Origin of the sequence: Acinetobacter sp. ANC 4178, from assembly GCF_004331175.1 — a bacterium.
Classification (GTDB): Bacteria; Pseudomonadota; Gammaproteobacteria; order Pseudomonadales; family Moraxellaceae; genus Acinetobacter.
Map to the genome: position 1 here is coordinate 865,072 of NZ_SJOD01000001.1, position 55,073 is coordinate 920,144.

The 55,073-nt window shown below is 40.9% G+C and carries 57 protein-coding genes, 1 other RNA gene and 5 pseudogenes (1 of these 63 running past the window's edge); 26 read left to right on the plus strand and 37 right to left on the minus strand.

The window, feature by feature from the left end; all coding sequences use genetic code 11:
* Positions 1 to 458: the 5' portion of a lipocalin family protein gene (locus E0H87_RS04070; RefSeq protein ID WP_131322423.1), read on the minus strand. 91 nt of this gene lie to the left of the window's left edge; the window shows 458 of its 549 coding nt (coding positions 1–458); it begins with the start codon at positions 456 to 458; its stop codon lies beyond the left edge, outside the window.
* A 478-nt stretch (positions 459 to 936) separates the two neighbouring features.
* Here E0H87_RS04070 and E0H87_RS04075 point away from each other — a divergent pair, with 478 nt between their 5' ends.
* The 3 genes from E0H87_RS04075 (at position 937) to E0H87_RS04085 (ending at position 1,743) form a co-directional block, all read left to right on the plus strand.
* Positions 937 to 1,152 (plus strand): cold-shock protein, encoded by a 216-nt coding sequence (locus tag E0H87_RS04075; RefSeq protein WP_131322424.1) that lies wholly within the window; start codon positions 937 to 939, stop codon positions 1,150 to 1,152.
* 95 nt (positions 1,153 to 1,247) lie between these two features.
* Complete coding sequence (locus E0H87_RS04080) at positions 1,248 to 1,475, plus strand: hypothetical protein (protein ID WP_116760184.1); 228 nt, start codon at positions 1,248 to 1,250, stop codon at positions 1,473 to 1,475.
* Positions 1,476 to 1,545: 70 nt separating this feature from the next.
* A complete protein-coding gene (locus E0H87_RS04085; protein WP_131322425.1) occupies positions 1,546 to 1,743 on the plus strand; it encodes a hypothetical protein in 198 nt (65 codons plus the stop codon).
* Between the two features lie 256 nt (positions 1,744 to 1,999).
* Here E0H87_RS04085 and nudC read toward each other — a convergent pair whose 3' ends face one another.
* Positions 2,000 to 2,773 (minus strand): NAD(+) diphosphatase, encoded by a 774-nt coding sequence (nudC, locus tag E0H87_RS04090; protein WP_131322426.1) that lies wholly within the window; start codon positions 2,771 to 2,773, stop codon positions 2,000 to 2,002.
* 372 nt (positions 2,774 to 3,145) lie between these two features.
* Here nudC and E0H87_RS04095 point away from each other — a divergent pair, with 372 nt between their 5' ends.
* A complete protein-coding gene (locus E0H87_RS04095; RefSeq protein ID WP_131322427.1) occupies positions 3,146 to 4,669 on the plus strand; it encodes a cryptochrome/photolyase family protein in 1,524 nt (507 codons plus the stop codon).
* Between the two features lie 3 nt (positions 4,670 to 4,672).
* Positions 4,673 to 4,816, plus strand: a complete 144-nt coding sequence (locus E0H87_RS04100; RefSeq protein ID WP_131322428.1) for a DUF2256 domain-containing protein — start codon at positions 4,673 to 4,675, stop codon at positions 4,814 to 4,816.
* 5 nt (positions 4,817 to 4,821) lie between these two features.
* Here the strand turns inward: E0H87_RS04100 and E0H87_RS04105 are convergent, their stop codons facing one another.
* A complete protein-coding gene (locus E0H87_RS04105; protein ID WP_131322429.1) occupies positions 4,822 to 5,076 on the minus strand; it encodes a TIGR03643 family protein in 255 nt (84 codons plus the stop codon).
* A 229-nt stretch (positions 5,077 to 5,305) separates the two neighbouring features.
* Here E0H87_RS04105 and E0H87_RS16095 point away from each other — a divergent pair.
* Positions 5,306 to 5,485 (plus strand): annotated as a pseudogene (locus tag E0H87_RS16095) (IS5/IS1182 family transposase); the annotation flags it as partial.
* Between the two features lie 8 nt (positions 5,486 to 5,493).
* On the opposite strand, the gene E0H87_RS04115 reads toward E0H87_RS16095, so the two are convergent.
* From E0H87_RS04115 to E0H87_RS04135, 5 genes are all read right to left on the minus strand, one after another.
* On the minus strand, positions 5,494 to 5,679 hold the full coding sequence (locus E0H87_RS04115) for a zf-HC2 domain-containing protein (protein ID WP_205677737.1): 186 nt from the start codon (positions 5,677 to 5,679) through the stop codon (positions 5,494 to 5,496).
* Entirely contained in the window at positions 5,673 to 6,293 is a 621-nt protein-coding gene (locus E0H87_RS04120; protein ID WP_131322431.1) for an RNA polymerase factor sigma-70, read from the minus strand. The genes E0H87_RS04115 and E0H87_RS04120 overlap by 7 nt, the downstream gene beginning before the upstream one ends.
* Positions 6,290 to 7,048, minus strand: coding sequence for a DUF2063 domain-containing protein (locus E0H87_RS04125; protein WP_131322432.1), 759 nt, complete (start codon positions 7,046 to 7,048; stop codon positions 6,290 to 6,292). Before E0H87_RS04125 ends, E0H87_RS04120 begins: the two co-directional genes overlap by 4 nt.
* The gene (locus E0H87_RS04130; RefSeq protein ID WP_131322433.1) at positions 6,999 to 7,859 is read right to left on the minus strand and encodes a DUF692 domain-containing protein; all 861 of its coding nucleotides are present in this window, start codon (positions 7,857 to 7,859) and stop codon (positions 6,999 to 7,001) included. Before E0H87_RS04130 ends, E0H87_RS04125 begins: the two co-directional genes overlap by 50 nt.
* 70 nt (positions 7,860 to 7,929) lie before the next feature.
* On the minus strand, positions 7,930 to 8,238 hold the full coding sequence (locus E0H87_RS04135) for a hypothetical protein (RefSeq protein ID WP_131322434.1): 309 nt from the start codon (positions 8,236 to 8,238) through the stop codon (positions 7,930 to 7,932).
* A 157-nt stretch (positions 8,239 to 8,395) separates the two neighbouring features.
* On the opposite strand from E0H87_RS04135, the gene E0H87_RS04140 reads away from it, so the two are divergent.
* Positions 8,396 to 8,998 carry a DoxX family protein gene (locus E0H87_RS04140; protein WP_131322435.1) on the plus strand — a complete coding sequence of 201 codons (603 nt, stop codon included), beginning with the start codon at positions 8,396 to 8,398 and terminating at the stop codon, positions 8,996 to 8,998.
* Positions 8,999 to 9,113: 115 nt separating this feature from the next.
* Here E0H87_RS04140 and E0H87_RS04145 read toward each other — a convergent pair whose 3' ends face one another.
* The 5 genes and pseudogenes from E0H87_RS04145 to E0H87_RS04160 form a co-directional block, all read right to left on the minus strand.
* A complete protein-coding gene (locus tag E0H87_RS04145; protein WP_131322436.1) occupies positions 9,114 to 9,302 on the minus strand; it encodes a type II toxin-antitoxin system Phd/YefM family antitoxin in 189 nt (62 codons plus the stop codon).
* A 68-nt stretch (positions 9,303 to 9,370) separates the two neighbouring features.
* Positions 9,371 to 9,457: pseudogene (locus E0H87_RS16275) on the minus strand (DcaP family trimeric outer membrane transporter); the annotation flags it as partial.
* An 8-nt stretch (positions 9,458 to 9,465) separates the two neighbouring features.
* Positions 9,466 to 9,603: pseudogene (locus E0H87_RS04150) on the minus strand (cell filamentation protein Fic); the annotation flags it as partial.
* A gap of 70 nt (positions 9,604 to 9,673) precedes the next feature.
* A pseudogene (locus E0H87_RS04155) lies at positions 9,674 to 9,817 on the minus strand (IS5/IS1182 family transposase); the annotation flags it as partial.
* Positions 9,818 to 9,950: 133 nt separating this feature from the next.
* Positions 9,951 to 11,150, minus strand: coding sequence for an MFS transporter (locus tag E0H87_RS04160; protein ID WP_131322437.1), 1,200 nt, complete (start codon positions 11,148 to 11,150; stop codon positions 9,951 to 9,953).
* Positions 11,151 to 11,371: 221 nt separating this feature from the next.
* Between E0H87_RS04160 and E0H87_RS04165 the strand changes: the two genes are divergently transcribed.
* Both E0H87_RS04165 and E0H87_RS04170 read left to right on the plus strand, forming a co-directional pair.
* Positions 11,372 to 11,923: a hypothetical protein gene (locus E0H87_RS04165; protein ID WP_205677738.1), complete on the plus strand. Its 552-nt coding sequence runs from the start codon at positions 11,372 to 11,374 to the stop codon at positions 11,921 to 11,923.
* Between the two features lie 167 nt (positions 11,924 to 12,090).
* Positions 12,091 to 12,279, plus strand: a complete 189-nt coding sequence (locus tag E0H87_RS04170) for a hypothetical protein (RefSeq protein ID WP_131262892.1) — start codon at positions 12,091 to 12,093, stop codon at positions 12,277 to 12,279.
* Here E0H87_RS04170 and E0H87_RS04175 read toward each other — a convergent pair.
* The 3 genes from E0H87_RS04175 to ssrA form a co-directional block, all read right to left on the minus strand.
* Entirely contained in the window at positions 12,276 to 13,211 is a 936-nt protein-coding gene (locus E0H87_RS04175; protein ID WP_131322438.1) for an FRG domain-containing protein, read from the minus strand. The two genes, E0H87_RS04170 and E0H87_RS04175, sit on opposite strands and share 4 nt — an antisense overlap.
* Entirely contained in the window at positions 13,204 to 14,361 is a 1,158-nt protein-coding gene (locus E0H87_RS04180) for a tyrosine-type recombinase/integrase (protein ID WP_131322439.1), read from the minus strand. The genes E0H87_RS04175 and E0H87_RS04180 overlap by 8 nt, the downstream gene beginning before the upstream one ends.
* A gap of 191 nt (positions 14,362 to 14,552) precedes the next feature.
* Positions 14,553 to 14,911, minus strand: a transfer-messenger RNA (tmRNA) gene (ssrA, locus tag E0H87_RS04185).
* Positions 14,912 to 15,039: 128 nt separating this feature from the next.
* Between ssrA and glpK the strand changes: the two genes are divergently transcribed.
* Positions 15,040 to 16,524 (plus strand): glycerol kinase GlpK, encoded by a 1,485-nt coding sequence (glpK, locus tag E0H87_RS04190; protein ID WP_131322440.1) that lies wholly within the window; start codon positions 15,040 to 15,042, stop codon positions 16,522 to 16,524.
* A 46-nt stretch (positions 16,525 to 16,570) separates the two neighbouring features.
* Here glpK and E0H87_RS04195 read toward each other — a convergent pair whose 3' ends face one another.
* The 3 genes from E0H87_RS04195 to E0H87_RS04205 all read right to left on the minus strand — a co-directional run bounded on the left by E0H87_RS04195 (position 16,571) and on the right by E0H87_RS04205 (position 20,004).
* Complete coding sequence (locus E0H87_RS04195; protein WP_131322441.1) at positions 16,571 to 18,094, minus strand: DHA2 family efflux MFS transporter permease subunit; 1,524 nt, start codon at positions 18,092 to 18,094, stop codon at positions 16,571 to 16,573.
* A 6-nt stretch (positions 18,095 to 18,100) separates the two neighbouring features.
* Positions 18,101 to 19,234: an HlyD family efflux transporter periplasmic adaptor subunit gene (locus tag E0H87_RS04200; RefSeq protein WP_131322442.1), complete on the minus strand. Its 1,134-nt coding sequence runs from the start codon at positions 19,232 to 19,234 to the stop codon at positions 18,101 to 18,103.
* Between the two features lie 272 nt (positions 19,235 to 19,506).
* Positions 19,507 to 20,004, minus strand: coding sequence for a thioesterase family protein (locus E0H87_RS04205; RefSeq protein WP_131322443.1), 498 nt, complete (start codon positions 20,002 to 20,004; stop codon positions 19,507 to 19,509).
* 108 nt (positions 20,005 to 20,112) lie between these two features.
* On the opposite strand from E0H87_RS04205, the gene hemB reads away from it, so the two are divergent.
* Positions 20,113 to 21,126 (plus strand): porphobilinogen synthase, encoded by a 1,014-nt coding sequence (gene hemB / locus E0H87_RS04210; RefSeq protein WP_131322444.1) that lies wholly within the window; start codon positions 20,113 to 20,115, stop codon positions 21,124 to 21,126.
* 16 nt (positions 21,127 to 21,142) lie between these two features.
* Positions 21,143 to 22,261, plus strand: a complete 1,119-nt coding sequence (locus tag E0H87_RS04215) for an NAD(P)/FAD-dependent oxidoreductase (RefSeq protein WP_131322445.1) — start codon at positions 21,143 to 21,145, stop codon at positions 22,259 to 22,261.
* Between the two features lie 15 nt (positions 22,262 to 22,276).
* Here E0H87_RS04215 and E0H87_RS04220 read toward each other — a convergent pair whose 3' ends face one another.
* Positions 22,277 to 23,173 carry a TIGR01777 family oxidoreductase gene (locus tag E0H87_RS04220; RefSeq protein WP_131322446.1) on the minus strand — a complete coding sequence of 299 codons (897 nt, stop codon included), beginning with the start codon at positions 23,171 to 23,173 and terminating at the stop codon, positions 22,277 to 22,279.
* A 67-nt stretch (positions 23,174 to 23,240) separates the two neighbouring features.
* Positions 23,241 to 23,687: an ABZJ_00895 family protein gene (locus tag E0H87_RS04225; RefSeq protein ID WP_131322447.1), complete on the minus strand. Its 447-nt coding sequence runs from the start codon at positions 23,685 to 23,687 to the stop codon at positions 23,241 to 23,243.
* Positions 23,688 to 23,994: 307 nt separating this feature from the next.
* Here E0H87_RS04225 and E0H87_RS04230 point away from each other — a divergent pair, with 307 nt between their 5' ends.
* The 3 genes from E0H87_RS04230 (at position 23,995) to E0H87_RS04240 (ending at position 29,335) form a co-directional block, all read left to right on the plus strand.
* Positions 23,995 to 24,372, plus strand: a complete 378-nt coding sequence (locus tag E0H87_RS04230) for a VOC family protein (protein WP_131322448.1) — start codon at positions 23,995 to 23,997, stop codon at positions 24,370 to 24,372.
* A gap of 106 nt (positions 24,373 to 24,478) precedes the next feature.
* Complete coding sequence (locus E0H87_RS04235; protein ID WP_131322449.1) at positions 24,479 to 25,729, plus strand: exonuclease SbcCD subunit D; 1,251 nt, start codon at positions 24,479 to 24,481, stop codon at positions 25,727 to 25,729.
* A gap of 9 nt (positions 25,730 to 25,738) precedes the next feature.
* The gene (locus E0H87_RS04240; protein WP_131322450.1) at positions 25,739 to 29,335 is read left to right on the plus strand and encodes an SbcC/MukB-like Walker B domain-containing protein; all 3,597 of its coding nucleotides are present in this window, start codon (positions 25,739 to 25,741) and stop codon (positions 29,333 to 29,335) included.
* Between the two features lie 106 nt (positions 29,336 to 29,441).
* Here the strand turns inward: E0H87_RS04240 and fur are convergent, their stop codons facing one another.
* Positions 29,442 to 29,879 (minus strand): ferric iron uptake transcriptional regulator, encoded by a 438-nt coding sequence (gene fur / locus E0H87_RS04245; RefSeq protein ID WP_131322451.1) that lies wholly within the window; start codon positions 29,877 to 29,879, stop codon positions 29,442 to 29,444.
* A gap of 114 nt (positions 29,880 to 29,993) precedes the next feature.
* On the opposite strand from fur, the gene E0H87_RS04250 reads away from it, so the two are divergent.
* Complete coding sequence (locus E0H87_RS04250; RefSeq protein WP_131322452.1) at positions 29,994 to 30,392, plus strand: outer membrane protein assembly factor BamE; 399 nt, start codon at positions 29,994 to 29,996, stop codon at positions 30,390 to 30,392.
* 45 nt (positions 30,393 to 30,437) lie between these two features.
* Here E0H87_RS04250 and E0H87_RS04255 read toward each other — a convergent pair whose 3' ends face one another.
* From E0H87_RS04255 to E0H87_RS04300, 10 genes are all read right to left on the minus strand, one after another.
* The gene (locus tag E0H87_RS04255; protein WP_131322453.1) at positions 30,438 to 30,761 is read right to left on the minus strand and encodes an RnfH family protein; all 324 of its coding nucleotides are present in this window, start codon (positions 30,759 to 30,761) and stop codon (positions 30,438 to 30,440) included.
* A complete protein-coding gene (locus tag E0H87_RS04260; RefSeq protein WP_131322454.1) occupies positions 30,761 to 31,843 on the minus strand; it encodes a hypothetical protein in 1,083 nt (360 codons plus the stop codon). The genes E0H87_RS04255 and E0H87_RS04260 overlap by 1 nt, the downstream gene beginning before the upstream one ends.
* Positions 31,844 to 32,017: 174 nt before the next feature.
* Entirely contained in the window at positions 32,018 to 32,473 is a 456-nt protein-coding gene (locus tag E0H87_RS04265) for a bacteriohemerythrin (RefSeq protein WP_044738243.1), read from the minus strand.
* Positions 32,474 to 32,735: 262 nt separating this feature from the next.
* A complete protein-coding gene (locus E0H87_RS04270; RefSeq protein WP_131322455.1) occupies positions 32,736 to 33,584 on the minus strand; it encodes a class II glutamine amidotransferase in 849 nt (282 codons plus the stop codon).
* Between the two features lie 83 nt (positions 33,585 to 33,667).
* Positions 33,668 to 34,465, minus strand: a complete 798-nt coding sequence (locus E0H87_RS04275) for a GNAT family N-acetyltransferase (RefSeq protein ID WP_131322456.1) — start codon at positions 34,463 to 34,465, stop codon at positions 33,668 to 33,670.
* 145 nt (positions 34,466 to 34,610) lie between these two features.
* Entirely contained in the window at positions 34,611 to 35,510 is a 900-nt protein-coding gene (gene argB / locus E0H87_RS04280; protein WP_116762036.1) for an acetylglutamate kinase, read from the minus strand.
* Positions 35,511 to 35,522: 12 nt separating this feature from the next.
* Complete coding sequence (locus E0H87_RS04285) at positions 35,523 to 36,947, minus strand: phosphomannomutase/phosphoglucomutase (protein WP_131322457.1); 1,425 nt, start codon at positions 36,945 to 36,947, stop codon at positions 35,523 to 35,525.
* A gap of 206 nt (positions 36,948 to 37,153) precedes the next feature.
* Positions 37,154 to 37,606: a dUTP diphosphatase gene (gene dut, locus E0H87_RS04290; protein WP_116762032.1), complete on the minus strand. Its 453-nt coding sequence runs from the start codon at positions 37,604 to 37,606 to the stop codon at positions 37,154 to 37,156.
* A 34-nt stretch (positions 37,607 to 37,640) separates the two neighbouring features.
* Complete coding sequence (locus E0H87_RS04295) at positions 37,641 to 39,680, minus strand: UvrD-helicase domain-containing protein (RefSeq protein WP_131322458.1); 2,040 nt, start codon at positions 39,678 to 39,680, stop codon at positions 37,641 to 37,643.
* A gap of 147 nt (positions 39,681 to 39,827) precedes the next feature.
* Positions 39,828 to 40,475 carry an OmpA family protein gene (locus E0H87_RS04300; protein WP_131322459.1) on the minus strand — a complete coding sequence of 216 codons (648 nt, stop codon included), beginning with the start codon at positions 40,473 to 40,475 and terminating at the stop codon, positions 39,828 to 39,830.
* A 267-nt stretch (positions 40,476 to 40,742) separates the two neighbouring features.
* Here E0H87_RS04300 and E0H87_RS04305 point away from each other — a divergent pair, with 267 nt between their 5' ends.
* From E0H87_RS04305 to E0H87_RS04330, 6 genes are all read left to right on the plus strand, one after another.
* Positions 40,743 to 41,681, plus strand: a complete 939-nt coding sequence (locus E0H87_RS04305) for an acyltransferase (protein WP_131322460.1) — start codon at positions 40,743 to 40,745, stop codon at positions 41,679 to 41,681.
* A 4-nt stretch (positions 41,682 to 41,685) separates the two neighbouring features.
* Complete coding sequence (locus tag E0H87_RS04310; protein ID WP_131322461.1) at positions 41,686 to 42,735, plus strand: preprotein translocase subunit SecA; 1,050 nt, start codon at positions 41,686 to 41,688, stop codon at positions 42,733 to 42,735.
* Positions 42,736 to 42,857: 122 nt separating this feature from the next.
* The gene (minC, locus tag E0H87_RS04315; protein ID WP_131322462.1) at positions 42,858 to 43,586 is read left to right on the plus strand and encodes a septum site-determining protein MinC; all 729 of its coding nucleotides are present in this window, start codon (positions 42,858 to 42,860) and stop codon (positions 43,584 to 43,586) included.
* Positions 43,587 to 43,651: 65 nt separating this feature from the next.
* A complete protein-coding gene (gene minD, locus E0H87_RS04320) occupies positions 43,652 to 44,464 on the plus strand; it encodes a septum site-determining protein MinD (RefSeq protein WP_131322463.1) in 813 nt (270 codons plus the stop codon).
* Between the two features lie 2 nt (positions 44,465 to 44,466).
* Positions 44,467 to 44,739, plus strand: coding sequence for a cell division topological specificity factor MinE (gene minE / locus E0H87_RS04325; protein ID WP_131322464.1), 273 nt, complete (start codon positions 44,467 to 44,469; stop codon positions 44,737 to 44,739).
* A gap of 96 nt (positions 44,740 to 44,835) precedes the next feature.
* Positions 44,836 to 45,123 carry a PA4642 family protein gene (locus E0H87_RS04330; RefSeq protein ID WP_131322465.1) on the plus strand — a complete coding sequence of 96 codons (288 nt, stop codon included), beginning with the start codon at positions 44,836 to 44,838 and terminating at the stop codon, positions 45,121 to 45,123.
* A 53-nt stretch (positions 45,124 to 45,176) separates the two neighbouring features.
* Here E0H87_RS04330 and E0H87_RS04335 read toward each other — a convergent pair whose 3' ends face one another.
* Positions 45,177 to 46,079 (minus strand): AEC family transporter, encoded by a 903-nt coding sequence (locus tag E0H87_RS04335; RefSeq protein WP_131322466.1) that lies wholly within the window; start codon positions 46,077 to 46,079, stop codon positions 45,177 to 45,179.
* Between the two features lie 107 nt (positions 46,080 to 46,186).
* On the opposite strand from E0H87_RS04335, the gene E0H87_RS04340 reads away from it, so the two are divergent.
* Positions 46,187 to 47,068, plus strand: a complete 882-nt coding sequence (locus E0H87_RS04340) for a LysR family transcriptional regulator (RefSeq protein ID WP_131322505.1) — start codon at positions 46,187 to 46,189, stop codon at positions 47,066 to 47,068.
* Positions 47,069 to 47,121: 53 nt separating this feature from the next.
* Here E0H87_RS04340 and E0H87_RS04345 read toward each other — a convergent pair whose 3' ends face one another.
* Positions 47,122 to 50,196 carry a DNA translocase FtsK gene (locus tag E0H87_RS04345; protein WP_131322506.1) on the minus strand — a complete coding sequence of 1,025 codons (3,075 nt, stop codon included), beginning with the start codon at positions 50,194 to 50,196 and terminating at the stop codon, positions 47,122 to 47,124.
* A 252-nt stretch (positions 50,197 to 50,448) separates the two neighbouring features.
* Between E0H87_RS04345 and trxB the strand changes: the two genes are divergently transcribed.
* The 3 genes from trxB (at position 50,449) to E0H87_RS04360 (ending at position 53,053) form a co-directional block, all read left to right on the plus strand.
* Positions 50,449 to 51,399, plus strand: coding sequence for a thioredoxin-disulfide reductase (trxB, locus tag E0H87_RS04350; RefSeq protein ID WP_131322467.1), 951 nt, complete (start codon positions 50,449 to 50,451; stop codon positions 51,397 to 51,399).
* A gap of 84 nt (positions 51,400 to 51,483) precedes the next feature.
* Positions 51,484 to 52,218 (plus strand): leucyl/phenylalanyl-tRNA--protein transferase, encoded by a 735-nt coding sequence (gene aat, locus E0H87_RS04355; protein WP_131322468.1) that lies wholly within the window; start codon positions 51,484 to 51,486, stop codon positions 52,216 to 52,218.
* Positions 52,219 to 52,237: 19 nt separating this feature from the next.
* Positions 52,238 to 53,053 carry an arginyltransferase gene (locus E0H87_RS04360; RefSeq protein ID WP_131322469.1) on the plus strand — a complete coding sequence of 272 codons (816 nt, stop codon included), beginning with the start codon at positions 52,238 to 52,240 and terminating at the stop codon, positions 53,051 to 53,053.
* A 48-nt stretch (positions 53,054 to 53,101) separates the two neighbouring features.
* Here the strand turns inward: E0H87_RS04360 and rimI are convergent, their stop codons facing one another.
* From rimI to E0H87_RS04375, 3 genes and pseudogenes are all read right to left on the minus strand, one after another.
* Positions 53,102 to 53,563: a ribosomal protein S18-alanine N-acetyltransferase gene (gene rimI, locus E0H87_RS04365; RefSeq protein WP_131322470.1), complete on the minus strand. Its 462-nt coding sequence runs from the start codon at positions 53,561 to 53,563 to the stop codon at positions 53,102 to 53,104.
* Between the two features lie 120 nt (positions 53,564 to 53,683).
* Positions 53,684 to 54,565: a metal-dependent hydrolase gene (locus E0H87_RS04370; RefSeq protein ID WP_131322471.1), complete on the minus strand. Its 882-nt coding sequence runs from the start codon at positions 54,563 to 54,565 to the stop codon at positions 53,684 to 53,686.
* Positions 54,566 to 54,875: 310 nt separating this feature from the next.
* A pseudogene (locus tag E0H87_RS04375) lies at positions 54,876 to 55,073 on the minus strand (elongation factor Tu); the annotation flags it as partial.

Here is a 55,073-nt window from a genome sequence, read left to right on the forward strand (position 1 = left end):
GGTTCACGTGACAAAATCCACAGGTATTTATTACTTGGCCCACCCACCAGTGCCACTTTATATTCTGGATCTACTCGTAATACCCAGTAATGACCTTTAGTAAAGGGCAGCCATCTTAAACCTTTAGGCAAAAAGCTGACCTTCAGTTTGCTGTTACCCTGATTTTGCGAATAGGCAACACCTTCAGAGCGGATCATCTCTCCATTGACAATTCGGCAGCTATTCAAGACTCCCATCGTTTGATCGGCATTGACGCTATATTGTGCCGTGATATTCGATACGCATTTACGCTGAAAATACATCGGTAAATGCGCAATTTCATACCATTGACCTGCATACTTCTGAATATCCACCTGATTTACTGCTTGAGGCCTAACAGTTTCTGCTCGAGTGGTCACACTTAAGCTAATGGTGGCCAGCGCTGCAGCGGCAAAAAGTGACTTGAATAGCATTTTCATTTTTAAGCCTTGTTTGATTGCAAACTTAAGATAAACCAAGTACCTGTGAACAAAGTGTGAAGATTAAATACAGGATGAATGCAGGCGAAATTTTAATCTTATAGCCTTAAAAGATGGATAAAATCTTTTTTAGATCCCATTTTAAAGCGGTAAATTGATTTTTCCTGATTAAATGTATTCGCGCAGTCGATGACCTTGTTTTAAAAAAACTTAGCCAGATCAACAGATTCCGTCACGATTTGGATGTCTTTTATAAGATAATTAAATATATATATAAATAAACTTGATTAATTTTATTTTTAATGTATAGTGGGCTTAACTAGAAAAAAGTCTTGTTTCATTCAATCTCTGTTAAGTATCGTCGTTTTATTCATAATCCTTCGTTTTTTTAGATTTTAAGTCTCATTCATTATTATTTTCCAAGTTATAAGCAGTCAATAAAATGGCTAAAATTATTAAAAAATCAGTAGGATTTATTATGTCAAACTCAAATATTGTTAAAGGTACAGTTAAGTGGTTCAATGAAACTAAAGGTTTTGGTTTTATTCAACAAGAATCAGGCCCAGACGTTTTTGCTCACTTCAGTGAAATTGCCAGTTCAGGTTTTAAAACCTTATTTGAAGGTCAACAAGTTGAATTCAGCATTGCTCAAGGTCAAAAAGGACCAAACGCAGTAAACATTACTGCGATCTAAGTCATTATCTAAATTAAAAAAGTACGACTCTGTACTTTTTTAATTTAAAAGTTGTTGATCATATTCTTCGAAAAATCATAAAAACAGGATACACATTGTTAAAAATTAATGAATTAGTGGCAAAATCTACAAATGGTACTGAAATTATTGTCTCGTTAATTCCCTTAAATAAAATGCAAAATACACGTGAAGGGTTTAAAGCGATTGAAGTTGGTAAAAAAGTACTTCTAGAATCTGGCGTAGAAGTAGATTTAAATTTAGATGGCCGTACATTTTATATCTCTATGAATCAATTATTTAAGTTAAATCACAAAGTGATTTAAATAAAAAACGTCTGAATGATTAAGCCATGTAATCGTTTCTCTTTCGTGCTGTTATTCAAGGTATATCTAAATGCTTAAACAAAATCTAAATATAAAAGATCAATTCGGTATCAAATATTCTATTCAGGCCACAGTTGATCACCATTTTGGTGCCAGCCAATCTTGCGCCCATGTCAAATATATAACCGTAGATGGTGAAGATATTCGACCTAGCTTTGATATGTTTTTCCAAAGTACTTCAAGTGGAAAAATTTTCAAAATTATCTAAATTATTCCTAGCCTATTCAGGACCGCGTCTGATTATCATGGTCTGTAAAATACACCGCATTCAAATGATCTAGCCCATGACACCATATTAAAAAACTATGCAGCACCATCATGGCCAAACTTTTTATTTCAACCTCTAAGGTGAAAACGGGCAAAGTCGGTGACAAGTGCTGAAAGAGTTACTTTTCTAGATGACCTAGCTTTCCACGCTTATTTCAGCCAGAAATTGTCATCGAAACATTCCTTTTTAAAAAATTTCAAAGCCACGCTTGGGTATCATCTGCCACAGGTATTCCATGCATCACATGCTGAATCATGGCGTATGCAATACTGCCCTTGAACGGAATTTCGGGCAATTGATCAAACTTGAAAAATTGTGCATCACTGAGTTCATTTTCCTGAATCTGAATATCCCCTGCTTGATATTCCGCCTTGAATGCCATCATCAGATTGCTGGGAAATGGCCACGGCTGACTGGCCAGATATTGAATATTTTTAATCTGAAGCCCGACCTCTTCTAGCGTCTCACGGCGTACAGCTTCTTCCAAGGTTTCCCCTACTTCGACAAATCCAGCAATCAAACTGTACATCTGGGTTTTGTTACGAGCATTTTTCGCCAGCAGAATTTCATCTTTAGCTCGGGTAATGATGGTAATCACACAAGGATTCACGCGCGGATATTGGTTATAACCACAAGATGGACAGACCATAGCATACTGACTGGTGTGTTGCTGGGTGGCATGACCACATTTACTGCAAAAGCGGTGATTACGGCGCCATTCCAGTAACTGTACCGCACGACTGGCTTGTTCAAACTGCTGTCTGTTCCAAACTTGTACCAGTTGTCTGATCGGAACCAATTCATAACCTTCTGGCACAGGCTCATCTTCTTTCAAATCCCGTGCAATGATCTTGCCATTTTCCGATAGGTTCAGATCATGCTGAAGTCTTGCTACCTGCGGCAACTGGAAATGATCATCCACGAGTAATTGCTGCTGTTTAAAAATATACGCTGTTGAATGCATGCTCATGACAATCCTCTAATTAAAAAAAATCCCATACAAAACTGCGTATGGGACAAAACCAAGGAAGCATACAGAGAGTAACTTCAATTCAAATACTAGGCGTAAGCTGCCTGAATCGCAACAACAATAATTTGTATCTATTTGATTAAAATCACATAATTTTCACATCTAATATGCATTAAGCAGTTGTTAAATTCGAGCATTGTAAAATAGCTTGAAATTTTTATAGAGAAATAAAGCTTTATCCAAATAAGGATGGCTTCTGTGCAATAGTTGATCTGCATCTGACCCAGCAACTTTAGGGTAATCTGCATTTTCACAAAAAATTGAACTGTCTACATTTACACTATTTTATCTTTTATAGACTTTGAGATCGGTATGCGTTTCGGTTTAATTTTAGGAGACCAGCTTCATCATCAGCTCGCTACGCTCAAAGCACTGGACCGCACCCAAGATGTAATTTTAATGGCTGAAGTTGTCGAGGAAGCGACTTATGTCGCCCATCATCCCCAGAAAATTGCGCTGATTTTTAGTGCGATGCGTCACTTTGCCAAAGCGCTTAAAGCTGATGGTTGGCGTGTACGTTATCACGCTTTTAAATCTGATCGCCCTATTCATAGCCTACTGGATTTTGTGCAGTCACAACAGCAACTTTTCCCCGTAACAGAACTTGTAATTACCCATTGCGGAGAATACCGTCTACAGCAGCAGATTGAACGGCACTGGAGTCAACAACTACAATTGCAAATAACGTGTCTGGATGATGACCATTTTTTCTGTAGTCTGGAACAGTTCCGCCACTTTGCCAGTCGCTACCAAACACTGCGTATGGAATATTTTTATCGAGAAATGCGCAAACAGACTGGTTACTTGATGCAGGGACAGCAGCCCATAGGGCAACAGTGGAACTATGACAGCGCCAATCGCAAGGCTTGGTCGGGCAGTCCGCCCTTGCCCCCGCAACTTAATTTTGAACGAGATCAGATTGATTTAGATGTGCTTGCACTAGTTGAACGTGAGTTTTGCCAGCATTCTGGAAGTCTTGCCAATTTTCGTTGGGCCACCACACGCAGCAATGCCAAGCGTGTACTGGAACATTTTATTGCCCATAGTTTGCCTTATTTTGGTGATTATCAGGATGCTATGGCACAGGGAGCAGACACACTTTTTCACAGTCTACTCTCACCTTATTTAAATTGTGGTCTGCTGTTGCCCAAAGAAGTCTGTGATGCGGCAGAAGCTGCCTACCATGCGGGTCATGCGCCACTTAATGCAGTTGAAGGTTTTATTCGGCAGATTCTGGGCTGGCGCGAATATGTACGAGGGATTTACTGGCTGTACATGCCGGAATATACCAACCGCAATGCACTGAAGCACTCATCACCACTGCCGCAATTTTACTGGAGTGGTCGTACCCAGATGAACTGTATGGCGGAATGTTTTCGCAATACCTTCCAACATGCCTATGCGCATCATATCCAGCGTTTGATGATTACTGGCAACTTTGCCCTGTTAAGTGGTGTAGACCCAAAGCAGATCAGTGAATGGTATCTGGCGGTCTATGCAGATGCCTATGAATGGGTAGAACTCCCGAACACATTGGGCATGGTGATGCACGCCGATGAAGGCTTAATGGCTAGCAAACCCTATGCCGCTTCGGGCAATTACATTCATAAAATGTCGGATTATTGCAAACACTGTCGTTACAATGTCAAAACACGTACTGAGCCAGACAGCTGTCCTTTTAACAGTCTATATTGGTATTTTATGATCCGACATGAAGCGATATTTCGTACTCATCCACGTATGAGCATGATCTATCGGCAACTCGATAAACTTCAAGATCAACAGCAGATTATCACCCATGCACAGCAGCTCCTCAGTCGGATTGATGAGTTATAAAGCATGAAAAAGCAACATCTTCCTAAAAAAGTCTGTATTCACTGCTTACGCCCATTTAACTGGCGTAAGAAATGGCAACGCTGCTGGGAGGAGGTCAAATACTGTTCTGAACGATGCCGACGTGAGTCCAAACACTCTCCAAAGTAAAGCGTTTAGAAACGCTTGTACTGCCTTGAACAATACGCCCGAATCACATCAGGTGAACGTAACTGTAAGTGCTTGGTTTTTCGACCTGTTACCCTTTTACGCCACATTTTAAAACTCGATGGCTTCATATTTTCACGCATTAAATGAATCACTGCGGTTTCATTCAAACCAAATTCATGATGAATAGCTTCAAACGGGGTTCGATCTTCCCAAGCCATTTCGATAATTCTGGATAAGTCTTGTGCAGAAAATTGATTCACGCCATTCTCTTTTTTAATCAAACAATAGTACAAGCTGGTTTTATTGATCCTTAAAGCTTCAATAAACTTGATCAACTTAGGTATATAACTTGAATCGATTTTGATTCGATAAAAAGTATAAAAATACAGCCATGAATTTTTTGTGATTTTTCTAAGTTTAACTAGGGTCTGTTGAGATTTTTTGCGTAAAAAATAGATGATATTTGTCTAGGAGCATTGTGACAATCCAGATCTACAATGGATTCATACTCGAGCTCATCAATATGGCACAGGGCTTAAGAATCAGTCAATTTCTAAAAGTATCGCTAGAAACAGTTCTTAAATTCCTTTAGCAGTAGATTCAAATGGAAACCTCATTCATTTTTTAATTCATGATGGCACAGTGCATGATGTGAAATTTGAAACAGCAGATACGAGCTACTGACCCTCATCAAAATTTTTAAACTCTTTGGAAAGCTGACTGAGTGTTTTGACTTGTTTGCCATAACGACGACATGAACGGCATGCCAACAAATGAATTTGTAAATTCGTCTGCTCTAGAAAGAGAAGCGGTCTGTCTAATCTTTCAGATAATAATTGGGTAGCTTGGCGACACGTTAGCATGAACAATTCTCCTGCAATAACCATTTATTTTCTAAGCATTCACGCAATCTTGTTCGGCTTCTATACATAAGTACATTTAAGTTAGTAACAGTAATTCCGAGCTTTTCACAAATTTCATCTGAACTCAGTTCAATCATTTCTCTGAGCATAAAAACTTGCGCATATTTGGCTGGTAAATGGTTCAAACAGGCATCAAAAATGATCCAGAAATCTTGTTGCTCCAAGATCTCTTCTGGACTGGGCCAAGCTTGAGGTTCTTCATATTTATGCCAATGTCCGGACGCATCAAATAATGCATCTATAGTTAATTCGCTTTCCTCGTCATTAAATAATTCACTCATCGTCATCAAACGAGATTTTTGTCGAATTAAATCAATAATTTTGTTTTTTAAAATCGCAAAAACCCATGTTTTAAAAGCTGCCCGACCAGTAAAAGAACCAATATGTTGGTATGCACTGGTTAATGCTTCTTGAACAGCATCTTCAGCAAGTTGAAATGATGACAATTGTAAAATGGCAAACTTCAACATTTGTTGTCTGAGTTCGATTAAAAAGGCTGGACTTTGCAGTTGTTGCAAAATTTCCTCATCCCTAGTTGCTGGCTCTGCGTTCATCCCTTTTCCTTATTATTGTTATTGGGAGCATCTAACAATTCCAATCGAGTTAATTGTATTTTGAGTTCATCGAGCTGTGTTTGGATCTGGGCATTCGAAAAATCAGGGACCGTCGCTTTTATTAAATTTTTAATGTCTTGTTCAACTAACGCTTGTTGATTGAGTTGTTCAATGACCACTGCAAATAAAACGGATAAGCTTTCTATGCAGATATGATCTTGATCATTTCGCCATACCATGATGACACTCGGCATACGCTCAATTTCAGAAATGCTCATGCTTGATGACCATTGATAGACTGGATATTGAAAAACGAGCACCCAGACTTGGGTATTTAATTGCCATTGATCCTGCCAAGTCACCGTTGTTTTTGCAATTTCAACGGTATCTAAATAGAGTTCAAGCCATTCAAACTGTAAGAGCTCAGCTAACCAAGGATATTCTTGTAAACTGGGATGCTGACAGTCTGTCAGATACTCTCTAAATTGTAGGGAAATATCATTATAAAATGGTGAATCGCATTGCGCTTTTTGAAAGAATTCATTTAATAGCTTTTGCCACTGTAACTCAGGCAACATTGCTCGAGTTACTGGATAAACCAAGTTAATAAAAGAACAAACATTATTACAAAGTAAATCTCGATAAATCTGCATTCTTTCCGCAGGAAGTGATTTGGGTAACTCAGTTTGAGGAGAACGAATCCAATCACAAAACTGCTGCTGCGTCGCTTGGAAAGATATTTGCTCTGTTTTCATGACCGCCCTCCTGCTGCATGATTTTAATTTTCGTCATTTCACCTTGTAGCGCTTGCCATGATGGAATATTAAAATCCCGCTCAAGTAAGGTTGGCTTTACGCCACAGACTTGATACGTATATTGCAATAATTGCCAAACAGAATCACAGACTTCTGCGCCATGGGTATCAATCAATAGATATTGTTCAACTTGTTCATGTCCTGCAATATGTATATAACGAATTCGCTCTTTTGGCATTGCTCGAATAAAAGCATACGCATCACTACCGTGGTTTATACTGTTTACATAGACATTATTTACATCGAGTAATAACTCGCAGTCGGCTTGCTGAAGCACTTCAGAGACAAAGTCGGCTTCACTCATTTCAGCATTTGGCATTAAATAAGTTGAGACATTTTCAATCACCAACCTTTTTCCTAAAATATCTTGGACACGCAAAATGCGTTCAGCCACATATTTGACCGCAGCCTCAGTCATTGGAATCGGCATTAAGTCGTATAAGTAGCCACTATCACGGGTATAGCTTAAATGTTCAGAATAAATCGGGACATGATAATCTGCTAAAAAACTTTTAATCTGTTGAATAAATTCAAGATTGAGCGGATGAGGTCCTCCAATCGATAAAGACAGTCCATGACAGATTAAAGGTGCTTTTTCTACGCATCGCGCTAATAGCTTTGCATGCCGCCCCCCAAAACCCAGCCAATTTTCAGGGGCAATCTCTATAAAGTCCGGAACTTTTTCTGCACGTAGAAATTCATCAATAAAATCTCTTCTCAGCCCAAGCCCTACACCTGCTAAATCAACCATAGTGATACTCCAATTTTGGAAATGATGCCGTCTATGTGATCTATAGCGACATCATTCTTTAACTGATTGACTATTTAGCGCCACACTTGCCATCAGCAACTTTTTTCTCAGCACCACATTTCGCATCTGCTGCTTTCTTGGTTGCACCACATTTACCGTCTGCTGCTTTTTTATCAGCGCCACATTTTGCTTCAGTAGCCTTTTGGTGTTTATGCATTTTATTTGCACCACACTTAGCTTCGCCACATTTGCCATCAGCCGCTTTACTTGCATGGGTTTCTGTCGCATGCGTAGTTGTTGCTGCGGATACTTGAGTTACACCAACTACAGATAAAGCTAATAGTGCTGCGACTGATGTGATTGAATTGAGTTTATTCATTTTTCTATTCCTTTAAGATAATTTCTCGGTTTGTACTTCGGTACATATGGTTAGACGACTTAAACTAACATTTATTACAGTCCAAATAAAAATTATGTAAGAAACACCGTTTTCACCCGACTAATGACTATTCAATCGTATTCGGTGTGAATTTATCATGAACAACGTTATCTATCTTTTATCAAAAAAATACCAAAAATTTTGTAGTGTCATCAAACATGGTGATGGTATTGCTGCACTTGCATTCAGGCTTTATTTAGTTCCAATATTCTGGATGGCTGGTACAAATAAGCTTACGCACTTTCAAGATACGGTCGAATGGTTTGGCAATACGGATTGGGGCTTAGGTTTACCCTTCCCTGTGATATTGGCCACGCTGGCTACTTCGGCTGAAATTATGGGAGCGATTCTGTTAGCACTAGGTTTATTTACTCGCTTGATCAGCATTCCACTCATTATCACCATGCTTGTTGCTATCTTTACAGTACATTTACCCAATGGATGGCAAGCGATTGCTGATCCTAATGCGCCATTTGCTAGCGCTCAGGTGATTGCTTCATCTGAAAAACTAGAAAAGGCGCATCAGATCTTAGAGATGTACGGAAATTATGATTGGTTAACCTCAAGTGGATCATTTGTCATCTTAAATAATGGTATTGAGTTTGCAGTAACCTACCTAGTCATGCTCTTGGCATTAATTGTACTTGGCGGTGGACGTTATCTAAGTTTAGATTACTGGCTTAAGTATTTTAGATCCTAGACAGATTTGCACATTCTGTTTTTTTTACATCCTGTAAACTTAATCCATTTTCTTTGACGGCACTCAAATCTGTTTCTAGTGTTGAATCATAATATGTTTGATATTCAATAACTTTTTATTCATCTAAACGTCTTAATTTACTCAGCTCATAAACTGCTTTCTTATATTCTAGATATGCATTTTCGCTAATGATTACAACCGAATCACGATCTTTACGTGTAATCTTAATAGGATATCCCAACAAAGCTCTTTCAATGACTTGAGAGAATTGAGCACGTGCAATTGAATAATTTAATTGATCCATAAAACACCTTAAATTAAGAATCAAACGAGGCATTACATTTAAGCTATAAAAGTAATGCCTCAATGAAGTTAAAAATTATATCTGGCTAAAAAATTCAGGCGTGAAAGGTCGCCCTCTAAATCCGAAAAAGTTGTTCTTTTGCCATAAGTGTACTCTCCAACCTCATCAATATTTGATGTGCTTTAAACAAATGCGATTCTTGATCAGGATTCCAATCTTGAATTTCTTCATATGCTTTTAGGGCATTACGTGCCTCTTGAACTTCTTTCGGTGGAGCGATAATGGTCTTGCCATTCAGGAGTAATTCATCACCCATACATCTACAAAACCATTCTCAGAAATGGGGGGGTAGCTGCATCTGAATAGGTTTAATTCCGAACACGTTTGCCTTTTAACTCAGCATACCATTGAGTATTGCAGTCAAACCAGATCGCGAGATTTTCTCGATGAATCAAAGTTTGGTTGTAGATAGAGCAATTACTCGTACGATAAATTTTAGGTGCTGGCTTATTTATCTAAGAATGATATTGCTGAACAATATTTTACAAATAGCTTTGTGTAAAAAAGCCTTAGATTCTCTAAAAGTTCATATATTTTCTTTTATCACACATAAGCCCTTTGCTTAGGCAGTATAACCCTCCAAACCCACTATGATTTCACTATTTTCATAATGGGCTGCCAGACCAATCCGACGAGTGCGACCATGCAGAAAGTCGCACCTGCATAAAATGTAAATGATGCCCCGAGTCGATCCCATAGTAGCCCAGCCAGTACACTCGCCAGTAACATAGCCAACCCACTGACTAAGTTAAAAAATCCATACGCTGTTCCGTACAAGTCAGCAGGTGCAGTATCCGCAACCATTGTCGCCAACAAGCCCTGAGTCATCCCCATATGGACACCCCATAAAGCAACACCAGCCAGCACAACTCTCCAGTGATCGTTCATTGCCAACACCAAATCAGCCGCAATCAATACAAGCAAACCAAGTGCTAGCAGTATCTTGTGGTTCATTCGGTCAGACAATTTTCCGAATGGATAAGCAGACAAGGCATAGATGATATTCATCGCTACCATGACCAGCGGTACGAAGGCAATAGGTATGCCTCCTTGGTGCGCACGCAAAACCAGAAATGCCTCGCTAAATCGAGCCAGTGTAAATACTGCACCGATGCCCACTACCCACCAATACGAAGTACCCAAACGTTTCAAGTTTTCCCGCTTGATCGGATTAGTGCGTTTAGTGGTCTGCAGGTGTTCTGGTTCTCGTACACCGAATAACAACAATGCGACTGCCATCAACCCAGGAATCACTGCTACCCAAAACACAGCGCGGAAATCGTTGGCCCATAGCAACATCAAGCCGACTGCGAGCAATGGACCAAGAAATGCACCTACAGTATCGAGAGACTGCCGTAAACCGAACGCTGAACCACGTATTTGCGCTGGTACAATGTCAGCTATCAAGGCGTCACGTGGAGCACCACGAATACCTTTCCCTGCTCGATCCAATAAACGTGCAGTCAACACGAGACCAGTCGTGGATGCCATGGCAAACAACGGTTTAGTGAATGCACCCATGGTATAGCCAATCACAGCCAAGCTCTTTCGCTTGCCAAGATAGTCACTAATTGCACCTGAAAATATTTTAATAATGAGTGCAGTAGCTTCGGCCAGCCCTTCGATCAGACCAATCGCGAAAGCGCTTGCTCCCAGTGTCGTGACGATGAATAGCGGTAGTAGGCTATGGATCATTTCCGACGAAATATCCATCAGCATGCTAACGAAACCGAGTACCCATACGCCTGACGGTATTTGCTGCCTAGTACTTTTTTGGGGTATTGTCATAGTCAATTCATCCGGCAGTATCAATAGACCATAATTGGAGACCGACACCCGCGTTAATCTATATTAAAAATGACTGGTTAAAATCTTAGAGGTTGTCCACTCATAATGTTCTCTCCTCTGCAAAAAGAATAGATAATATTTGTCTAGGAGAATGGTGGCAGCCCAATATATAACTAAAGAGTGTCTACAAAACTGGTGACTATTCAGATGCATGTAAATACATGACCTTTTGCTTAAAGAATGAGGAAAGCATCCTCAAAACATATACCGAAAAACATAAAGAAATTGAAATTGAGCTACATCAAAACGGTATTACCAATACCCGTATCGCCCTCTGTCATGCCCAAGTGTCGGCCATGATTGATGCCATTGCGGAGCACGTCTTTAAAGATGCAATCGATTTATCTGACATCTGTGATGCCAAAAGATATTTAGAAGGTATGGCCATGCGACGTATTGAAGAAATTGCAGCCGATCACCCATTTGTTCAACAGTTTTGGGATGCCTTTGAATATATTAATAGTATTCGTGGTACCAGCTTCCAATTGAACCATTACGCAACTACAGATTCGCAGATCGCCATCAACCTGAACGAAGTTTATAAAGTTGCTGCACGTAATTATCAGGCTCTACCTGAGATCAATGAAATGCGAAATTTATTAAAAACAAGCAAACGCTACAAATTCATCGAGGCAAACAAAACAGTCCGATCATCTCACAACCTGCCGATGAAAGTAACGCTATCCAAGGCTACAGCAATCAACCAAGCATAAAAGAAGACCGTATCGTCAAATGTTGGATTTTCACCAATCCAAATCAAATTAAACAATCAGGATATAAAAATGAATATGACGCAGGCCACAATCATAATTAGCGCATCAAGCTTCTGCGGTGCAATTTATTTTTTTACTGAAACTTTAAATTAATAAGGAAAACTAAAATGAACGATACTTCATATAAGATCGTAAAATGGTACTCAATGAGACAAGTAGCTGCTGAATTAGGTATAGCGGTCAATACATTTAAAAAACACTATTTGGAGAAATACCCACCTGATCGATCATCAGATAAGTATAAAGGATGGACTGAAACTTCCTTGAATAAGATCAAAAAAGAAATAGGCGCTTAAAGCGCCTTTATCTTTTGCATTAGCAACCAATCATTGCAAGAAATTGCTGCACCATTAGCTCCACCAAAAAGCTTTGCTCCATCAAACCCATAAGATGAACAATAATGCACAACATTTGTGGCTATTTGTAAATCAATACAAATTTTTAATAGTGCTCTTGAACGCTTATTCGAATACAAAATTTGTTCAATTGTTTTGGGTTCATAATTCATAAAATTAACAAATTGAGAGTTAAATTCTCGAACAACTGTAAAACAACCCGCTTGACGGCTTAGATGTTTATTGTGACTAGACGGAACTTCAACTAAATCTATTTCTTTAATATTTACTGCTTGCTCTACATTTAAAACCCATAGTGAAAAAGTCCTTTTTTTGGCTTCATCACTTTTTATCTCTAATGTGTCATACATTCGAATTGCTTCTATTGAAGCAAAATACAAGGCTACTAATGGTTGATAACTCCAATCTAAAAGTCGTGTTGGAACACCATAATGCTGTGCAAAAGCAAGTAATTCAAAGTCATTTTCATCAAATTTAAACCCACCATTTTCATTAAAACTTTGAAAATAGTCATCACGCCTTTTGTTTCTACGTGCTAAAGAGTCTCCTGGAATACTAATCTCACTGTGATCGCAATAATATTCAAAAGTGTCAATAATATGTTTTTCAAAGGATAGAAACTTACTAAAAAGTCGCTCTTTATTTATCCTAAATAAACTTGGTTCTAATATCCATGATGAATTCGCTTGCCCTCTAAAAATACAAAAATTGTTTAAATTTAAGTCTGTCAGAAGTGATTCATCCTCCTCCATTAAACTCAAACAGTTATTCTTGTCAGGCCTAATAAGCTCAACTAAATCATCAATATCATCAACATATATTTCAATATATCCGTTTTCTTCAGAAATCTTATATTTACTGCTATCAAACATTTGAATTTACCCAATTATTTGCTTCATTTGCATACCAGTTCATTAATTCAACACGTTCTGGCCAGTATTCAGCTCTGTTATAAATCTTGCTCGTTTTATCTGCTTTTGTCGTTTTGTTTACATGTGCAATTTGATAATCAATCACTTCCGCTCTAAACAGCTTACTTTCATTTGCATGGGTAGAAAATAGCGTCCTAAATCCATGCGTGACCATCTCGTTTGCATAACCGTTTCTTTTAATGACAGCCAAAGGCGTTTCAGAAGTCATGTGCTTCCAAGGCTCACGTGTATGTTTGAAAATAAAGCCGTCATCACTCCGGGTGTGAAATAAAGCCATGAATAAATCATAAACTTGAGGTGATAAAGGAACCATTAATTCCTTTCGTCGTTTCATACGATATGCTGGAATTAGCCACACTTTATTTTCAAAATCAATTTCACCAGAATCCCATCTCGCTTTTAAGAGCTCACTGATTCGAGTACCAGTAAAGCAAGCCAGTTTTAAAACAACTTTAGTAATTGGGAACGCATTACATTGTTCTAAACGTCTAAAGAACTCAGGCATTTCACTTGCAGGTAAGCACGGATAACTTTGAACCTCATGCTCAGGTATAAGCTCCCCGACTAAAATACATGGGTTCTTTTCTGTATAACCTGATGCGATCGCAAAATTAAAAACTGCATTGAGTAAACGCAGACAACGTGTGGCAGTTTCGAGTGTGCCTTTGTCCACAATTTCTTTTACTTTGGACGAAACCTGAAAACGAGTGATTTCATCTAAAGGTAACTCTAAAAAATCTTCTGTGATGTAGTCCAAACGGTATTTAACTGTGCTGATATATTTTTCACTAGACCACTGCGGACTCATTAATTCAAACCATTCATCACACACTTGTTTTAAATGATGGGAGAGTTTTGATTTACCTGAAACCTCGGCTTTATAGTCCCGTGCAATTTTTCTTATTTCTTTACAGCCTACTTCAGGATATTCACCTAGTTGTTTCCTTGTCTGTTTTCCTTCAATACGATATGAAAGCACCCATTTCTTTTTCCCAGTAGGAAAAACTTCAATAGAAAGCCCTTCCCCATCCGCCATTGAATATCGCTTTTCTTTTGGTTTAAGACTTTTAACTTGGATGTCTGTAAGCATTCTTGTTGTTACACGCGTGTCACTCTTGTGTCACAAGTATATTTGATAGAAAGCAATTATCAATGACTTACAATAATAGATGCTGATAAACAACAGGCAGAAAAAAAGTCCTGATTTATTGCTAAACCAAGGCTTTTATTCAATTTTTTGATTAAATTTGATCATTAGCGATCGTCTTTAATCAGGAATTTTGGTGGAGGTGGCGGGAGTTGAACCCGCGTCCGCCAGCACTACGCTCGAGAATACTACATGCTTAGATATCGTCTATTGTTTTAACTCTTTGTGACCCGACGAACAGGGTACAAATCGCGATCCTCTTAATTTAGTACAAAACCCCGAGGCTTGATTTTATACGGACTTGTGTGCGTGCGCTTCAGTCGGACTCTCTAACCACAAGTATTCGGAGAGGCGGACAAGCTGCCCTTAGGCAGCTAGAGCGTATGATTCGTCGTTTGCGACTAAAAAATGCAAATTTGATTTACGAGAGAAAATGCGCTCTCGACATGCATCTATGAGTTTCATCACCAGCGTCGAAGCCAGAAACACCCCCAAAGTATGTCGCAATCATAACATAAATATCGAAAATTACGAGGTAATTTCACAGTATTTACAGAAGTGACTGCGTTCTATTACATTATTGCGGTAATCTTTCATATTTCAAGAGTTAAAAATAAAAACATGAGCTATTTACTTGCACTTGATCAAGGAACAACCTCGAGTAGAGCCATTATTTTTGATGAACAAGGACAAATCTACGCCATCGCGCAACGTGAAACTCAAATTCATACTCCTCATTCTGGCTGGGTCGAACAAGATGCCCAAGAAATCTGGAGCACTCAAATTGCCGTGGTACAACAAGCCATCGCCTCTGCACATCTCTTCGCAAAAGATATTAAAGCCATTGGTGTAACCAACCAACGTGAAACAACTGTGGTTTGGGACAAACGTACTGGCATTCCACTTGCTCCAGCCATTATTTGGCAAGACCGTCGTGCAACAGAATGGTGTGATCAACTCGCCAAACGCAACTTATTAGCCACAATTCATAAAAAAACAGGCTTAAGAATCGATCCGTATTTCAGTGCAGGCAAACTGGTTTGGTTGCTTGAAAATGTTGAAGGCTTAAGAACTCTGGCAAATCAAGGACATGTTGCTTTTGGCACCATTGATAGTTGGCTGGTTTGGAATCTAACACGTGGTACAGAACATGTCATTGAAGCCAGTAATGCCTCTCGCACCATGCTCATGAATTTGGCTAGCCAGCAATGGGATGAAGAGTTATTAGAATTATTCAACATTCCTGCCTCAGTGCTCCCAACCATCATTTCGTCAGATCGTTATATTGCCAATACCGCCCCTGGTTTATTGGGAGCAGAAATTCCGATTGCAGGAATTTTAGGTGATCAACAGTCTGCATTATTTGGGCAATCTTGTTTTGAAGCAGGCACTGCAAAGAATACCTATGGTACAGGCTGCTTTATGCTGTTTAATACAGGAGACCAAATTCAATACAGTCAAAATCAACTACTCACGACGCTGGCTTGGCAATGCCACCAACAAAATACCTTTGCGCTAGAAGGCAGTGTATTTATGGCAGGCGCGATTGTGCAATGGCTCAGAGATGGATTAGGCATAATCCAGCACAGTTCCGAAGTCGAACAACTAGCGTGCCAAGTGCAAGATTCAGATGGCGTCGTACTGGTTCCTGCATTCACTGGTTTAGGTGCGCCGCATTGGGACAGTAATGCACGTGCATTGCTATGCGGTATGTCACGAGGAACCTCAAAGGCACATATCGCCCGTGCTGCATTAGAATCAATTGCCTTTCAGGTTTCTGACGTTTTGAATGCCATGCAAGCCGATATCACACAACCCTTAAAAGAGTTAAGAGTTGATGGTGGAGCCAGTCAAAATGATATGCTGATGCAGTTCCAAGCCGACATACTCAATGTACCTGTATTACGCCCAAAAATGCTGGAATCTACAGCATGGGGCGCTGCTGCAATGGCAGGATTAAAAATGGGGGTCTTTTCGAATGTTTCTGAAGTCGCGGCATCTTGGCAATTAGATCGGAGGTTTGAGCCTAAAATGTCTGAAGATCAACGTCAACAGCATCTACATCAGTGGTACACCGCTTTAAAACGCGCAAAATCTGAAATTTAGAGTAATGAGCACCGCTAATATTTGATTGCGGTGCTCAGGCGAATCCTTAATGACTTGGTCCTGTCACTTTAGTTTTCGGTTTGGGTGCAAGCCAAATCAATAAACTTGCCACAATAAACACCAAGGTTAAGATAAAGAACACATGATCGACCGACATGGTCATGGCTTCTTTGTCGACCAAGTTGGAAATCACCCCCAAAGTCGTTTCGTTACTCATGCCATTTTGCACTAACGTATTTTGGACTTCACTGGTATGCAAACTCGATACCATTTCAGTCCGCGCCACTTTGGCATGGTCATCCCAAATGGTCACAGCGATAGAAGCCCCAATGGCACCGGCCATGGTTCTTAAGAAGTTCATTAAACCTGCTGCCGAAGCCATTTCTTGCGGCAAGACGGAACCCAATGCAATATTCGACAATGGAATAAAGAAGAATGGCACAGCAAACCCTTGTAAGATCTGAGGCATTGCCAAAGTCATAAAGTCCGCATCGGTCACCCAAAAGGCACGCATCAAGGTTACAACACCCATCAGCATTAAGCCAAAACTGGCTAAAGCACGAGGATCATGTTTGTTTGCCAGTTTTGCCACAATCGGCGACATGGCGAGACTGCCAAAACCCATCGTAGCGGTGAGATAACCGGCCCATGTAGCGGTGTAGCCCAAATTCACCTGTACCCACTGTGGAATTAAGACAATACTGGCAAAAAAACCACCAAAAGCAAAAGCCAAGGACAATACTGAAACGCTAAAACCGCGATAACGGAAAATTGCAATATTCACAATCGGGTGCTGTTCGGTCAGCTCCCAGATAATAAATGCAATTAAACCAATGACTGTAATCACGGCAAGGAAGCAGATAAAGGTACTGTTAAACCAGTCATTTTCATGCCCCAAATCCAGCATGAGCTGTAAAGCCCCAATCCAGAGCACCAGCAAACCTAAACCTATCGCATCAATCGGCAAGCGGAATTTATCTGTTTCTGCAGGCTTTAATAAACGTATTGCCGCTAAGGCACAAATAATTCCCACTGGAATATTGATAAAGAAAATCCAGTGCCAAGACCAATTATCACTGATTGAACCACCTAAAATTGGACCTAAAATTGGACCAACAACCGTGGTCATAGCCCACATGCCCATTGCTTGCGATTGCTTTTCAGGGGGGAAAATACGCATGAGCAAGGTTTGACTGAGTGGCATAATTGGACCGCCAAACAAACCTTGACCAATACGGCAAAACACCAGCATTTCTAAACTGGTGGACAATCCACACAATACCGAAAAGGTGGTGAAGCCAATCAGGCTAATCACAAATAACCGAACTGTACCAAAACGCCCTGCCAACCAACCTGTTAAAGGCACACAAATCGCTTCTGCAACCGCATAAGAGGTAATAACCCAAGTACCCTGCGAGCTTGAAACTGCCAGACTACCTGTAATATGTGGCACCGAGACATTGGCAATGGTCATGTCGAGCACCACCATAAAGTTCGCCAACGCCAGTACAAAAGCAGCCAGCATTAAGCGACCGCCTTGTAAATCACCAAAAGGACGATACTGGTTCATGAGAAATTACTTCGAACGCAAATCGATTTTGGCTTCCATTGAAAGTCCAACACGTAACGGATGTTTCGCCAATTCTTGTGGATCAAGGGTAATTCGGACAGGTAAACGTTGCACTACCTTAATCCAGTTACCTGTTGCATTTTGTGCAGGAATAAGTGCAAAAGCCGCACCGGTTCCTCCCGAGAATCCCTGAACCGTACCGTGAAACTCAACAGCATCCCCATACAGGTCGGAAACCAAGCTGACTTGTTGCCCTGCACGTACTTTTTCCAACTGACTTTCTTTGAAATTGGCATCAACATAGAGTTGTGACACAGGTACTACCATCATCATCACGGTACCTGGAGCAACACGTTGACCCACTTGAATATTACGGCGTGTCACCACCCCATCAAGGGGTGCTTTAATTTGAGTACGTTCTAAATCCAGTAAAGCTTGTTTTAGTTTGGTTTCGGCAATTAAAACATCAGGTGTTGAATTTTCATTACTGTCCTGAATCAAGGCGTCATTAGCCGCCAAAGTACTTTGTGCCGCTTTTTGATTTGATTTTGCTTGTGCCAAAGATGCTTGTGAAACTGCTAAACCTGCTTGAGCATTTTCCACTGCAATTTGCGCTGTACTTAATTCTTCTTTTGAAATAGCACCTGAAGCACTGAGTTGTTGACGACGCAGTAATTCCTTTTCTGCCTTGCCTAAATCCACTTGTGCCTTTTGCACCTGTGCCTCCGCACTGTGAATACCGTCATCACTCACAAAGACTTGTGAATTCAATGCACTGCTATTGGCACGCGTTTGCTTGTATTGACGTTTGGCTTTGGTCAGTTCAGCCTGTGCTGCTGCAACCGCAATTTTAGCATCACGATCATCTATTTTAACCAGCACAGCACCCTGTTTAACGGATTGCGTATCTTTAACCAATACCTGCTGTACTTGACCATTGACCATGGACGTGATTGAAGCTGTTTCTGCACCGACATAGGCATTGTCCGTACTGACAAAATGGTTGAAAAATAAGGCCCAAATTGCATAAACCACAGCAATAATTGCCAGAATACCGCCAAAAATAGCAAAGGACTTTTTACGCTTTGCCTGCATATTCGCAGCATTTGATTGTGGTGCAGTTGTTGAAGCTTCTGTCATCGTTTCATCCTTCGGCCAGACAGACTTGGTCACCACAAAATCCACAGCTCAAGCCATTTTACTGTTTAAAACATGGCTTGAGCTGTGTGGATGAGAAAGTCATTTCTTTAATATGAATTTGGCTAGGAATTTTAAATAAAAAACTCATGATATGAGAAATTATTTTTTAGACTGGTCGGTTTATTAATTGATTCAAGCTGCCATTATCTTGGCAACTTGAAACTTATTTTGAGGGATACCTTTCAAATAAAATAATTTACTTTTCAACTACTTTAGAATGCATAAGATGCAATTGCAGTCGCAATCGCTTTATCTTCATCGTTTACCAAAGTCATACGCATAGTACAGCCTTTACGACCTAAGCGCAGCGTTTCTGCACGAGCAATAAAGAACTTGCCACGTCCCGGAGCTAAATAATCAACTCGCATATCCACTGTTGCCAGTCGCGTCACTTTCTTAATGGTATCAGGCAATTGCTCTGGTTCAGCGCGTTTATACAGCTCCCCCATGGCCACGATTCCCCCAACACTATCCAAAATCGTCGCAGCAACACCACCATGTAGAATTTGAAAAGCAACATTTCCAATCATATACGGTTGCATTTCAATATAGCCTTCAATTTGCTGATCGACCACGCGCATGGTCATGCCATTATGGGAGAAAAATGGCGAACTATTAAAGGCATGACACAATTGCTGCAAGACCACATCAATATCGACCTTTGCCCCCAAGTGGATGCCTCCCGTCCATTTCTTTTCCATATCGCTCATAAATCACCCAAATACCTTAAATTTTGAAAAAACGACCGCATTTTGCCCCTAAAGCTACTGGATGGGTCTACAATACCGCCTAGTTTAATACTGATCAGTGAGATTGTTATGACTTATACGTTCAATCGCCCAGCATTTCCTGCCACCCGTATGCGTCGTATTCGAAAAAATGACCAATTACGTGCCATGGTCAGGGAAACACAACTCACGACTGATCACTTAATTTATCCTGTATTTGTCCTCCCAGGACAAAACCAAACTCAAGACATTCCAAGCATGCCGAAGATTCAGCGCCTTTCTGCTGATCTCTTACTCAAAAAAGCGGAAACGTTATTAGAACTTGGTGTCTCTAAATTGGCACTGTTCCCTGTTACGCCACAAGAAGATAAAAGTTTAACTGCTGAAGACGCATGGCGCGACGATGGTTTAGTGCAAAATACCGTTCGCTTACTCAAAAAAGAACTGCCTGAAATGGTGCTCATTACCGATGGTGCCCTCGATCCTTATACCACCCACGGTCAAGATGGCATTATTGATGACACAGGTTATGTTCTGAATGACGAAACCGTCGAATGCCTGATTAAACAAGCTTTGAGTCATGCAGAAGCAGGTGCAGATGTCGTTGCACCGAGTGACATGATGGATGGTCGTATTGGTGCCATTCGCCATGCTTTAGAGGCCAATGGACATATCTATACCAACATTATGGCCTATTCAGCCAAATACGCATCAAGCTTTTATGGTCCATTCCGTGATGCAGTTGGATCTGCCAGCAACCTAAAAGGTGGCAATAAATACAATTACCAAATGGATGTCGGCAATCGCGCTGAAGCTTTACATGAAATTGCACTAGATATTCAAGAAGGTGCAGACATGGTGATTGTTAAACCGGGAATGCCATACTTAGACATTGTGCGTGAAGTCAAAGATACCTTTGGTGTTCCAACTTTTGTTTATCAAGTCAGTGGTGAATACGCGATGTTAGCGGGTGCGATTCAAAATGGCTGGTTATCCGATCAAGTCATTATTGAATCCTTGATGAGCTGTCGTCGTGCGGGTGCAGATGGTATTTGGACCTACTTCGCAGAAGAAGCAGCCCTTAAACTGAAAGCCATGAACTAATTGATCTCAAAACCTTATGAATATCGTCATTATTGGGGCTGGCATTAGTGGTCTATTGTCGGCTTTAGAACTGGTTGAACAAGGCTGTCAGGTCAGCATTTATAACCAAAGCTATGCAGGACAGGCCTCTTGGGCGGGTGGCGGTATTCTTTCTCCAATGTACCCTTGGCGCTATCCACGTGCTGTCAATCACTTGGCGCAACATGGTAAAGCCCTGTACCAAACTTGGAATGAAAAATTACAGCCAGTTACAGGGATTGATTTTCAGATTCATGAAACGGGTATGTTAATTTTGGATGAAGCCGATTTTGAAATTGGTTTAAATTATAAAACTCAATTCCAAGAACCCATGCAGCACTGCGAATACTTGCAGCGTGAACAATTAGATCAGGTCAATCCGCATCTTTCCGAACAATTTCAACATGCGATTTACTTTCCAGAAATCGCCAATGTCCGTAATCCTCGACTGCTACAATCCCTGCGAAATTATTTAGAACAGCATCCAAAGGTTCAATTTTTCGATCAAACACCGATTCACAAGTTTCAGATTCAGCATGACAAAGTTGAATATGTCGAAACTGAAGCTGGGCAAAAAGTCTATGCCGATCAATTTGTGCTAACAACGGGTGCTTGGTCAAGTTTATGGTCAGATCAACTAGGCTTAGAACTACCCGTTCGTCCTGTACAAGGTCAAATGGCGCTGATTAAAGCCCCTGCCCACTGGTTACCAACCATGTGTATGAATCGGGTGATGTATCTCATTCCTCGGATGGATGGTCATATTGTCTGTGGTTCCAGCATGCAAGAGTGTGGGTTTAATGCTGAAACTTCGGATCAGATTCAACAGAATATTTTAGAAGCTGCTTATGAAATGGTGCCTGAGTTAGCTCAATTCCCTGTAGTGCAAAATTGGGCTGGCTTACGTCCAAGTTCGCCCGAAGGTATTCCCTACATTGGTCAGCTACCTCATCTGCATAATGTCTGGGTCAACCTCGGGCATTTTAGAAATGGTTTATGTATGGGGCCCGCATCGGCACAACTATTGCGTCAGCTTATGCTGAAGCAACCGACATCGGTGAATGCGGCTGCTTATAGCCCTGAACACTTGCTCAAGTCTGAAATAATCACCAGTTAAAAGCATGAACTCAAATTAAAGTAGCTGTTTCAATGCTTCTTTTAACGTGGGATAAGCAAACTCAAAACCGACTTGCTGCAAAGTTTTGGGTTGTACAAATTGACCATTTAAAATCAATTGCGATTGCTCCCCCAATAAACATTTAAAAACCCAAGCGGGCATATTTAAAAAAGGATGTCGGTTTAAACTAACTGCGGCAATATTCGCAAATTGACTTTGTGTCACCTTTTCTGGCGCCACCACATTAAAAATTTTCTGTTCGGTCTCATGGGTCAGAATAAATTCTACTGCACGTAATACATCTTGAATGTGCACCCAAACTACAGGTTGCCGCCCATGCCCAATCCGTCCAACCAAATTCCATTTAATTGGAAACAACATCTGCGGCAAAATGCCACCGCCACGTCCAAACACAACCCCTAAACGCATAATCTTGGTATTTTGCTGAGGATCTGCCAGTGCTGCCCGCTCCCATTGTTGACAAAGCTGCGACATAAAAATGTCTTGAGCTTGAGATTCCTCTGTACAAACTTGCTGCCATTGCTCCAAAGGATCAATGCCGTAATAGCCCACCGCCGAACCCGACAAAATACATTTCGGAAAAATTTGCCGTTGTTGCAAATAACGATACAAGTCTTCGGTCAGTTTAACCCGACTCTGAATCAACTTCTGCTTACGCTGTGCAGTCCATCGACCTTGAGCAATACTCTCACCAGCCAAATTGATTACATAATCAATGGTTTGATGTTGCAGCTCATCAAAGTGCTGAACCCAGCTTAAATCAGGATGTGTTCGAGTTTGTGGTTTCCTTGAAATACCGATGACCTGAAAATCTCGTTCTAATAAATAGGTCACTAAATACGAACCAATAAACCCAGAAGCTCCCGTAATCAACACCACAGGCTTGTACATAAAACAATCTCTTGGTTAGATGTTTTATCTATAAATGAGAAAGACAACAAATACAAGCTTATATGCATTAACCCAACATTTTGTTCGCCATCCGTTGAGCTTGAGCGCCATAAAACCAATAGGTTAAAATATATAATGGAATGGCAATGAGTAGAAACATAATTAATACCACCGCCATAAATTGCGGTTGTTGCAAATACAGTAGTAAGTCTTGCCAAATGCTTGGATTACTACGGGAGAAGAAATAAATTCCTGCCAATAAGCCCAATAAGTTATATCCCCAAAAAATCAGGCTAAAACCCAGCGTAAACTTTTTACGTTCTGCTTGGGTTGGGGCACGCTTTTGCTGTTTCAGAAATTTCAATAATACCCAGATCATTGCCACCAAATAAGGCACTGCGGTGAGTATACCTCCCATCCCTCTTGGCATTAATGCTGCCAACACACCGCAAATACATGTGAATAGAAAGCACAGTACAAAAAACCAAATAAAATAGCGGCGCAGTGGTATCATGGATACAGCTCAACAAGGGCAAAACGCTATTATAAAAAAAAATTCAATCTTTTTTAATTTTCTTGTCAACCAATTCAAACTTGTCCACGTTATTAAGAGTACAAGGTTCGAAACCGTCAATGTGTACTGGCATCCACAATATTTTCGGCGACCTTCTACCAAAAGCAATAAGCTTGGCGTGAACGTCAAACTTTTAAAACAGCAGCTTAAAAGTTTGGTGTATCCAGCGTTTTTTGACCGACGATTTCATCATCACTCGAATCGTCGGTCTTTATTTTTCAGAACAATAAAAATAGGAACTCAGATCATGCAGCCTTTGGTCTACTTTGAAATTCAATCTTCAAACCCTGAACGTGATCTTCAATTTTACCAAGCGATCTTTGGTTGGACATTTACCAAGGTTGAGGGTCTACCCATCGAATATTATCAAATTGATACCGCGAATCTACATGGCGGTTTATTGAAGCGTCCCGTGGAAACGCCACCGACACATTGTGGTACCAATGCGTTTACATGTTCTATTCAAGTCGAAGATTTTGATGCAACGGCTGCCAAAATTTTAGCGCTGGGAGGGCAAGAAGCCATGCCCAAATTCGCTATTCCGAATAAATGCTGGCAAGGTTATTTCATCGACCCAGATCACAACACTTTTGGCGTGGTACAACTCGATCCAAACGCGGCTTAAAGAATCATGTTCTTGCGACTAAAATTGTCGCCTTAATCATCGACAGCAGATCTGGGCATGTAAAATATGCTAAGTTATACGCGGTATTTTCACGCTTTGAGATCACATGACTGTCCGCTTTTTTCATACATCTGACTGGCACTTGGGACAATTTTTTTATAACCACTCCCGTCAGTATGAACATGAACAGTTTTTAACGTGGCTGATTGATCAAATTAAATTAAAACAGCCACATGCCCTACTTATTGCAGGGGATATTTTCGATGTGATTAACCCCGCATCCAGTGCGCAAAAGCAACTTTATCAATTTTTAGCAGATGCACATGCGGTGGCTCCGCACATGCAAACCCTCATGATTGCAGGCAACCATGACTCAGGCTATCGTATTGAACAAGTGGAGCCACTGCTGTCTAAATACAATGCCAAAGCCGTTGGAGTCATTCATAAAAACACCGAAGGACAGCTCGATTTAAATCGCTTACTTATTCCTATTTATAATGAACAGCAGCACATTGTGGCTTGGTGCTTAAGCCTGCCATTTTTACGTCCTGCCGAAATTACAGGAATCAATGAACAGACCAGTGACAGTAAAGCGGCTATCGCCCATTTACACCAACAGCTCATTGCCGAAGCCAAACAACGTAAAACGGACGATCAAGCCCTGATCCTGATGTCGCATGCTCATATGCAAGGTGCGGAAACCTCCGATTCAGAACGTCCTATTATTATTGGTAATGAAGAGGCACTTTCCACGGCACTGTTTGATGAAGTCATTGATTATGTGGCATTAGGTCATTTACACAAGCCACAAAAAGTTGGACAAGACCATATTCGGTATAGCGGCTCGCCTATCCCATTATCCTTTAGCGAAGTCAATTACAAACACCAAGTGTTAGAAATTAACATCGATCCGCAACTCGCTCCCTCAGAACGCTTACAGCTTGAAATATTGCCCATTCCACGCAGTATCGCCCTACACCGTATTCGCGGCGAAATGCATGAGGTGCTGCAACAACTTAGCAATTTAGCGACAGGTGAAATTGAGAATATTGATCAACGTGAATATGTCGATATTGAATATCATAGCTTGACGCCTCCACCTCCCAATTTACGTCAACAATTTGAACAAGCGCTGCCCCAAGGTCGCTATCGTCTAGTTCGAATTTCACGCCAATATTTATCTTCAGAGCAAGATGCATCAAATGTGGCGATACAGCTTGAACCGCCAACGCCAGTACAACTGTTCCAAAATGTATGGGAAAAGCACGGCTATTCTAGCGATGATGATGTGCTAAATGACTTTATGAGTTTGGTACATGAGGCAGAAAAAGCTTTAGAAGAAGAACAAAACGGTTAAAGGGTTGCCATGAAAATTTTATCCATTCGAATTAAAAATCTGGCATCTCTCGCGGGTGAGCACGTCATTGACTTTGATGCTGAACCACTGGCCAGTGCGGGTTTAATTGCAATTGTAGGTAAAACGGGTGCGGGTAAATCGACCATTTTAGATGCGATGTGCTTAGCACTGTTCAACAAAATTCCGCGCCTCAAAGACAGTGATGGCAAATTACTCGATAGCGATGGTTCAGAATTACTGACCAATTCACCACTCACGGTTTTACGTCGGGGCACTGGTCATGGTTTTGCCGAATTATGTTTTATCGCCCAAGACCAAAAATGTTATTTGGCTCGATGGGAAGTCAAACGTGCACGTGAAAGTGCTTCGGGCAAATTACAAAATGTACAACGTTACTTAAAATGTTTAACTGACGATGTGGTGGTTGCTGATAAAAGTAAGGCCGTAGAAACCCATATTCAACAGATTACCCAACTCAGTTTTGAACAATTTACCCGCGCGGTGTTATTGGCACAGTCTGAAGTGACTGCTTTTTTAAAAGCCCGCGACAATGAACGGGGCGAATTATTGGAATATCTGACCAATTCCAGTATTTTTGGCAAAATTGGACAGTTGGCTTATGAAAAAACCAAATCGATTGCAACGCAGCGTAAAGAACTGGAAAATGTCTTAGGTCATATTGAAATTCGCTCCGAAGAAGAAATTACAGCGCTACGCAGTCAATATGAAACTGCACAACAGAATTATCAAAAACTCGAACAGGAAAAATCAAAGTATCTTCAACAACAACAATGGTTTGCACAACTGTTTAAATTGCAACAAGAGCTTGGGCTTAAACAGCAGCAATATGAAACACAACAGCAAGCACATACTGCCTTAGCGCAAGATCGCCAGCAACTGAGCCAATTAGAAACTTTTTCAGCAATACGTCCCCTTGTATTTCAACAACAGCACATTCTCAACAGCCTACAGCAGCTTGAACCACAAATTCAGCAACAACAGCATCGCTTTACGAGCTTAAGTAGCCAGTTTGAGCAAGAAAAAAATCGTTTTCAGCATGCCGAAACTGCATTACATCGGTTACAAGATTTTGAGCTACAACATCAGCAAGCATTGAGTGATGTTCGTAAATATGTGCAAGAACGCGACTATATTGCTGATGAATATAAAAAGACCAAAAGTCGCTTGCAACAACTAGATATGCAGCAGCAACCCTTACTCGAACAGCAACAACAGTTTGAACAACAACTACAACAATTGATCACTCAGCAGCAATTCTGTGCTACTCAATTACAAAATAGCGATCAATTTGCAAGTTTAGACCAAGGTTTACAGGCTCATCTTCAGCAGATCAATCAATTTATTCAGCAGTATCAGAAAGTTGAATCAAGCTTAGGAAATATCCCGCAAGCACAGCAACAACTTGATCAAGACAAAATTCTGCTACAAAAATTAATCGCAGAGTTTGGAGCAAGTGCTCAAATTGAAACCCAACGAGAACTGCAACAGAAAAATAGAGAGCAACAACTCACGCGACTCAATCAACTGGATTCAGTTCAGCAAAAACTGGAGTATTTCTTTACCTTAAGCAATGAAATCCTGAGTCTGCAAGACAAACTAAACAGCATTCAACAACAACAGCAACAACTCTTACAAAGTACTCAACAGGCAGAAGTCGAATTTCAGTCTGCAAAAGCTGAGCGAGAAAAACTACAAAGTTTCTTACAACAACAGCGCTTGTTACATACCGAAAATATTGAACATTTGCGCGCAGCATTAAAACAAGGGGAAGCCTGCCTTGTCTGTGGCAGTACCGAACACCCCTATCGTGATGATGAAAATCAGGTCTCGAAGGCATTGTATGAACTGCAACAACAGCAAGAACAACAGGCGATTCAACAAGAACAACAATGTCTGCACCTTTGGCAAACCGCTCAACAACAACTGACTCAAATTGGCACTGAGCAAGTCCAATTGCAACATTCGTTACAACAGCTCAAGCAAAAATCTGCACAACAAGAAAATGAGTTACATCAACACTTCACTCTATTCGAGCTGCCTTTAGATTTAACTCATCCTCAACAGGAAGTCTTGGTCACGCTACAAGGTTGCATTGCAGAAAGTACACAACTCAAACAGCAGACTGAACTCGATTTACAACAACTTAATCAAGCTTATAAAGAGCAATTGCAACTCACACAAGGCATTCAACACAGTACACACCAACTCGCATCAGTGCAGCAGTGGCAACAACAAATCCAACAGATTATTGATTGTTTAGCGCCACATCAACAAGCTACGTGGGTAGAACAACCGCTACTGACTGCCCAACAGACAATGCAATGTTTACAACAACGGGCACAGCAAATTGAACAACGTGATCGCTTAAATAAGCAGAAAGAACACGCTGAACAACAACTACTTATTGTTAAAGCGAATCTCAGCAGTTTGACTGTTCAACACATCGAGCTCACGCAACAACTCAAAGAAGTTGAAGCCAAAGGCAAGCACAATGCTGAAGCAGCTCAGCAACTCATTGCCAACATGACTGGCTCAACTGAGCTTAAAGCCACCGAATGGCTTCAGCAGCACGATCAACAACGTCAACAATTGCAACAACAATATCAACAGCTCAAACTCAGTTTTGAACAAGCACGTCAAAATTTTGAACAACACAAAAATGCCTTGGAACAACTGAAAGCACAGCAGCAACAACAACAACTTGCGCTGGAGCAAACTCAAACAGAAATTTCAACATGGTTAACACAGCACAGTGAATTTTCCGAACCACTCTTAAAAACACTGCTTGCAATTTCCTCCACTCAGGAACAACAACTGCGTTTATCTGTGCAACAGGCAGATCGTCAATTGAATGAAGCTGCTTATGCCTTGCAAACACTGCAAGCGCAATTACAGCAACATCAGCAACAACAACCTGAGATTCACCACGACCAATTGCTCCAGTTACTTGAGCAAAACACAGCGCAATTACAACAACTGGCGGAACACCGTGATCAACTCAAATTATCACTGGAATTACATCAGCAAAATTTAGCCAAGCAGCAGCAATTCGCAGCCCAAATCCAAGAAATTCAGCAACAAGAACATCGTTGGGCTAAAATTTCAGGTCTCATGGGCGATGCGACAGGGAAAAAGTTCCGCGACTTGGCTCAACAATATCATCTTGATATTTTAATCGAATATGCCAACCAACAATTAACACTCCTATCACAACGTTATACCTTAAAGCGCTTGGATAACTCGCTCAGCCTTGCCATTATCGACCATGATATGGATGGTGAAACCCGTTCGGTTGCTTCACTTTCAGGCGGTGAATCCTTCCTGACTGCCTTGGCTTTATCCTTGGCAATTGCCAATATGGCAGCTGGCTCGATGAAAATCGAATCGCTATTTATTGATGAAGGTTTTGGCACTTTAGATGCCTCATCTTTACATATGGTGATGAATGCATTTGACCAATTACAAAATCAAGGACGCAAAGTCGTGTTGATCTCGCATATTCAAGAAATGCATGAACGCATTCCTGTTCAAATTCAGGTACAACCCATGGGTTCGGGTTCCAGCCGTATTCAGATTGTGTCTTAAATGTCTATGAGTAACATTGAGTCAAGCTAAAATCTATTCCCGTCAAACAATAAAAAAGGCTTCATTCAGAAGCCTTTTTTTATGTTCGCCAAGTCGTTAAGTTACATTACTTTTTACGTAATGCATCCTGACATTCTTGCTCATCACAGTAGCCATACAGATTTAATGAATGACCTGTTAAGGTAAATCCATGTTTTTCTGCCACTGTATGTTGTTCATGTTCAATAACTTCGTTAGTAAATTCAACAACTTTATTACAGTTTTGGCACACAATGTGATCGTGGTGATCATCTTGCATAATTTCAAAAACAGAATGATTGTTTTCAAAATGGTGACGCTGAATAATACCAGCAGCTTCGAATTGCGTTAACACGCGGTAAACAGTTGCTAAACCGACATCTTCACCCTGTTCGAGTAAAGTCTTATAGATATCTTCCGCGCTTAAATGATGTTGCTTTGAATTTTCTAATAATTCTAATATTTTAATTCGTGGAAGTGTAACTTTAAGTCCAGCTTTGCGTAAGTCTTGGTTTGAAATAGGCATGTAAAAAGGTCTCTCTCAACAAATTTAAAGTTGGAATATGCAACAAAGTTAAGATGCAGTATGATCTATCCGTGGATCAAATGCATCAAAATTAATTTGGGATAGTGTAGCAAAATGCAAAAAATCATGTTGACGTTATTCGTCACTTCACTGCTCGCGGGCTGTTCGACCTTGGGCGTTTATAAAGTAGATATTCCTCAAGGAACACCATTAACACAAGCCCAAGCCTCAAAAATCCAAGTCGGCATGAGTTACCAACAAGTGCGTTTCTTACTCGGTAGTCCAACCATTACAGATCCATTAAATCCATTACGATGGGACTACGTCTACAATTATATCCCAGGAACTTATGCTAAAAAAGCCAAGATCCCAGCAGCGCATGGTCAGCATTTGAAAATTTACTTCGATCAAAACGGTGTTGTGAACAAAATTGAGGGTCTAGAAACGATTCCAGAATCACAACCTGGTTTACCTGGATCGAAAGAAGCGATTTTAACTGCGCCCCCACTATAGACGCTTTAAAATAAAAAGAAACCCCTCATTGAGGGGTTTTTCATATCATTTCAATTGTTTAAAGCGATTGCCTTTGGCATAGCGTCCCACAGGGTTATTGGCTGCTCGGTTACGCCGAATATCCTTTGGATTAATGGTCAGCGCCCGATAAATTTCAACCCGATCACCAACTTGTAGCAATTGTGCTGAGTCTTGTAGGCGTACACCAAAAATCCCCAACTGCAAAATTTCGGGAAGCTCAACCTGCTCTCGAATTCCACTTTGCTCAATTGCATCTAATGCGGTCATGCCCGATTGAAAAGCAACTTCCAAATGAAACTGCTGTTCGGAAGTCGCATAGGCCACCCACACTTTGGCTTGCTCAGTCATCAAATCAATTGCCCTAATACCGACACAATTGCCAGCAGAATAGACAGTGGTAATACAATACGCACCGCAATACGCCAAACATTATAAAACAGCTCGTTACTGAAATTCATGGCTTTGCGCAAATGGCTGATTTTCATGATCCAACCCACAAAAACTGCATAAATTAAGCAAATCACTAAGCCCCAAAGCACCAAGATAATATGGAACACGGATGTAATTTCTGGAATAGCCCACACAAACACGGCCGCAACGAGAATGGCCCATTGCACCGCAACCATCATCTGACGTTGTGCTAATTGCTCACGTGCAAGTTGTAGCAGTAATGCCGCTCCAGCAACAGTTGCGACCAATAGAGCAATCACAGGTAATTTTGCCGCTACAGCAAAATAGGCGAATGCCAAAACAGCAACCAATTGCGCAATCCAAATTGGCAATACGGTTTTGCTTGCTGCATCATCTTGTTTAGCTTGGACTAAGCTAGTCTGCCAATACAGTCCTAAGCCTAAACCACTCGCCACCAATGCCAATACAGTCGCACTGCCCCACTCACCAAACTCAAGTGCAGTCATTTGCCAAGCGGGTAACGCCACGCCACTCACTTGTGCAAAAATTAGCGCTGCAATAACACCCAATGCCGTAATCACAGCGAGAACTAAACACGGAGCCAATGAGAGAATTACCGCTGCGACAGCAGTACCCACAAAAATGTATTGAGGGGCAAATCCTTGAATCAACCACTGCGCACTATATTGGCTAACACTAAATAACATCGCACCCGCTAGAAATGGAATAAACACCACCGCCATCCAGCCGACCAGACGCCATCTTGGAGATGCATCCGCATCACGCGTTAAATTAGACAGTGCATTTAATGCTGTAGTTTTCGAACGCTTTGCTAAAGCAATTTCTAAATAGCAAACTGGCAAAGCCAAAACCAACATAGTGCCTAACCAAAGCAACCAGAAATCAAGTTGACGCTCTGTTTGTATTCCCACTATAGGTGCCACAGTGGCAATAATGATGAATGACAAACAAAAAGCCATCAGCGGCGATAACCATCGTGACATAGCATTGTCCTGCATGATGCATTCCTAATAAAAATCTATCGCTATTTTGCCTTTCTCATGCATGAAAATCAAAAAGAAAAGCAAACCACCGCATTCGATGGCTTGCTGCGCCAATGCTTTTATTTCTTTTTTTAGCTTTTTAATTCTTTTGCACAGCATGTCCCTGCTGAATCTTAGACCTTACTGTACTTAAGAGAAGAAACGAGCAAACCAATTCTTGCCCTTTTTCTTTTCTTTTTCTTTAATAATTCCCATCATGTTTTCTTTGACAGCACCAACATAATCAGCATCATCGTGTTGGATATGGTTAATGAGCCATTTCGCCAAGACTTCATGTAATTCTGCTTCAATCGAGTGCCCCATTTCAAAACGGTCACGGTACGACTCAATTTTTTTAATAAATAAGTCATGCACACGTTTATGCGGCACACGGTATTTATAACCCGCTTCTTCTTGTAGAGATTCTTCAAAGGTAAAATGCGACTGGGTGTAATCAATAATATTATCGAGAATCTGTTTAATGCGGTCACGGTCGGTGTGAAGAGCAATATCATTAATTTCATTAATATAATCAAGGATTCGCTTATGCTGATCATCAATCACATCGATACCAGTATTATATTCTGGAACCCATTTCATCTTGATACGCCCCCATTTTAAATTCATCATTCGTTACTTGAAAAGGATAGTAACGGTATTAAATTTAAATAAAAAACAAGTAAATCAGTCTGGATTCAAGTTTTTAGCGAAAATCTTTGACTAAGATAATGATATATATATATTAATTTGTTTATACCCGACTAAAAGAATAAGATATTTTTTAACCAAAAAGTTTATTTTTTCTTTAATTATGAAAACCTTAATTTTAACAATCAAGTAGCATCATTCTGCAACTCTCGCGCCACTCTCAATATTGATCAGCGCGAGTCATTCGTTTTAACGTTGGGTTGGCTTGCTCACGAACTAAGCGTTCGACCTGAGTCAATGCACGCTGAATGGGTTGTCCATATTGAAATAAAATCATTTCGCCTGGTTGAAATGCCTGCCAAACTTCATTCTGGGTCAACGGTTCGGTCGTGATTACGGCGACACGATCTTCAGGAGTGGTCACTTGACTAAAATCGACTTCAACATCGAGATCAATCAACTGCGCAGGCTTAAATGGATATTCACGTACCAACCAATGTAATTTGGTAATGGCGTAACTAAATAATGCCTGACCATTGGATAAGCAAAAGTTAAAAGTGCCGTGTTCTGCAATTTTTGGAGCAATTTCCAACAGCAACTCAAATACTTGGTTTAAAGATGGCTCAACATAGCCAAATTTAGCGACCAATTGATCCAATAAAAAACAAAATGCGCGTTCACTGTCCGTATTGCCAATCGGGGTAAAATGTCCAGTTAAAGGCGGATCAAAATCCAGTAAGTCACCATTATGGGCAAAAATCCACTGACGCCCCCATAACTCACGCATAAAAGGATGCGAGTTTTCTAAGTTAATTTTGCCCTGCGTCGCTTTACGAATATGTGCAATCACATTGCGTGATTTAATCGGATAGTTCCGTACCAGTTCCGCAATTGGAGATTCAACCGCAGACTGATTATCGACAAATAAACGGCAAGCTTTATCTTCAAAAAAAGCGATACCGAAGCCATCACAATGATCGGAAGTAATGCCCGCACGCTGTGAAAAACCACGGAAAGAGAAGGTAATATCCGTTGGGGTCGCACAATTCATTCCGAGCAACTGGCACATAAGCAACTATAAACACTTTAATAGACTATGGGTTTATTGTGCATGACGACAGCAAGGCTTGTAAATCTTAATCTGTGCTAGGTTCAGTAATTTTCATGCTTAACGCTGAATCTGTTTTTCATGACAAAACTCTTCGCCATTTTATTCACTTCAAGTAAAACAAAATAATCCAGACAATTAAATTCACGATCATAAAATGCTTGCTGAGATAACTTGGCATTCATTTTTAAATACACATCGAATAATTTGGGAATTTTTTCATCTTGTGCAAAACTGTATTCAGGATGTGTCGGCTCATATGCCTCTTGCGGTTGAATTGCACAAGTCTGCGTTGGACTGAGTTGTTTTAAATATTGATGCGTGTAGTAAGCACGCGCCTGATTGCCTTGTAGGCGGATACTGACACAACCAATCAAATATTTGGCCCGCATTTCCCAGAGTACTTTAGGCATTAGATTCAGCCATAAAATGGATAAGGCACGTCCAGAACGATAGCGATGATGTACACAAGTTCGCCCAATTTCTACAATATTGGATAAATGTCCCAGCTCATCAATAATTTTAAATTCGTGGGTGCTATAGCTTTGTGCTAGATCTGCCCCTTGTAAGAGTTTTAAACGTGTATAGGCAACGATTTCATTGCTGTATTTATCACGCAGTACCGCATGTTCACAGCCAAAATCATACAAGTCCTGATCGATATCTTGATCGAATGTAATTCCAAATTGTTGGGAAAATTGTGCTGCACGGAATTTCTGGACTTCATGTAATTGTTTTAAATCTTCCACCCATTCAAAGCGGTATTGATGAGTTTGTTTTGTCGCTTTTTTTTGTAATGGAAAGGTAAAGTTTTGACGATATAGATTCAACTTTTCAAACATTGTTATGCGCTCTTCTGGCTTTTTTCATACACTAGGCAATGCAGATGACAATACAATGACCAAAAAATGACGGCTGTTAAATAATTTCCACAATAAAAAACCAGCCCCCAAGGACTGGCTTTAAACTCAAGATAAACCGCATGGATTAGTGTTTGGCGCGATTGGTAATCAATGTACCCACACCATGATCGGTAAAGATTTCCAACAAGGTTGCATGTGGAACACGACCATCCACAATATGAGCACTCACCACACCGCCTTTTACAGCATCTAAGGCACATCCCACTTTTGGAATCATGCCCCCATAAATCACGCCTGTTTCAATCAGACGATCGACTTCCTGCGTGGTTAAGCCCGTAAGTAAGTTTTTATTTTCATCCAATACGCCCGTAATATTGGTGAGTAAAATCAGCTTTTCCGCACCCAGTGCTTCAGCCACTTTACCTGCTACGAGATCAGCATTGATATTGTAGGTATTACCCTGATCATCGACACCCAACGGCGCAATGACTGGAATAAAATCGCTTTGGGTAAACATTTCCAGTACATCAGTTTTCACACCAACGACTTCACCGACCAAACCTAAATCAATTTCTTTGACAGAACCATCTTCTTGGTTTTTCTGCATCAACAATTTACGTGCGCGAATTAAGTTGCCATCTTTACCTGTTAAACCAATGGCACGACCACCATGTTGGTTAATCAGGTTCACAATGGATTTATTCACACTGCCACCCAACACCATTTCTACCACTTCCATGGTTGCAGGGTCGGTCACACGCATACCATCAATACGGTCAGACTCACGACCCAATTGTTTTAGGAAAGAGTCAACTTGAGGACCACCACCATGCACCACAATCGGGTTTAAACCTACGGTTTTTAACAACACAATATCCCGTGCAAATGAGCTTTCTAGCTCTGGATCGGTCATTGCATTGCCGCCATATTTTACGACCAGCGTTTTACCTGAAAAACGTTGAATATACGGCAAAGCTTCAGTCAAAATTTGTGCTTTGTCGATGCCAGTCTGCTGGTGTGGCATTCGCCTCTCTCCTCAATGAGCATTTAAAATGTCGTGCGCGATTTTAGGATATCGATCACTTAACATGGAAACAAATGATTGCCGAATATCATTTAAACGAGCAGGATTATCGGCATCAAAACGAACAGTAAAATATTCGCCAGTATTGGATGCTCGAATAATGCCAAAACCATCTTCAAAATCAAGCCGTACACCATCAATTTTACTCAATTGAGCAGCGATGTGATGGCTCTGGACTTCAATATCGGCCAATAATGATTTAGGGTCAGCACTATATGTACTGATATAGGTATCTTCGGTACTACAACGCTCAGGGTATTTGACCAATGCTTGTGAAAGCGTGAAATCTGGATGCTGACTTAAAAATTCAAGTACGCGTAAGGCGGCATATAAGCCATCATCATAACCAAAACCACGCCCATCATTAAACACATAGTGCCCCGCATATTCCCCACCAAACACAGCTTTTCCACGCGATTGCATAAGATATGTCTTTAAAAAGCTACTGCCTGTGCGAATCATTTTGGCTTGCCCACCCAATTCACACACCGTATTGCGTACCATGGTCGAGCATTTCACATCAAATACCACTTCATGCTGAGGATGCGTAGTGAGGCACATTTCGGCAAATAAAGACAATAAACGATCTGCACTAATGATGCTGCCATGCTCATCAACCAATACCAGTCGATCACCATCCCCATCGAGCGCAATGCCAAGATCTGCATGTTGCTCTCGAACTGTTTCGGTCAAAGCAATTAAATGACTGGCTTGTGATGGATCAGGAGCATGATCAGGAAATTCTCCATTGGATTCACAACGCAGTGCGGTTACCTGACAACCTAATTTTTGTAAAACCAAAACGGCACAGCGCCCTGCCGAACCATGCAAACCATCAATCACCACATGGAAAGGACGTTTCAGTTGAATATCTTCTAAGATGGCTTGCTGATACTGCAAACAGTAGCTCACATCAAATTGATGCTGAACATGGGTTAAAGGTACTTTACGTTGAGGGGAAAACTGTAAGCTCGCGACATAACCAACTTGTTGGATCATTTCAGGACACGGCGGTTCACCTTGCATAATCCACTTGATGCCATTGTCACTTTTCGGATTATGACTTGCCGTCACCATAATGCCATTGCCTGCAAATTGGCGCGCAGAGTAATACAACATTGGGCTAGAACAACAGCCAACGTTCACTACATGAAACCCTTGTTTTTCGAATATTGTTTGTATAATTTGGGCGTAAGCAGGACTACTCAAACGAGCATCATAACCAATCACCACAGTGGTTTGCGCGGCTTGTTGATACTGGCAGGCCAGACCATAAGCGATTGCTTCAACCAGTTCGGGTGTTAATAACGTTACTTTTCCACGGATATCATAGGCGCGAAAGACCTGCCATGGAAATATAGGTTGTTGAATATTCATATATTTGTAACTTCTGAACCCAACGAATACTTTAAAAATTCGTCTTATTCATACAACGTAAATGTTTTAAAATATTTCTAGTTTATATCTGAATAGAATTGAACTGTTAATACTATTTAAGTGTTGTTGACAGCTTATAAAGTGAAATTAAATAAAATCTTTTATATTTCAGAATGAAAGAGCCCAAAGGCTCTTTCATATTAACATCAGTTTTTACCTGTATGTCCAAAGCCACCCGCACCACGCTCAGTCGCCACAAATTCGTCCACTTGTTCAAATTCTGCTTGTACTACAGGAACAAGTACATATTGTGCTAAACGTTCACCTGGTTCCAAGGTAAATGCATTTTGACCACGGTTCCATACCGATACCATAAGCTCACCTTGATAGTCTGAGTCAATCAAACCCACAAGATTACCTAAAACGATACCGTGTTTATGCCCTAAGCCTGAGCGAGGCAAAATTAAACCTGCAAAACCCGTATCTTCGATATAAATAGCTAAACCTGTTTTAACCAGTACCGTTTGACCCGGTTCAATCACAGTGGGTTCAGTCACACATGCACGCAAATCTAAACCAGCAGAACCTTGCGTTGCATAAGTTGGCATTGGCCATTCTTGTCCTAAACGTGCATCTAGAACTTTAACTTGAACCTTCATATTGTTTCCTACTGTTTCAAAATTAATATCGCAATCAACGCTTAATTAAAGCGCGTAAATTTTCGAGGTAGTGTTGAGCTTGCTGCTTGGGATCGACATTGCCCGCGAGCTTTTTCTTACGTCCTAACCACTCCAATTCATCTTGTGGCAATTCATCTAAAAAGCGGCTTGGAGTCATTTGACGCATTTGCCCACCTGCTTTACGTTGCTCTGCCAAGGTAATGGTTAAACCTTGACGTGCGCGAGTAATACCGACATACATCAAACGGCGTTCTTCTTCGACCGTTTCAGCCGCAATCGAGTTTTTATGTGGCAATAGCTCTTCTTCTAAACCAATCAAATACACGAATGGAAATTCCAAGCCTTTAGAAGCATGCAGTGTCAACAAATTGACCTTATCGGTGTCTTCTTCTTCCTGTTGCTGCTCTAGCATATCGAGCAACACCATTTTGCGAATCACACTCTCAATATTGCGCTCATCGACATCTTCTGCACGGTTAATCAAACTTTGAATACTGGTATAGAGCACTTCAATATTGTCGAGCTTGGTTTTTTCCTGTGCAGGTGTAGCAGCAGACTCTTTGATATAGTCGATATAGCCTGCTTCATGCATCATTTGGCGAATAATCGGTACAGGTTCATCATCTTCTAGCAATTCACGCGTAAAATTAGCAATGAATTCGGCAAATTCAGCCAATTGCGTGGTGGCCTTTTTCGGAATAACCATAGTCAAACGTTGGTCGCCCGCTGCCGTCAATAAAGACAAATGATTTTCTTGTGCGAATAAACCCAGCTTTTCTAAAGTAACAGGGCCAATGGCACGTTTTGGCGTATTAATAATACGTAAAAAAGCACTGTCATCTTCAGGATTAATAATCAGACGCAGATAACTCATGATGTCTTTGATTTCTGCACGGGCGAAGAAGGACTGACCACCAGATAACTTATACGGAATCTGCATTTGACGCAGTTGCGTCTCTAAAATACGTGCTTGGAAGTTACCCCGATATAAAATGGCATAATCTTTCCAATTTTTCCCATTCATCAGTTTATGCGTGATCAGGTCTTTGACCACGCGTTCTGCTTCATCATCATCATTACGGCAGGTAATCACGCGAATGACTTCACCATGGCCTTTGTCTGACCAAAGTTTTTTATCAAAAATATGTGGATTATTCCCAATCACCGTATTTGCCGCTTTTAAAATACGACTGGTCGAACGATAGTTCTGTTCCAGTTTAATCACTTTTAAATTACGAAAATCTTCATTCAGCAAAGCCATATTTTCTGGCTTCGCACCACGCCATGCATAAATCGATTGGTCATCGTCTCCTACAGCCGTAAACTGTCCCATCACACCGACCAACAGTTTTACCAAAATATATTGTGCAGTGTTGGTGTCTTGATATTCATCGACCAACAAATAGCGAATGCGATTTTGCCAACGATCACGTACTTCTTGATTTTCTTGTAATAAACGTGTTGGCATGACAATTAAATCGTCAAAATCCACGGCGTTGTAAGCACGTAAATTGCGCTCATAGAGTTGGTACAAATGCGCAAACTGAACATCTTCAGCGGTTTCACAGGTAACGTGCGCCTGTTCAGGTGGAATCAAATCATTTTTCCAGTCTGAAATCATCTTCATGGCTTTGGCAATCAGCTCTTTACTTTCAGCACCAGATAAATTGTCACGGTGCATCAAGTCCATCAAAATACGCTTACAGTCATCTGCATCTAAAATAGAAAAGTTATTTTTTAATGGCGTGTGTTTCAGCTCTAAACGTAACATGTTTAGACCGAAGGTATGAAAGGTCGAAACCGAGAGCCCTTTTGCTTCTTCACGTGACAACAACTTTGTCACACGTTCTTTCATTTCACGTGCAGCTTTGTTGGTAAAGGTCATCGCAGTAATACGATAAGCAGGAATCCCACAATGTTTCACCAAATAAGCAATTTTACGGGTAATCACCGAAGTTTTACCCGAACCAGCCCCTGCAAGTACTAACAAGGGCCCTTGAGTGTATTTCATGGCTTCAAGTTGCTTGTCGTTTAACTGACTTGCCAGCGACATAGTCTTTCCTCTTTTTAATCCGAACTAGATTATAGACATCAAACCCCCAGATGCCTAACCTAAAATGACGATTCTCTGTTCATAAAAAAAGCCACCTAAAGGTGGCTTTTCCGAAACTCAATGATTTTTAAGCAAACAAAATATTAATTATTTTGTTTCATACACAGTAATTTCTACGCGACGGTTTTGTTCACGGCCCGCAGCAGTGTCATTGCTCGCAATTGGTGAAGAAGAACCATAACCACGCGCAGTCATACGTGAGCTTGCAATCCCTTGAGAAGATAAATAGCCCATTACAGAGTTTGCACGGTTTTGCGATAATGGATTGTTAATCGCATCAGTACCTGTGTTGTCAGTGTGACCATGAATTACAAGCGCAAGTTTATTGGCTGTACCATCTTCACGTAATACACGCGCAACATCATTCAATGCTGTTTGGAAACGTGGCTGAATGGTAGATGAGTTAGTTGCAAAGGTAACACTTGGCATTACAAGATTAATCGAACCATCTTTGTTACGGTCTACATCAACGCCAGTACCCGCAAGTTCTTCACGAAGACGTTTTTCTTTTTTGTCTAATAACAGACCTGCACCACCGCCCACTACAGCACCAATAGCCGCTGCTTGACCCATTTTATCTTTGTCTGCATTTGAATATGCAAGACCTGCACCCAATAATGCACCGAGACCTGCACCGATTGCTGCTTTGTCATATTCCATTCCTGTGCCAGTAGATTGACAACCTGAAAGAACCAACGCCCCTGCTACTGCTGATGAAATTAATAGTGCACGCATGACATGCCTCCATTTGTGTGTTTTGTTTATGCTTGAAATGGTCGCCTAAAAATAGGACTTAGACCATTGATCTTTTGTAAATAATAACTTGTTTGGTTACATTTTGTAATAATTAATTCCAACTTCGAATGTGCATTCATCACATTCCCTACATGTTTAATAAATCATGAAGGATAATTTACCAAACACAACGCTTGTTTTATTTTCAGAATTTGCAACTATATTCAATAACGAGAATGGATGATTTTACTTAGGATTATTTTTTATATGTCATCTTCAGCAAACAAACAACCCATATTAAAAAAAATCACACGTGGACTAACGGTTGGCTCTGTCATGACAGGCAGCACTTTTTTTCATGGGCCACCTGTACTCGCGCTTGGCTTAACCAAGTTGTTTAAACAATCAAAAAAAGTAGATCAAACCAATATTCAAATTACCAATAGCTGGCTTGGGGTCAACAACTGGTTGATTGATCATGTTTTACCACATCTAAAATGGGACATTACGGTCGATGATGATCTCGACTTAAGCATGCAAGGTCGTTATTTAATGACCTGTAATCATCAAAGTTGGGTCGACACGACAGTAAATCAATATTTTGGACTCACGCGTATGCCATTGACGCGGTTTTTCACCAAATGGGAGCTCATTTTTATTCCCTTTGTTGGACAGGCGTTTAAAATCTTAGGCTTCCCAATGATGAAGCGGCACAGCAAACAAGAAATTGAGAAAAATCCTGAACTCAAAACCCGAGACATGGAAGAAGCGCGTAAAGCGTGTGAACAATTATTGAGCCAGCCTTTTACCCTACTGAACTATTTGGAAGGAACACGATTCACACCAGAAAAGCATCAGCAACAAAACTCTCCCTACCAAAATCTACTTAAACCGAAAGCAGGCGGCTTAGCCCTTGCCCTCAATATTTTAGGTAATCAAATTGATGCCTTGGTTGATATGACCATTGTCTATCCAGATGGTGCGCCTGGTTATGGCGAATTCTGGTTCGGCGAAGTGGGTCGAATTGCTGTGAATTTACGCAAAATCGAGATTCCCGACTGGGTTTTAGGTGGAAACTATGAAGATGATGAACAATATCGCGTACGTTTCCAAGCATGGGTCGATCAACTTTGGACCGAAAAAGATCAACTGATTAGTCAAATGAAAGCGCAATATTCAACAGCTGCTGAAGTGAATAAGGTATAAACCAATGAAGCAGAACAGTTCAGCAAAAAAATCTAAATATCATCGTGTTGATCCGCAGAGCTGGTCATTTAAGCTCTATCTGATTTACGACACTTTTATGGTGTTCCTGATTATTTTTAATCTGTTCTGCTTGTGTGCCAATTTTTTCTTAATGAGCAATATTGGCGGTTGGTTCTTAACCTCGCTTCATTTAGATGAAATTCTCAATTTTTATCGTACACATCTACATCCGTGGGTGATTACTACCGAAGCTTGGTTTATTTTGTTCTTAATTACTGAGCTTCTGGTTCGATGGATAATTGCCATTATTTATCACCATCATCGTCGTTGGTTCTTTTTCCCTTTTATTCACTGGTATGAAATTTTAGCCATTATTCCACATCTGCGTTTTCTACGTTTATTTCGTGCCGGGATTATTATTTTCCGTCTGCATGAATTGGGCTATAACGTCATTCCCGAATCCATTCAACAAAGAGCGAAATTTTACTACCGTGTAATCATGGAGGAACTGTCTGATCGCGTGGTTATTACCGTATTAGATGGCGTGAAGCATGAACTCAGTACCAGTTCCACCCATAAAAAAATCATTCATGACTTGGTCGATCATCATCGCATCTTATTTGCGCAAGCTTTGGCAGAGCTTTTACAGGAATCACTGGCGACAGAACTCCAGCAACGCCAAGCGTTAATTGCTCAAAATATTGGTGCCATTGTGAATCAAGCCATTGAAGATACACCTGAACTGACTCAACTATTACGCTTAATCCCGATAGTTGGTGGACGGATTGAGCATCAAATTCAGAGCATTGGGCAACGCTTGGGGGAAAATATTACCTACGGTATTTTAGAGCCATTGATATCTGGCAGCCCAGAACAGCCCAACCATACGTATAAGCTCATTGCAGAAAAAGTCAGCGAATTGAACATTGATAATCAAGCATTGGAACAATTGGTTGAGTCTGCTGTGTACGAAACTTTGGACGCCATTCGTAAGCAAGTGAAAGTGAAACAGTGGTTAGAAGACCTTGAAGAGCTCGATCAAGCTAAAGAATAAGCATTAAGATAAAAAAGTTACAAACTTGGCTAGAGAATTCAAAGAATTTGTTCTAGGATTTGCTCTATTTACAACATCACTTCGGCATAAAACCAATAGTTTCGAAGTCTTAAGGATAAAATATGGCTGATATTCGGATCACCGGTAGAATGGTTAACTTTAGTAGATTAACCTTCGACACAAATGACCATAATGCCATTCGTCAACAACTGAGCCAATTGCTTCAAGACAGCACCACGCAAGGTGCGCTTGTTATTTTAGACAGTACAGTTGAACAAGAGCTGATTGCCCTAATTCAACTGCTGCTCGATTTAGATTTACAACCTATGGCGGTCATTGAAGGCCTATTGGGTGATGAAGCACGTGCGATTCAATTTCCAGTACTCCCTGCCGACAGTAAATCGTTACAACGTATTAAAGCAACCCAAGAACAAGTGGTTGAAACCGCTGTTCAAGAACCAGAAGTCGCAACGGAAAATACGCAAAAAGTATCGCCATTTCCGCGTAATATTGGACATATTACCTCGTATCACGATGAAATCTTACGTACAGGTCAATGTTTAATCCAAGATCATGGCGATATTATCGTCAATGCAGGGATAAATAGCGGTTCAGAAGTAATTGCTTCAGGAAATATACATATTTATGGCAGTGCTCGTGGTAGAGTTATCGCAGGTGCTGGTGGAAACAGTGCTGCTCGCATTTTTTGTCACTCACTTGAAGCCGAATTGGTTTCAATTGCAGGGACATATTGTGTCGCCGATGATATTCCACCCCATGTCTTAAAGAAGTCCGTACATATTTATTTAAATGAAAACCAAGAGCTCGAATTTAAAGCTCTGGAATTTTAATGTATAAATAAACACCAAAACCCCGCTAATTAAAGGGGGGATTTACCATAACAGGAGTGGATTCGGTGGCGAAAATTGTTGTCGTAACATCAGGCAAAGGTGGCGTAGGAAAAACTACGACCAGTGCATCTTTTGCAACAGGTTTAGCCCTTCGTGGTCACAAAACTGTTGTGATTGATTTTGACGTAGGTCTACGTAATCTTGACCTCATTATGGGCTGCGAACGTCGTGTTGTGTATGATTTTGTGAATGTTTTAAATAACGAAGCACGATTACAACAAGCACTTATTCGTGATAAAGATATTGAAAACTTATACATTTTACCGGCATCACAAACGCGCGATAAAGATGCGTTGACCGATGAAGGTGTAGCACGTGTAATGGACGAATTATCTCAAGAATTCGATTACATTATTTGTGATTCTCCTGCGGGGATTGAGCGTGGTGCAATTCTAGCCATGTACCATGCAGATGAAGCGATTATCGTGACCAACCCTGAAATTTCATCGGTACGTGACTCTGACCGCATTATCGGTATGTTGGACAGTAAAACTAAAAAAGTAGAACAGAATGAAGGCCGTATACGCAAACATTTGTGTATTACCCGCTTTAATCCTGAACGTGCAGACAAGCAAGAAATGCTCACGATTGACGACATCTCGAAAGACATTTTACGTGTACCGACATTGGGTGTTGTGCCTGAATGTAAAAGCGTTTTACAAGCGTCTAACGAAGGTAAACCTGTCATTTTGTTCCAAGAAGCAGAAGCTGGACAAGCCTATGAAGATCTGGTTGCCCGTTTCCTTGGTGAAGAGCGTCCTTACCGTCACATTACAGTCAAACCTAAAGGCTGGTTAGCACGATTATTTGGAGTGTAAATATGGCAGGCTTCTGGAGTAAATTATTTAGTAATGATGACAAACCATCAAGCGCACAAATGGCAAAAGACCGTTTGAAAGTCATTGTTGCTTCTGAACAAGGCTTAGGTAAACGCTTGAGCCAAGATAAAATTGACCAAATGAAGAAAGAGATCATGCAAGTGGTCAACCGCTATGTGCGTGGGGTCGATGAAGAACATATCCAAATGTCTGTTCGCTCAGAAGCGAATATTGAAATGTTGGAGATGAATATCAATTTGCCTGAAGAGCGATAATCTGAAATCTGATTAGTCAAGCAAATGGATTCAAGGCAAAATAGCGGCAGTTATTTTGCCTTTTTAGTTTGAAAAGAATATACCAAGGAGTTTGCGATGGCATTATCTCAGCCAGCAACGTTTAATGAAGAATGGTCGGATGAGCGCGTTTTTGCCTATTTAAATCAGCTTCCTCCTGCAGGAGTTAATGCCGACTTTCATGTTCTTTACCACGCATTCAAACATATGCGTCCAACTGACTACGAGCGTTTGTTAACTCAATTCGTCGCAGATGGTCGTAATGTCAATGCAACCAATCCTCAAGGTCAACGTATTCACGATGTGATTGCTGAATACCCACGCCAACGTGATGGATTCTTAGAAGTCTTGGCAAAATTTGCTTAAGCCTTAAAGCCTACCTCGTGTAGGCTTTTTTATTCTCTGCAATCTAAAATGAATTAGAACAACAATTGCATCAGCAATGGAAAACTCAATGCAAATAAGAGTGTTTGTAAGCTAATGATTGCTGCCATGAGTTGACTATCCCCCTTAAAAAATCGCGTTAAAATATAAGATGCCGATGCTGTGGGTAAAGCAAAGAAAACCACCAAGACCGCAATATGTAAGGGTGCCAAGCCAAATCCTTGTGCCACAAAGTAAGTCAATATCGGTACTCCAAGTAAGCGCGATACACTATTCATCATGACACGTCCAAAATCGGGCTTAAGCTGACTAAACTGTAATGCCGCTCCAACTGAAATCAAACCTAATGGCAGACTACTCCCCGCCAACAACTTTAATAATTGTGATATACCTTCTGGCATCAACAAGCCAGAGCCATTAAATGCAATGCCCAATACGCAAGCGACAATCAGTGGATTCTTCACAATCGACATCAGCGTAAAACGCAACTGACCTTGTGCACTTTGGGTCAATGACCAGACCGAAATAATATTGACCAATGGAATCGCAACAGCAATCATCATAGTGAATAATTGCATGCCAGTCGCACCAAACATTAAGCCCATCAATGAAAGCCCAATATAGGTGTTGAATCGAATCTGACTTTGAATATAAACCCCGAAACGGCGCACTGGAATGTGAAGATAAAATTTAAGCGCCAATAACACCACGCTAATCAATACAATGATCACGATTAGTGCCACGTAAAGCATAACCATCGAACCTAAGTCGAGCTTTACACTAGAAAGATTGCTAAACAATAACGCAGGAAAAAGAATGTAATAATTCAGTTTTTCAGAGTTTGCCCAAAATTCCTCCTGCAAAAAAACTGTCCGTTTAAATACATATCCCATTCCAATCAGAAAAACCAATGGAAAGAGTGCCATGATCATGTTCATTCATTTATTCCAATTACTGCACATCAGTCAGCTTTGACTCATCTTGGAAACAGAATATAATCCTTATTCTCCCTCATAATAAAATGAGTATTTACTCATACCCTCAAATGACCTTTAGCCAACTTGAAATTTTTTTACTGGTTGCTAAACATCAGAGTTTTAGCAATGCAGCCAAACAACTCGGGATTTCTCAATCTGCGGTTTCACATGCCATAAAAAGTCTAGAGCATTTTTGGCGTGTACAACTGTTTAGTCGAGAACAAAATAATGTGGTCCTCACCGAGATTGGGCAGCAACTTCGTATCCATGCGCAGGAAATTTTAAATACAGCACAAGTCATGCAGCAGCAAGTTGCTGCGACACATGGCCTACAACAAGGCAGCTTAAGAATTGGTTCATTTGGGGCATCCGCATCAATTCATCTACTGCCTGAACTACTGCAAGCTTTTAGGACTGAGTACCCTCAAATTGAAGTTTTTGTGGAAGAAGGAACCGATGATGAAGTCACACAATGGATTTTAAACCAACAGGTTGATGTCGGATTTGCAGTTTTACCCAACCATCAATTGGATACTTTTCCATTGATTAAAGATATTTTTATCGCACTTATTCCTAACTCCTACCCGATTGCACAAATGAGTCAGGTGGATATTACTCAACTGAAGCACTACCCTTTTATTTTGACCAAGGCAGGCAGCCAGACGCATATTGAAAAACTCCTCAAACAATATGAGATACAGCCCAAGATTCAATATCAACTGTCGCAATTATTGACCATTCTGAATATGGTCAATCAGCATGAAGGCATTTCGATTGTGGCGGATATGGCCATGACGCCAGAACTGCTTGCACTGCATCCGAATGTGGTGAAACGTCCTTTGCTACCGAACACACAACGTGAAATTGGGCTCGCCGTCCGCAATCAAAAACTGATGAGTCCTGCAACACGTGCCTTTATCGAATTGGCACAAAACATGTTCTATGATTAAATTCAAGCGCATAAAAAAGCCTGCTCTTAGGCAGGCTTTTGAATAGATGAGCACTAGGCGAGAATATCTCGCTTACCATTCGCCCCCATCGCACTTACAATGCCACTTTCTTCCATCTGATCAATAATACGTGCCGCTCGGTTATAACCTAAACTAAACTTACGTTGTAAAGATGACGTCGACGCTTTACGCGTTTCTAAAACAAAGGCCACACATTGGTCATACAAAGCATCGCGGTCTGAACCGCCATCACCTTCTTCAAACCCACGTGACGTCGGCTCTTCATCATATGGAGTCAAAATTTCATCGATATAGTCAGGATCACCGCGTTCACGCCATGCATCACAAATTCGGTTAACTTCATCATCGGAAATAAAAGCACCATGCACGCGTTCAGGTTCAATTTTACCTGGCCCTAAAAACAGCATATCACCATGACCCAACATGTCTTCCGCACCACCTGCATCCAGAATGGTTCGAGAGTCAATTTTACTGTTTACACGCAATGCAACGCGAGTTGGAATATTGGCTTTAATCAAACCTGTAATGACATCCACTGATGGACGTTGGGTCGCTAACAACAAGTGAATGCCGGCAGCACGTGATTTTTGTGCCAAACGGGTAATCATTTCCTCGGCTTTTTTACCCACCTGCATAATCATATCGGCAAATTCATCCGCCACAATCACAATCGAAGGTAACGGCGCTAAGCGCGGTGCGCGCTCACCCACAACGGAGTCACTGGCTTTCCATGTTGGATCAATCAGGTCTTCCCCATTCGCCAATGCTTCTTCAACTTTACGGTTATAGTCCGCCAGTTTACGAATTTTAAGGAATGACATGAGCTTGTAACGACGCTCCATTTCATTCACACACCAATTCAATGCACTGACGGCATCTTTCATGTCCGTCACGACAGGGGTGAGTAAATGTGGAATATCATTGTAGTTGGCCAGCTCTAACTGTTTTGGGTCAATCATGATGAGGCGCAATTGATCGGGTGTATATTTCAACAGCATCGATAAGATCATCGAGTTCACAGCAACAGACTTACCTGAACCCGTGGTGCCCGCAACCAACATATGTGGGGCCTTGCCTAAATCGGTAATCACAGGATTACCCGAAATGTCTTTACCCATCGCCATTGAAAGTAAACCCGCTGGATCGCGATAAGTCGGTGTTTCCAATAATTCGATAAGACGCACCATTTCACGTGCACTATTTGGAACTTCAATTCCAATGTAAGGTTTACCCGGAATTACTTCTACTACACGTACCGAAGCCATTGACATAGAACGCGCCAAGTCCTTCGAAATATTGGTGACTTTAGAGGCTTTAACCCCAGGTGCTAAATCCAATTCGAACCGCGTCACGACTGGCCCGGGTTGAGCTTCCATTACTTTGGCTTTAACATTGAACTCTTGCAGTTTAATTTCGAGTAATTCTGAAAGACGTTCCAATTGTTCAGCAGTGAAGTTTACTTTTTTGTTCGGATCAACACGATCAAGCAAATCCAATCCGGGTAGCGTAGACAAATCACGACGTTTTTGTGCGACCTGCATAGCACGTGACATCGGTCGTCCCGCCGCATCCGTCAATGGCGCATCAAAATCAAACTCATCTTCTTCTTGAGGTTTTCCTGCAGTTTCTTGCCAAGCTTCAATGAATGCCTCTTTAGACAACTCAGCTTTGGTTTGTTCAGTAAAACGCTCTGATACCTCTACAGCCGTGTGCTGTATTGGCGTTTGAACAAAGGCCGATGATTGCGCATAAGAAGATACTGTACGCTGCTCAACGACTGGGGAATCTACATGTTGTTCTTCTGCATCAAAATCATCCAGAAAACGATCTAATTCATCGTTCAATAAGCGTGCTTTAACAGCACCTTCGGCAACCCCAGCTACCGCAGGCATACTCAAAATTGAAGCTTGCCCTACAGCGATATCAGGGATTGTTGTCGGTTGAATGGCTTGAACTTCACTTCGTTGGAATGGACTATGTACATCCGAAGCTGTTTTACCACTAGGCACAGCGGCAAGGAGTTCATCAAAAATTTCATCATCATCCCAATCAAGATTACTTTTGACTGGTTTCGGAGAGGGTTCAAGTTGGACTTCAACAGGATGCTGACGCTCAACTACAGAATTGAAATCATACTTAGGAAGCACAGTTTCATCTTCGGCAGCTTTTAATAATGCCTCAATATCTTGCTTATGTAGGTGGTCATTATTGGTATTTAAAGCACGCCAAACTTCACCTGTGGCAATAGTGCGCTGACTGTCTTGTTCAAGTTGATGCGCTTTGGCAATGGTTTTTTCAAACTCTTCATCGTCGTCTAAATCGAACTCATTCGGTTGATTCAATTGAGACTCTTTCTGTACCATATCATCAAACAAACGCTCAGCTGCCGCACCCGCAATAAACGGTTGTTCCATTGACGCTTTAGATGAATCAGCATCATCTACAACTGGGTCTGAAGTTTTACTTGGCGCGACTGCAATCACCTGTTTTTTGACTTGAGGTGTGGTACGGTCAAAATCGGATTCGCTTTCAGGTACATTTTTATAAAATAAATCTTGTAAATACGCAGGCGTAGCTCGCAAAGTATCCCATGTTTTATTCCACTTCACCCCAAAGGCCAAAGTGAATAACACCACCCAAAACACGATTAAGAACAGCGCAGCGCCATAAATGGTGAGCAATTGGCTTAGGCTTTGCCCCAATTCATAGCCAATAATGCCACCAGAGGCATTGGCTAAAGTATCCGCAGGCACTTCCCAAAACAAAAATAATAAAGTTGCTGTTGCCAACAAAATAAAAAATTGGGCAGCATAACGAAATGGTCGGTTCAAAAAGCTACGTGGCCACCACACCTGAATCGCTTCAATAAATAAGAAAAGCGGAATGAGCAGGCTTGCCCAACCTAAAAATCCAAACAATAAGTCTGAAATCCATGCCCCAGCGACACCGCTTGCATTGGAAACCTGTTGGGTATCACTGGAAATATGCATCCAACCTGGATCAAAAGGTGTATAAGTGACTGTTGCAAGGAACAGATAAATCCCAAATGAGACTAAAAATAATGTCATCATTAAGCGCTGTGCATAAGCACCTGACACCGCAGCCATACTCTGTCCTGTAAGCATTTTTTCATTCATGTTTTTTTGGAAAACAACCTGAATTTGTTTCTTAATAAAACCTGATATTATGCACCTGTTCACGTAAAAAAGATGCAAGATTATGAGGGCTTGTTGTTAACTTTATTCTATATAGCTCAAATCGATTTGCATGATCAATATTACCCACATTGAACACACACAACTGTTATACACTTTCACGTATAATTTCATAAATTTTGAAAGAAAAAAAGGATGTCGCGAATGAGCGCTCGTCACTCACGATTAATTATTTTAGGTTCTGGCCCTGCGGGTTACAGTGCTGCAGTTTATGCTGCACGTGCCAATTTAAAACCAATGCTGATTGCTGGCTTGCAATTGGGCGGTCAATTAACCACAACAACTGAAGTGGATAACTGGCCGGGTGACCCAGAAGGTTTAACTGGTCCTGCACTCATGGAACGTATGCAAGCCCATGCAGAACGTTTTGGCACAGAAATCGTGTATGACCACATCAATGAAGTTGACCTTAGTGTTCGCCCATTCGTCCTTAAAGGCGATATGGAAGAGTTCACTTGTGATGCACTAATTATCTCAACAGGTGCAACTGCACAGTATTTAGGTTTAGAGTCTGAAGCAAAATTCATGGGTCAAGGTGTCAGTGCCTGTGCAACCTGTGACGGTTTCTTCTATAAAAACCAAAAAGTGATGGTGGTGGGTGGTGGTAACACTGCGGTAGAAGAAGCACTCTATCTGTCTAACATTGCCTCACACGTGACCCTTGTACACCGTCGTGACAGCTTACGTTCAGAAAAAATTCTACAAGACCATTTATTTGAAAAAGAAAAAGAAGGCAAAATTAGCATTCTTTGGAACAATCAAGTGGATGAAGTCTTGGGTGACAACACCGGTGTAACTGCAGTACGTTTAAAATCAACTGTAGATGCAAGTACACAAGATATTGATGTTCAAGGTTTATTCGTGGCAATCGGTCACAAACCGAATACAGGCATGTTTGAAGGTCAGCTCAACCTACGTGATGGCTATATTCAAGTGCAAAGTGGCACCTCTGGCAATGCAACAGCAACATCGGTTGCAGGTGTATTCGCAGCAGGTGACGTTGCAGATAGCATTTACCGTCAAGCTATTACTTCAGCAGGTTCAGGCTGTATGGCTGCACTCGATGCCGAAAAATATTTAGATGCTCTAACATAATCCTTTGCATCTATTCAAACCGCCCGAATTTAGGGCGGTTTTTTTATGTATGATAGAGCAAAGAATAATCCCCAGAATTTGATCATGCAGCATACTTTAGCACCTTCTGAATATTTATTTCCTAACCCAATAGACTCAGACCCTGATGGGCAGGGACTCATTTGCATCGGTGCAGATCTGTCCCCTTCTACCCTATTTGAAGCCTATACCCACGGTCTTTTTCCATGGTTTTCTGAAGGTGAACCGATTTGCTGGTGGTGTCCCGAGCCACGCTGCATTATTCACCCCGAGCAGTATCATCCAAGTAAATCCTTACTGCGCAACATGAAAAAGCATGATTATAAAATTACCATTAATCATGCCTTTGAATCAGTTATTCGTTCTTGTTCACTACCTCGCAGCTATGCAGATGACACATGGATTTCAGAAGAAATTATTCAAGGTTATTTAGACATGTTTGCAGCGGGTTATGCGTATAGCATTGAAGTCTGGGAACAAGAGCAAATTGTCGGTGGGCTATATGGCGTGAGCATTGGTAAGGGCTGCTTTGGCGAATCGATGTTCAGTATACGTACCGATGTATCTAAAATGGCATTTTATACCTTAATGTTACTTGGACAAGAAAACCAACTGGCTTGGATTGATTGTCAATTGGTGAATGATCATTTGCTTAGCCTTGGTGCTTGTACAATTTCTCGACAAGCGTATTTAAATTCGTTACAAGATATTATAAAACAACCCCCTATCGATTGGAAAAAGTATCAAGAGGGTGTATTTTCAAGTAAAAGAATAGCGTTATCTTCGCAGTTAATCGAATGAAAACAATAGAGGGATCTTTATGAATTCATATCACCCGAAGTCCCTGTTAAATGATTTACAGTACTACATTACACCACCGCATGAATGCAGCTATCTTGAAAAGAAATCTGCTCGGATGGTCTTTTTAGATCCAGCCCATCGGATTGATGTGGTCACCTTGTCTGAACTTTCTCGAGTTGGTTTCCGCCGTAGTGGAGATTTTGTCTACCGTCCCGAATGCCACTTATGTCGCCAATGCCTGTCTTGCCGCGTTCCTGTCCAAGAATTTCAAATGAACAGTAAGCAAAAAAAAGCATGGAAACGCAATCAAGATCTGACGGTTAAAATTACCCAGCCTAAAGATGCGGGTGATGTGCATTATGCTTTATATGAACGCTACATTCGTGAGCGACATGCCGATGGCGATATGTTCCCGCCTAGCTATGACCAGTTTGAAAAATTCCTAATACATACCTGTACTGAAAGTTTTTTTCTGGAACTTTGGAAAGATGAACGGTTGCTCTGCGTTTCGACCTGTGACCAACTTGATGATGGCTTATCGGCGGTCTATACCTTTTTTGATCCCGATGAAAATCGCCGCTCATTAGGGGCTTTTGCCATCATGAAACAAATTGAATATGCTCAACAACAGCAATTGAACTATGTCTATTTAGGGTATTGGGTACCTCATTCCAATAAAATGAATTATAAGTCTCAATACACGCCCTTAGAATTACTGCTCGATGGACAATGGCGACGCATCAATCGTTCGCTCAGTTCAGAAGAGATTCAACTTTTGGGAAACTCATTGATGACCACGCTTCCCTCAGGCTGGAACAATTCGATTATTAAATAAGTGGATATTTTGATGGAGCAGATTGACTCCATCGCATGAGTATTTAAATTATGATTTGAATAACTGAGAAAAATCATCAGTACATGCTTTTACCATAATAATGGCATGCTCATACCCACCATTTGGGCTTGGATAATAATTTTTACGCAAATCAATTTGATGAAAACCTGATTTTTCATACAGTGCGATTGCAGCTTGATTGCTTTCTCGTACTTCCAAAAAAATTTGTACAGGTTGATTCTTAAGCAAAGCAATCGATTCTTCTAAAAGAAGATAACCCAGCCCCTTGCCTTGCTGATTAGGATGAATCGCCATTAACAGTAAATTCGCCTCATCCAGAACAGGTTGTAGTATACAAAAGCCAACCACTTGTCCTGCCTGCTCAATCACAGTACTTTGGTAACTATTCACGGCATCCTGAAATTGGTTCAATGTCCAAGGATGACTTTGTACCAGCTTTTCAATTTGAGCAACTGCATTGACATCAGTTTGCTGCATTAAACGAATCATGCTCGTTCATCTTATCGATCTAAATAAACATGCATTATAAAAATTTTTCGATGCAAAACGAATAAAAAAAACAGGGATATTTTTATGATCCCTGTGCTCTTTAAGCTTCACAATAAAACATTACAGCCCTAATTTAGCTTTCCAATTGGCCAGTAAGCTTACAGTGTCTAAATGATTAGGATGAAACCTCGGTTTAAAGTACGCCAGCATTTCACGCCCCATTCCCGTAATAATGCCTTTTGATGGACTATAACCATAAACATAGATATCTTTTAACGCCTTTAAATTAAGCTGATTGTCTTGTTTTAATAAACGTAAAACAAAATAACTTTGCACAACAAATAAAGTTGCCATGGCCGCAATAAGAGATCCGCAGCGAGCAAGATAGGCTTTCACCCCTGTACCAAAAACACCTTCAAATACATCATAAGCCACAGCTTTATGTTCATTTTCTTCAATGGCATGCCAGTACCACATCGTCGACATCGTTTCGTCAGTCATGAGTTCCTGAATATGACGATTAATCAATAATTGTGAAGCAATGGTCGCAGTGAAATGCTCTAAAGCTGTGGTTCCCATCAAGTCAATCATTTCTTGCGTGACACCGATTGGCTTAAACAGAATGGCGGCTGTTTTACGAAAGCCTTGAATGACGTTATCGGTTTGCTTTTCCAAGCTAGCTACATCATGTCCATACTTTTGTGCTGAAGCATTGAAACCAACATGTTCTTGCGTATGCATCGCTTCCTGCCCAATAAAAGCACTGATTTCTTTTTGCAAAATCTCATTGTCTTTAATTGCCGGGTCATAACGTACGGCACGTACACTATCAATAAAAAATTGCTCACCCGCTGGAAACAGTGCAGACAAGGCAGTCATAAAATGCGTCAACCCTGCCGAGCCATTCATCCAATATTCAGGCACATTTTCAAAATTAAAATTCATACGACGTACAGGAAAACTTGCACCTGCACGATTGGTAATTTTTACCTTAGCATTCATCTGAGACTCCTACAGACCTATAAGGTCTAACCATCTTTATGCTTGTTTTTCTTGATTCTAATATTACGGTTTTCACCTCAGGCGATAAGGGCAGATAAGGTCAAGGAAGTATCAGTTAAGGACAGTTTTACAGGCAAATTGTCTAACAATTTTATGATTCTATTTTTATCTCAATAAAAACTATTGATCTATTGGCGGTATGAATACCTGCAAAAAATATCTCATGCAAAATAGAAAAGTCTGGCATTAATACATGTTATAGACATAAAAAAAGCGCCCCAAAGGAGCGCTTTTTTCACACAATAAGTGATTATGCAGTTACTTTCGCAACAACACCAGCACCAACTGTACGACCACCTTCACGGATCGCAAAACGTAGACCTGGGTCCATTGCGATTGGGTGGATTAATTCTACTGACATTTCAACGTTGTCACCTGGCATTACCATTTCAACGCCTTCTTGTAATTGGATAGCACCAGTTACGTCAGTCGTACGGAAATAGAATTG

Excerpts from the sequence above, each read along its gene's own strand:
- E0H87_RS04100 (WP_131322428.1), top strand. The coding sequence starts at position 4,673 with ATGAAAAAGCAACATCTTCCTAAAAAAGTCTGTATTCACTGCTTACGC.
- E0H87_RS04275 (WP_131322456.1), bottom strand. The coding sequence starts at position 34,465 with ATGTTTGAAAAGTTGAATCTATATCGTCAAAACTTTACCTTTCCATTA.
- E0H87_RS04215 (WP_131322445.1), top strand. The coding sequence starts at position 21,143 with ATGAATATCGTCATTATTGGGGCTGGCATTAGTGGTCTATTGTCGGCT.
- E0H87_RS04345 (WP_131322506.1), bottom strand. The coding sequence starts at position 50,196 with ATGGCTGCGGTGTCAGGTGCTTATGCACAGCGCTTAATGATGACATTA.
- E0H87_RS04085 (WP_131322425.1), top strand. The coding sequence starts at position 1,546 with ATGCTTAAACAAAATCTAAATATAAAAGATCAATTCGGTATCAAATAT.
- E0H87_RS04300 (WP_131322459.1), bottom strand. The coding sequence starts at position 40,475 with ATGCGTGCACTATTAATTTCATCAGCAGTAGCAGGGGCGTTGGTTCTT.
- E0H87_RS04130 (WP_131322433.1), bottom strand. The coding sequence starts at position 7,859 with ATGGTTGATTTAGCAGGTGTAGGGCTTGGGCTGAGAAGAGATTTTATT.
- E0H87_RS04305 (WP_131322460.1), top strand. The coding sequence starts at position 40,743 with ATGTCATCTTCAGCAAACAAACAACCCATATTAAAAAAAATCACACGT.
- E0H87_RS04125 (WP_131322432.1), bottom strand. The coding sequence starts at position 7,048 with ATGAAAACAGAGCAAATATCTTTCCAAGCGACGCAGCAGCAGTTTTGT.
- E0H87_RS04330 (WP_131322465.1), top strand. The coding sequence starts at position 44,836 with ATGGCATTATCTCAGCCAGCAACGTTTAATGAAGAATGGTCGGATGAG.
- E0H87_RS04140 (WP_131322435.1), top strand. The coding sequence starts at position 8,396 with ATGAACAACGTTATCTATCTTTTATCAAAAAAATACCAAAAATTTTGT.
- E0H87_RS04115 (WP_205677737.1), bottom strand. The coding sequence starts at position 5,679 with ATGCTAACGTGTCGCCAAGCTACCCAATTATTATCTGAAAGATTAGAC.
- E0H87_RS04095 (WP_131322427.1), top strand. The coding sequence starts at position 3,146 with ATGCGTTTCGGTTTAATTTTAGGAGACCAGCTTCATCATCAGCTCGCT.
- E0H87_RS04335 (WP_131322466.1), bottom strand. The coding sequence starts at position 46,079 with ATGAACATGATCATGGCACTCTTTCCATTGGTTTTTCTGATTGGAATG.
- E0H87_RS04250 (WP_131322452.1), top strand. The coding sequence starts at position 29,994 with ATGCAAAAAATCATGTTGACGTTATTCGTCACTTCACTGCTCGCGGGC.
- E0H87_RS04175 (WP_131322438.1), bottom strand. The coding sequence starts at position 13,211 with ATGTTTGATAGCAGTAAATATAAGATTTCTGAAGAAAACGGATATATT.
- argB (WP_116762036.1), bottom strand. The coding sequence starts at position 35,510 with ATGCCACACCAGCAGACTGGCATCGACAAAGCACAAATTTTGACTGAA.
- E0H87_RS04260 (WP_131322454.1), bottom strand. The coding sequence starts at position 31,843 with ATGCAGGACAATGCTATGTCACGATGGTTATCGCCGCTGATGGCTTTT.
- hemB (WP_131322444.1), top strand. The coding sequence starts at position 20,113 with ATGACTTATACGTTCAATCGCCCAGCATTTCCTGCCACCCGTATGCGT.
- dut (WP_116762032.1), bottom strand. The coding sequence starts at position 37,606 with ATGAAGGTTCAAGTTAAAGTTCTAGATGCACGTTTAGGACAAGAATGG.
- E0H87_RS04120 (WP_131322431.1), bottom strand. The coding sequence starts at position 6,293 with ATGAACGCAGAGCCAGCAACTAGGGATGAGGAAATTTTGCAACAACTG.
- E0H87_RS04230 (WP_131322448.1), top strand. The coding sequence starts at position 23,995 with ATGCAGCCTTTGGTCTACTTTGAAATTCAATCTTCAAACCCTGAACGT.
- E0H87_RS04235 (WP_131322449.1), top strand. The coding sequence starts at position 24,479 with ATGACTGTCCGCTTTTTTCATACATCTGACTGGCACTTGGGACAATTT.
- aat (WP_131322468.1), top strand. The coding sequence starts at position 51,484 with ATGCAGCATACTTTAGCACCTTCTGAATATTTATTTCCTAACCCAATA.
- E0H87_RS04165 (WP_205677738.1), top strand. The coding sequence starts at position 11,372 with ATGACCTTTTGCTTAAAGAATGAGGAAAGCATCCTCAAAACATATACC.
- trxB (WP_131322467.1), top strand. The coding sequence starts at position 50,449 with ATGAGCGCTCGTCACTCACGATTAATTATTTTAGGTTCTGGCCCTGCG.
- glpK (WP_131322440.1), top strand. The coding sequence starts at position 15,040 with ATGAGCTATTTACTTGCACTTGATCAAGGAACAACCTCGAGTAGAGCC.
- E0H87_RS04340 (WP_131322505.1), top strand. The coding sequence starts at position 46,187 with ATGACCTTTAGCCAACTTGAAATTTTTTTACTGGTTGCTAAACATCAG.
- E0H87_RS04195 (WP_131322441.1), bottom strand. The coding sequence starts at position 18,094 with ATGAACCAGTATCGTCCTTTTGGTGATTTACAAGGCGGTCGCTTAATG.
- E0H87_RS04310 (WP_131322461.1), top strand. The coding sequence starts at position 41,686 with ATGAAGCAGAACAGTTCAGCAAAAAAATCTAAATATCATCGTGTTGAT.
- E0H87_RS04220 (WP_131322446.1), bottom strand. The coding sequence starts at position 23,173 with ATGTACAAGCCTGTGGTGTTGATTACGGGAGCTTCTGGGTTTATTGGT.
- E0H87_RS04295 (WP_131322458.1), bottom strand. The coding sequence starts at position 39,680 with ATGTCGCTGGCAAGTCAGTTAAACGACAAGCAACTTGAAGCCATGAAA.
- E0H87_RS04145 (WP_131322436.1), bottom strand. The coding sequence starts at position 9,302 with ATGGATCAATTAAATTATTCAATTGCACGTGCTCAATTCTCTCAAGTC.
- E0H87_RS04370 (WP_131322471.1), bottom strand. The coding sequence starts at position 54,565 with ATGAATGCTAAGGTAAAAATTACCAATCGTGCAGGTGCAAGTTTTCCT.
- rimI (WP_131322470.1), bottom strand. The coding sequence starts at position 53,563 with ATGATTCGTTTAATGCAGCAAACTGATGTCAATGCAGTTGCTCAAATT.
- E0H87_RS04160 (WP_131322437.1), bottom strand. The coding sequence starts at position 11,150 with ATGACAATACCCCAAAAAAGTACTAGGCAGCAAATACCGTCAGGCGTA.
- E0H87_RS04075 (WP_131322424.1), top strand. The coding sequence starts at position 937 with ATGTCAAACTCAAATATTGTTAAAGGTACAGTTAAGTGGTTCAATGAA.
- E0H87_RS04225 (WP_131322447.1), bottom strand. The coding sequence starts at position 23,687 with ATGATACCACTGCGCCGCTATTTTATTTGGTTTTTTGTACTGTGCTTT.
- minC (WP_131322462.1), top strand. The coding sequence starts at position 42,858 with ATGGCTGATATTCGGATCACCGGTAGAATGGTTAACTTTAGTAGATTA.
- E0H87_RS04255 (WP_131322453.1), bottom strand. The coding sequence starts at position 30,761 with ATGACTGAGCAAGCCAAAGTGTGGGTGGCCTATGCGACTTCCGAACAG.
- E0H87_RS04285 (WP_131322457.1), bottom strand. The coding sequence starts at position 36,947 with ATGAATATTCAACAACCTATATTTCCATGGCAGGTCTTTCGCGCCTAT.
- E0H87_RS04360 (WP_131322469.1), top strand. The coding sequence starts at position 52,238 with ATGAATTCATATCACCCGAAGTCCCTGTTAAATGATTTACAGTACTAC.
- minE (WP_131322464.1), top strand. The coding sequence starts at position 44,467 with ATGGCAGGCTTCTGGAGTAAATTATTTAGTAATGATGACAAACCATCA.
- fur (WP_131322451.1), bottom strand. The coding sequence starts at position 29,879 with ATGCCTATTTCAAACCAAGACTTACGCAAAGCTGGACTTAAAGTTACA.
- E0H87_RS04205 (WP_131322443.1), bottom strand. The coding sequence starts at position 20,004 with ATGAGCGATATGGAAAAGAAATGGACGGGAGGCATCCACTTGGGGGCA.
- E0H87_RS04180 (WP_131322439.1), bottom strand. The coding sequence starts at position 14,361 with ATGCTTACAGACATCCAAGTTAAAAGTCTTAAACCAAAAGAAAAGCGA.
- E0H87_RS04170 (WP_131262892.1), top strand. The coding sequence starts at position 12,091 with ATGAACGATACTTCATATAAGATCGTAAAATGGTACTCAATGAGACAA.
- E0H87_RS04200 (WP_131322442.1), bottom strand. The coding sequence starts at position 19,234 with ATGACAGAAGCTTCAACAACTGCACCACAATCAAATGCTGCGAATATG.
- E0H87_RS04240 (WP_131322450.1), top strand. The coding sequence starts at position 25,739 with ATGAAAATTTTATCCATTCGAATTAAAAATCTGGCATCTCTCGCGGGT.
- E0H87_RS04270 (WP_131322455.1), bottom strand. The coding sequence starts at position 33,584 with ATGTGCCAGTTGCTCGGAATGAATTGTGCGACCCCAACGGATATTACC.
- E0H87_RS04135 (WP_131322434.1), bottom strand. The coding sequence starts at position 8,238 with ATGAATAAACTCAATTCAATCACATCAGTCGCAGCACTATTAGCTTTA.
- nudC (WP_131322426.1), bottom strand. The coding sequence starts at position 2,773 with ATGAGCATGCATTCAACAGCGTATATTTTTAAACAGCAGCAATTACTC.